The organism is Methylobacterium gnaphalii (genome assembly GCF_007992215.1).
Lineage (GTDB): Bacteria > Pseudomonadota > Alphaproteobacteria > Rhizobiales > Beijerinckiaceae > Methylobacterium > Methylobacterium gnaphalii.
In genome coordinates this window covers 1-55,177 of record NZ_BJZV01000003.1, presented here as the reverse complement: position 1 = coordinate 55,177, position 55,177 = coordinate 1, and the positions used below count along the sequence as shown (strand labels likewise).

The 55,177-nt window shown below is 67.5% G+C and carries 57 protein-coding genes; 31 read left to right on the top strand and 26 right to left on the bottom strand.

Annotated elements, in window-relative coordinates; translation table 11 throughout:
- Nucleotides 1-233: 233 nt before the first annotated feature.
- Nucleotides 234-1,328, bottom strand: a complete 1,095-nt coding sequence (gene hrcA, locus MGN01_RS04220) for a heat-inducible transcriptional repressor HrcA (RefSeq protein ID WP_147045343.1) — start codon at nt 1,326-1,328, stop codon at nt 234-236.
- A gap of 118 nt (nt 1,329-1,446) precedes the next feature.
- On the bottom strand, nt 1,447-2,025 hold the full coding sequence (locus MGN01_RS04215; protein ID WP_147045342.1) for a DJ-1/PfpI/YhbO family deglycase/protease: 579 nt from the start codon (nt 2,023-2,025) through the stop codon (nt 1,447-1,449).
- A gap of 150 nt (nt 2,026-2,175) precedes the next feature.
- Here MGN01_RS04215 and MGN01_RS04210 point away from each other — a divergent pair, with 150 nt between their 5' ends.
- A complete protein-coding gene (locus MGN01_RS04210) occupies nt 2,176-2,397 on the top strand; it encodes a hypothetical protein (protein ID WP_147045341.1) in 222 nt (73 codons plus the stop codon).
- Between the two features lie 69 nt (nt 2,398-2,466).
- Here the strand turns inward: MGN01_RS04210 and MGN01_RS04205 are convergent, their stop codons facing one another.
- Nucleotides 2,467-2,856, bottom strand: coding sequence for a hypothetical protein (locus tag MGN01_RS04205; RefSeq protein WP_147045374.1), 390 nt, complete (start codon nt 2,854-2,856; stop codon nt 2,467-2,469).
- 300 nt (nt 2,857-3,156) lie between these two features.
- Here MGN01_RS04205 and MGN01_RS04200 point away from each other — a divergent pair, with 300 nt between their 5' ends.
- Nucleotides 3,157-3,366, top strand: coding sequence for a cold-shock protein (locus MGN01_RS04200; protein ID WP_147045340.1), 210 nt, complete (start codon nt 3,157-3,159; stop codon nt 3,364-3,366).
- 194 nt (nt 3,367-3,560) lie between these two features.
- Complete coding sequence (locus tag MGN01_RS04195) at nt 3,561-3,821, top strand: AsnC family transcriptional regulator (protein ID WP_147045339.1); 261 nt, start codon at nt 3,561-3,563, stop codon at nt 3,819-3,821.
- Here MGN01_RS04195 and MGN01_RS04190 read toward each other — a convergent pair.
- A complete protein-coding gene (locus MGN01_RS04190; RefSeq protein WP_147045338.1) occupies nt 3,805-4,647 on the bottom strand; it encodes an inositol monophosphatase family protein in 843 nt (280 codons plus the stop codon). The two genes, MGN01_RS04195 and MGN01_RS04190, sit on opposite strands and share 17 nt — an antisense overlap.
- Nucleotides 4,648-4,939: 292 nt before the next feature.
- On the opposite strand from MGN01_RS04190, the gene MGN01_RS04185 reads away from it, so the two are divergent.
- The gene (locus MGN01_RS04185; protein ID WP_373319141.1) at nt 4,940-5,458 is read left to right on the top strand and encodes a DUF6101 family protein; all 519 of its coding nucleotides are present in this window, start codon (nt 4,940-4,942) and stop codon (nt 5,456-5,458) included.
- 6 nt (nt 5,459-5,464) lie between these two features.
- Here MGN01_RS04185 and ubiA read toward each other — a convergent pair whose 3' ends face one another.
- Both ubiA and MGN01_RS04175 read right to left on the bottom strand, forming a co-directional pair.
- Nucleotides 5,465-6,421, bottom strand: a complete 957-nt coding sequence (gene ubiA, locus MGN01_RS04180) for a 4-hydroxybenzoate octaprenyltransferase (RefSeq protein ID WP_147045337.1) — start codon at nt 6,419-6,421, stop codon at nt 5,465-5,467.
- 34 nt (nt 6,422-6,455) lie between these two features.
- The gene (locus tag MGN01_RS04175; RefSeq protein WP_147045336.1) at nt 6,456-7,097 is read right to left on the bottom strand and encodes a hypothetical protein; all 642 of its coding nucleotides are present in this window, start codon (nt 7,095-7,097) and stop codon (nt 6,456-6,458) included.
- A 280-nt stretch (nt 7,098-7,377) separates the two neighbouring features.
- On the opposite strand from MGN01_RS04175, the gene MGN01_RS04170 reads away from it, so the two are divergent.
- Complete coding sequence (locus tag MGN01_RS04170; RefSeq protein WP_147045335.1) at nt 7,378-8,130, top strand: 16S rRNA (uracil(1498)-N(3))-methyltransferase; 753 nt, start codon at nt 7,378-7,380, stop codon at nt 8,128-8,130.
- Between the two features lie 3 nt (nt 8,131-8,133).
- Here MGN01_RS04170 and MGN01_RS04165 read toward each other — a convergent pair whose 3' ends face one another.
- The 4 genes from MGN01_RS04165 to MGN01_RS04150 are packed head-to-tail and all read right to left on the bottom strand — an operon-like array spanning nt 8,134 to nt 10,712.
- Nucleotides 8,134-9,621 carry a sodium:solute symporter family protein gene (locus MGN01_RS04165; RefSeq protein WP_210246063.1) on the bottom strand — a complete coding sequence of 496 codons (1,488 nt, stop codon included), beginning with the start codon at nt 9,619-9,621 and terminating at the stop codon, nt 8,134-8,136.
- A gap of 32 nt (nt 9,622-9,653) precedes the next feature.
- Nucleotides 9,654-9,890: a hypothetical protein gene (locus MGN01_RS04160; protein WP_147045333.1), complete on the bottom strand. Its 237-nt coding sequence runs from the start codon at nt 9,888-9,890 to the stop codon at nt 9,654-9,656.
- Between the two features lie 19 nt (nt 9,891-9,909).
- Nucleotides 9,910-10,359 (bottom strand): SRPBCC family protein, encoded by a 450-nt coding sequence (locus MGN01_RS04155; protein ID WP_147045332.1) that lies wholly within the window; start codon nt 10,357-10,359, stop codon nt 9,910-9,912.
- Nucleotides 10,356-10,712: an ArsR/SmtB family transcription factor gene (locus MGN01_RS04150; RefSeq protein ID WP_147045331.1), complete on the bottom strand. Its 357-nt coding sequence runs from the start codon at nt 10,710-10,712 to the stop codon at nt 10,356-10,358. The genes MGN01_RS04155 and MGN01_RS04150 overlap by 4 nt, the downstream gene beginning before the upstream one ends.
- 246 nt (nt 10,713-10,958) lie before the next feature.
- On the opposite strand from MGN01_RS04150, the gene MGN01_RS04145 reads away from it, so the two are divergent.
- The 4 genes from MGN01_RS04145 to MGN01_RS04130 all read left to right on the top strand — a co-directional run bounded on the left by MGN01_RS04145 (nt 10,959) and on the right by MGN01_RS04130 (nt 13,867).
- Complete coding sequence (locus MGN01_RS04145) at nt 10,959-12,329, top strand: glutamate--cysteine ligase (protein WP_147045330.1); 1,371 nt, start codon at nt 10,959-10,961, stop codon at nt 12,327-12,329.
- A 137-nt stretch (nt 12,330-12,466) separates the two neighbouring features.
- Nucleotides 12,467-12,829, top strand: a complete 363-nt coding sequence (locus MGN01_RS04140) for a hypothetical protein (RefSeq protein WP_147045329.1) — start codon at nt 12,467-12,469, stop codon at nt 12,827-12,829.
- Nucleotides 12,830-12,903: 74 nt separating this feature from the next.
- On the top strand, nt 12,904-13,152 hold the full coding sequence (locus MGN01_RS04135; protein WP_147045328.1) for a sulfurtransferase TusA family protein: 249 nt from the start codon (nt 12,904-12,906) through the stop codon (nt 13,150-13,152).
- 109 nt (nt 13,153-13,261) lie between these two features.
- Entirely contained in the window at nt 13,262-13,867 is a 606-nt protein-coding gene (locus tag MGN01_RS04130; RefSeq protein WP_147045327.1) for an NUDIX domain-containing protein, read from the top strand.
- A gap of 86 nt (nt 13,868-13,953) precedes the next feature.
- Here MGN01_RS04130 and MGN01_RS04125 read toward each other — a convergent pair whose 3' ends face one another.
- The gene (locus MGN01_RS04125; RefSeq protein WP_147045326.1) at nt 13,954-14,751 is read right to left on the bottom strand and encodes a WecB/TagA/CpsF family glycosyltransferase; all 798 of its coding nucleotides are present in this window, start codon (nt 14,749-14,751) and stop codon (nt 13,954-13,956) included.
- A 95-nt stretch (nt 14,752-14,846) separates the two neighbouring features.
- Here MGN01_RS04125 and MGN01_RS04120 point away from each other — a divergent pair, with 95 nt between their 5' ends.
- A complete protein-coding gene (locus tag MGN01_RS04120) occupies nt 14,847-15,650 on the top strand; it encodes a polysaccharide deacetylase family protein (RefSeq protein WP_170245831.1) in 804 nt (267 codons plus the stop codon).
- Nucleotides 15,651-15,660: 10 nt separating this feature from the next.
- Here the strand turns inward: MGN01_RS04120 and MGN01_RS04115 are convergent, their stop codons facing one another.
- From MGN01_RS04115 to MGN01_RS04105, 3 genes are all read right to left on the bottom strand, one after another.
- Nucleotides 15,661-17,142: a GumC family protein gene (locus tag MGN01_RS04115; protein WP_147045324.1), complete on the bottom strand. Its 1,482-nt coding sequence runs from the start codon at nt 17,140-17,142 to the stop codon at nt 15,661-15,663.
- 392 nt (nt 17,143-17,534) lie between these two features.
- The gene (locus MGN01_RS04110; RefSeq protein WP_147045323.1) at nt 17,535-18,620 is read right to left on the bottom strand and encodes a glycosyltransferase; all 1,086 of its coding nucleotides are present in this window, start codon (nt 18,618-18,620) and stop codon (nt 17,535-17,537) included.
- Nucleotides 18,617-20,590 (bottom strand): glycosyltransferase, encoded by a 1,974-nt coding sequence (locus tag MGN01_RS04105; RefSeq protein ID WP_147045322.1) that lies wholly within the window; start codon nt 20,588-20,590, stop codon nt 18,617-18,619. The genes MGN01_RS04110 and MGN01_RS04105 overlap by 4 nt, the downstream gene beginning before the upstream one ends.
- A gap of 368 nt (nt 20,591-20,958) precedes the next feature.
- Here MGN01_RS04105 and MGN01_RS04100 point away from each other — a divergent pair, with 368 nt between their 5' ends.
- The 5 genes from MGN01_RS04100 (at nt 20,959) to MGN01_RS04080 (ending at nt 26,641) form a co-directional block, all read left to right on the top strand.
- Complete coding sequence (locus tag MGN01_RS04100; protein ID WP_147045321.1) at nt 20,959-21,267, top strand: hypothetical protein; 309 nt, start codon at nt 20,959-20,961, stop codon at nt 21,265-21,267.
- 171 nt (nt 21,268-21,438) lie between these two features.
- The gene (locus tag MGN01_RS04095) at nt 21,439-21,912 is read left to right on the top strand and encodes a formate dehydrogenase subunit gamma (protein WP_147045320.1); all 474 of its coding nucleotides are present in this window, start codon (nt 21,439-21,441) and stop codon (nt 21,910-21,912) included.
- Nucleotides 21,909-23,474 carry a formate dehydrogenase beta subunit gene (locus tag MGN01_RS04090; protein WP_147045319.1) on the top strand — a complete coding sequence of 522 codons (1,566 nt, stop codon included), beginning with the start codon at nt 21,909-21,911 and terminating at the stop codon, nt 23,472-23,474. Before MGN01_RS04095 ends, MGN01_RS04090 begins: the two co-directional genes overlap by 4 nt.
- Nucleotides 23,475-23,484: 10 nt before the next feature.
- Nucleotides 23,485-26,340, top strand: a complete 2,856-nt coding sequence (fdhF, locus tag MGN01_RS04085; RefSeq protein ID WP_147045318.1) for a formate dehydrogenase subunit alpha — start codon at nt 23,485-23,487, stop codon at nt 26,338-26,340.
- 10 nt (nt 26,341-26,350) lie between these two features.
- Nucleotides 26,351-26,641, top strand: a complete 291-nt coding sequence (locus MGN01_RS04080) for a formate dehydrogenase subunit delta (protein WP_147045317.1) — start codon at nt 26,351-26,353, stop codon at nt 26,639-26,641.
- 27 nt (nt 26,642-26,668) lie between these two features.
- Here the strand turns inward: MGN01_RS04080 and MGN01_RS23400 are convergent, their stop codons facing one another.
- Nucleotides 26,669-26,839 carry a hypothetical protein gene (locus MGN01_RS23400; RefSeq protein WP_170245830.1) on the bottom strand — a complete coding sequence of 57 codons (171 nt, stop codon included), beginning with the start codon at nt 26,837-26,839 and terminating at the stop codon, nt 26,669-26,671.
- A gap of 252 nt (nt 26,840-27,091) precedes the next feature.
- Here MGN01_RS23400 and MGN01_RS04075 point away from each other — a divergent pair, with 252 nt between their 5' ends.
- From MGN01_RS04075 to MGN01_RS04065, 3 genes are all read left to right on the top strand, one after another.
- Nucleotides 27,092-28,609, top strand: coding sequence for a sensor domain-containing diguanylate cyclase (locus MGN01_RS04075; protein WP_147045316.1), 1,518 nt, complete (start codon nt 27,092-27,094; stop codon nt 28,607-28,609).
- 112 nt (nt 28,610-28,721) lie between these two features.
- The gene (locus MGN01_RS04070; protein ID WP_147045372.1) at nt 28,722-29,657 is read left to right on the top strand and encodes a LysR family transcriptional regulator; all 936 of its coding nucleotides are present in this window, start codon (nt 28,722-28,724) and stop codon (nt 29,655-29,657) included.
- Between the two features lie 111 nt (nt 29,658-29,768).
- On the top strand, nt 29,769-30,317 hold the full coding sequence (locus MGN01_RS04065) for a ComEA family DNA-binding protein (protein ID WP_147045315.1): 549 nt from the start codon (nt 29,769-29,771) through the stop codon (nt 30,315-30,317).
- 12 nt (nt 30,318-30,329) lie between these two features.
- On the opposite strand, the gene MGN01_RS04060 is transcribed toward MGN01_RS04065, so the two are convergent.
- Nucleotides 30,330-30,686 (bottom strand): hypothetical protein, encoded by a 357-nt coding sequence (locus tag MGN01_RS04060; RefSeq protein WP_147045314.1) that lies wholly within the window; start codon nt 30,684-30,686, stop codon nt 30,330-30,332.
- Between the two features lie 538 nt (nt 30,687-31,224).
- On the opposite strand from MGN01_RS04060, the gene MGN01_RS04055 reads away from it, so the two are divergent.
- Nucleotides 31,225-31,482, top strand: coding sequence for a hypothetical protein (locus MGN01_RS04055; RefSeq protein ID WP_147045313.1), 258 nt, complete (start codon nt 31,225-31,227; stop codon nt 31,480-31,482).
- A 13-nt stretch (nt 31,483-31,495) separates the two neighbouring features.
- On the opposite strand, the gene MGN01_RS04050 is transcribed toward MGN01_RS04055, so the two are convergent.
- The 6 genes from MGN01_RS04050 to MGN01_RS04025 form a co-directional block, all read right to left on the bottom strand.
- Nucleotides 31,496-31,780 carry a hypothetical protein gene (locus MGN01_RS04050; protein ID WP_147045312.1) on the bottom strand — a complete coding sequence of 95 codons (285 nt, stop codon included), beginning with the start codon at nt 31,778-31,780 and terminating at the stop codon, nt 31,496-31,498.
- 181 nt (nt 31,781-31,961) lie between these two features.
- On the bottom strand, nt 31,962-32,159 hold the full coding sequence (locus MGN01_RS04045) for a hypothetical protein (protein WP_147045311.1): 198 nt from the start codon (nt 32,157-32,159) through the stop codon (nt 31,962-31,964).
- A gap of 442 nt (nt 32,160-32,601) precedes the next feature.
- Entirely contained in the window at nt 32,602-33,375 is a 774-nt protein-coding gene (locus MGN01_RS04040; protein WP_147045310.1) for a class I SAM-dependent methyltransferase, read from the bottom strand.
- A 10-nt stretch (nt 33,376-33,385) separates the two neighbouring features.
- Nucleotides 33,386-34,621 (bottom strand): MFS transporter, encoded by a 1,236-nt coding sequence (locus tag MGN01_RS04035; RefSeq protein ID WP_147045309.1) that lies wholly within the window; start codon nt 34,619-34,621, stop codon nt 33,386-33,388.
- Nucleotides 34,622-34,801: 180 nt separating this feature from the next.
- Complete coding sequence (locus MGN01_RS04030) at nt 34,802-36,967, bottom strand: OmpA family protein (RefSeq protein WP_147045371.1); 2,166 nt, start codon at nt 36,965-36,967, stop codon at nt 34,802-34,804.
- 215 nt (nt 36,968-37,182) lie between these two features.
- On the bottom strand, nt 37,183-38,205 hold the full coding sequence (locus MGN01_RS04025) for a DUF2865 domain-containing protein (protein WP_147045308.1): 1,023 nt from the start codon (nt 38,203-38,205) through the stop codon (nt 37,183-37,185).
- Between the two features lie 152 nt (nt 38,206-38,357).
- Here MGN01_RS04025 and MGN01_RS04020 point away from each other — a divergent pair, with 152 nt between their 5' ends.
- Nucleotides 38,358-38,885, top strand: coding sequence for a CreA family protein (locus MGN01_RS04020; RefSeq protein WP_174804550.1), 528 nt, complete (start codon nt 38,358-38,360; stop codon nt 38,883-38,885).
- 19 nt (nt 38,886-38,904) lie between these two features.
- Here the strand turns inward: MGN01_RS04020 and MGN01_RS04015 are convergent, their stop codons facing one another.
- Nucleotides 38,905-39,231: a hypothetical protein gene (locus MGN01_RS04015; RefSeq protein ID WP_147045307.1), complete on the bottom strand. Its 327-nt coding sequence runs from the start codon at nt 39,229-39,231 to the stop codon at nt 38,905-38,907.
- Between the two features lie 331 nt (nt 39,232-39,562).
- Here MGN01_RS04015 and cysS point away from each other — a divergent pair, with 331 nt between their 5' ends.
- Nucleotides 39,563-40,945 (top strand): cysteine--tRNA ligase, encoded by a 1,383-nt coding sequence (gene cysS / locus MGN01_RS04010; RefSeq protein WP_147045306.1) that lies wholly within the window; start codon nt 39,563-39,565, stop codon nt 40,943-40,945.
- A 108-nt stretch (nt 40,946-41,053) separates the two neighbouring features.
- Here the strand turns inward: cysS and MGN01_RS04005 are convergent, their stop codons facing one another.
- Nucleotides 41,054-41,647, bottom strand: coding sequence for an LOG family protein (locus tag MGN01_RS04005; RefSeq protein WP_147045369.1), 594 nt, complete (start codon nt 41,645-41,647; stop codon nt 41,054-41,056).
- A 244-nt stretch (nt 41,648-41,891) separates the two neighbouring features.
- On the opposite strand from MGN01_RS04005, the gene MGN01_RS04000 reads away from it, so the two are divergent.
- The 3 genes from MGN01_RS04000 (at nt 41,892) to MGN01_RS03990 (ending at nt 46,029) form a co-directional block, all read left to right on the top strand.
- Nucleotides 41,892-43,427, top strand: coding sequence for a LysM peptidoglycan-binding domain-containing protein (locus MGN01_RS04000; RefSeq protein ID WP_147045305.1), 1,536 nt, complete (start codon nt 41,892-41,894; stop codon nt 43,425-43,427).
- Nucleotides 43,428-43,540: 113 nt separating this feature from the next.
- The gene (locus MGN01_RS03995) at nt 43,541-45,460 is read left to right on the top strand and encodes an ABCB family ABC transporter ATP-binding protein/permease (protein ID WP_147045304.1); all 1,920 of its coding nucleotides are present in this window, start codon (nt 43,541-43,543) and stop codon (nt 45,458-45,460) included.
- Nucleotides 45,461-45,519: 59 nt separating this feature from the next.
- On the top strand, nt 45,520-46,029 hold the full coding sequence (locus MGN01_RS03990; protein ID WP_147045303.1) for a hypothetical protein: 510 nt from the start codon (nt 45,520-45,522) through the stop codon (nt 46,027-46,029).
- A 207-nt stretch (nt 46,030-46,236) separates the two neighbouring features.
- Here MGN01_RS03990 and MGN01_RS03985 read toward each other — a convergent pair whose 3' ends face one another.
- On the bottom strand, nt 46,237-46,956 hold the full coding sequence (locus tag MGN01_RS03985) for a RibD family protein (RefSeq protein ID WP_147045302.1): 720 nt from the start codon (nt 46,954-46,956) through the stop codon (nt 46,237-46,239).
- Nucleotides 46,957-47,094: 138 nt separating this feature from the next.
- Here MGN01_RS03985 and MGN01_RS03980 point away from each other — a divergent pair, with 138 nt between their 5' ends.
- The 4 genes from MGN01_RS03980 (at nt 47,095) to MGN01_RS03965 (ending at nt 51,482) form a co-directional block, all read left to right on the top strand.
- Nucleotides 47,095-47,532 (top strand): GlcG/HbpS family heme-binding protein, encoded by a 438-nt coding sequence (locus tag MGN01_RS03980; RefSeq protein ID WP_147045301.1) that lies wholly within the window; start codon nt 47,095-47,097, stop codon nt 47,530-47,532.
- A 123-nt stretch (nt 47,533-47,655) separates the two neighbouring features.
- A complete protein-coding gene (locus MGN01_RS03975; protein ID WP_147045300.1) occupies nt 47,656-49,260 on the top strand; it encodes a peptide ABC transporter substrate-binding protein in 1,605 nt (534 codons plus the stop codon).
- Nucleotides 49,261-49,390: 130 nt separating this feature from the next.
- The gene (locus MGN01_RS03970; RefSeq protein WP_147045299.1) at nt 49,391-50,314 is read left to right on the top strand and encodes an ABC transporter permease; all 924 of its coding nucleotides are present in this window, start codon (nt 49,391-49,393) and stop codon (nt 50,312-50,314) included.
- Nucleotides 50,315-50,363: 49 nt separating this feature from the next.
- Entirely contained in the window at nt 50,364-51,482 is a 1,119-nt protein-coding gene (locus MGN01_RS03965) for an ABC transporter permease (RefSeq protein ID WP_373319143.1), read from the top strand.
- On the opposite strand, the gene MGN01_RS03960 is transcribed toward MGN01_RS03965, so the two are convergent.
- On the bottom strand, nt 51,466-51,768 hold the full coding sequence (locus tag MGN01_RS03960; RefSeq protein WP_238257598.1) for a hypothetical protein: 303 nt from the start codon (nt 51,766-51,768) through the stop codon (nt 51,466-51,468). The two genes, MGN01_RS03965 and MGN01_RS03960, sit on opposite strands and share 17 nt — an antisense overlap.
- Nucleotides 51,769-51,888: 120 nt before the next feature.
- On the opposite strand from MGN01_RS03960, the gene MGN01_RS03955 reads away from it, so the two are divergent.
- The 3 genes from MGN01_RS03955 to holA all read left to right on the top strand — a co-directional run bounded on the left by MGN01_RS03955 (nt 51,889) and on the right by holA (nt 55,159).
- A complete protein-coding gene (locus tag MGN01_RS03955; RefSeq protein WP_147045298.1) occupies nt 51,889-53,367 on the top strand; it encodes an MFS transporter in 1,479 nt (492 codons plus the stop codon).
- A gap of 198 nt (nt 53,368-53,565) precedes the next feature.
- Nucleotides 53,566-53,907, top strand: a complete 342-nt coding sequence (locus tag MGN01_RS03950) for a hypothetical protein (protein WP_147045297.1) — start codon at nt 53,566-53,568, stop codon at nt 53,905-53,907.
- A gap of 220 nt (nt 53,908-54,127) precedes the next feature.
- On the top strand, nt 54,128-55,159 hold the full coding sequence (gene holA / locus MGN01_RS03945) for a DNA polymerase III subunit delta (RefSeq protein WP_147045296.1): 1,032 nt from the start codon (nt 54,128-54,130) through the stop codon (nt 55,157-55,159).
- Nucleotides 55,160-55,177 lie beyond the last annotated feature (18 nt).

Sequence of the window (55,177 nt, the reverse complement as noted above, 5' to 3'; positions counted from 1 at the left end):
GTCCGGGACTGGCCCGCTGCCATCTGAGCGTCGCCCGCCGACGACCTCCTCCGCGACGGCGTGGTAGCGCGCTCCCACCTCCCCGCCCTCGAGGGAAATGCGCCGGTGGCACCCGCTCGTTGGCCCGATCGGGCTGAAGCTCTCATCCTTCGCCGTCGAAGGCCGGCCGGACCGCAGGATGACCGTCCACAACCCGCTCGCCGACGAAATCCGCAACAGGTCGTAGGAGCATCTTAGCGCCCGCGTTCGAGCAGACCCGAGACCACGCGGGCGGTGTAATCGACCATCGGTACGACGCGCGAGTAGTTCAGGCGGGTTGGCCCGATCACGCCGACGACACCGACGATCTTCTGCTCTCCATCGCGGAACGGCGCCGCGATGAGCGAAGAGCCAGAGAGCGAAAAAAGCTTGTTCTCCGAGCCGATGAAGATCCGCACCCCATCGCCGCCCTCGGCGCGGGACAGAAGCTCAATCACGTCCTTCTGCGTCTCCAGGTCGTTGAAAAGCAGGCGGATGCGCTCAAGATCCTCCGCCGCACGCAGGTCGTCGAGGAGGTTGGCTTGGCCTCGCACGATGAGCTGGCGCGCCTCCGAGGAGCCGACCGTCGTGGCGAGCCCGGCATCGACAAGACGCTCGGTGAGCGCGTCGATCTCGCGCTTCATCGCTTGCCGTCCGGCTTCAATCTCGCTGCGCAGCATATCGAGGGTGCGGCCATGCAGACGGGCATTGAGGTAGTTCGAGGCCTCCTGCAGGGCACCGGCAGGGAGGCCTGGCGGCAGGTCGACGAGGCGGTTCTCGACATTGCCATCGGTCGAGACCAGCACCACCAGAGCACGGGCGGGGTCGAGACGCACAAACTCGATATGCTTGAGCTGCGCGTTGGCCTTGGTGGTCAACACGACGCCGGCACCCCGCGACATGCCCGAGAGCAGGCTCGAAGCCTCGGCCAACGCGCTGTCGAAGGTATGGCCCGACGCGGCGGCGCGCATCTGCGCCTCGATCCGCATCTTCTCCTCCTGACCGACATCGCCGAGCTCCATCATCGCGTCGACGAAGAAGCGCAGGCCTTGCTCGGTGGGCAGCCGCCCGGCCGAGGTATGCGGTGCGAAAATCAACCCTGAATGCTCCAGATCCGACATGACGTTGCGGATCGAGGCGGGCGAAAGCGTCATCGGCAGGGTGCGCGCGAGATTGCGCGAGCCGAGCGGCTCCCCCGTGATGAGGTAGCTCTCGACGATCTGACGAAAAATCTCGCGTGAGCGCTCGTTGAGCGACGCGAGAGCGAGGGCCTGCTGCTGGGGTGAGAAGAAGGGGCTACTGTCGGTCACAAGCGCGATCCTGATGGCCGATTGTGTCTGCCTGCGGCCCGTGGATCAATCTATGCCTTATGCGCGACGCCGGCCGCTTCTTGAAGCGGCCGGCATCTGGCTAGGCCTGCTCGCTCGGTCAGGCCGCGAGCTGGCGCGGCTCGTGCCGGCCCTCCTTCACCTCCTCGACGATCTTGGCGCAGAAGGCGTCGAGGTCGCCGGGATTGCGGCTGGTGATGATGCCGCCATCGGTGACGACCTGCTCGTCGACCCAATCGCCGCCGGCATTCTTCACGTCGGTTTTGATGGAGCCGAACGAGGTCAGCTTGCGGCCCTTCACGGCACCTGTCTCGATCAGCAGCCAGGGCGCGTGGCAGATCGCGGCGACGACCTTGCCGGAGGTCAGGAAGCTCTTGATGACCTCCAGTGCCTTGGGTTCGAGCCTCAGCTTGTCGGGGTTGATCTGGCCGCCCGGCAGGACGAGGGCATCGTAATCGGCAGGGTTTACGCTCTCCAGGTCGGTATCGACCTTTACGCTCTTGCCCCAGTCGGTCTTATCCCAACCCTTGATCGTATCCTTGGACTGCCGCGATTGCGGCGAGGCAACATGCACGGTGGCCCCAGCCTGCGAAAGCTTGGCTTGCGGCACCGTTAGCTCGCTCTCCTCGAAGCCGTCGGTGGCGACGATGAGGATCTTGGCCTGGGTGATGTCAGGCATGGGCAACTCCTGGGAAATCGGATGAATTTCCAGCCCAACTAAGTCGGGATACCGATGTTCCCGCGTCATTTCGGAGCCGCTGCGTTTCGGAACCGGACCACGGACGCGGGATTGGTCCAGCATACCCACCATCGATCGAGGAGACGGACCATGGCCAATCCCGGCATGCCGACCCCCGAACCGAATCCCGGCGGCAAGATCCCCAGCGACCTACCACCCCCGACCGAACCCGACGATCTGCCTGATATCGGCCCGACCGGACCACGCACGCCCTACCCGGTCGATGATCCGGACATCGACGAGCCGAAAGGTCCGGGCTCCGAGCCGGACTACCTTCCTGGTGGCCCGACCGACCCGGGTATCAGGCTCTGAGACGTCGCCGTTTCGCTGTTTGATGAAAGCCCTCGTGCCGACACCCGGCGCGGGGGCTTTTCCGTAATTCTAGTGGCCGCCGTGGGACGTGCGGACGTCACGGGGAGCAGCCAGGATCTCGGCGAGGCTGGTGGCCACGTGGCGGGCCTCTTCGTCGGTGAGGCGGAGCTGAAACGGCGGCAAGGCTCCCGCCTGCAGTGCAACGACGGGCTGGCCCTGCTCGTCGGTACCCACCTCGATGGCCGAGGAGGTGACGTCGAGCATTGCGACCTCTTCCCCATCGAGATCCTCGGGCAGCGTTGGCTCGTCGCCGTCGTCGATCGCGGTCAGAAGCTGGCCCACGGCGCGCACGAGAGCACGTGCGGCCCGGGCGTCCATCACCACGGCGGTCGACTGATCGTCCTTCTGAAACGACAACTGGATGTTCGCGCCTTCGAGCGAAACCGAGATACCCGCCATGGAATGCCTAACTGCCTGAGCCAAAGTGTATATGGATCGCCAGCGCTCAAAACGACAGGGCTGGAAAGGCCGCTGGTCTCTTGCCGGCAGACTCCGCGGCCCGGAAAGCGAGTCTGCCGCCTTGTTGTCGCCGCTCTGATCGCCTACATCATCTTCAGCGGGCATTAATCGCTCCGAGTGCGCATCCCATTTAGTCGCCTCGGCACCCGCTCATCCGACATACCAGCGGACTTGAACCACAATGCTCGCGCCGAGCAGGCGCGTGCCCGTGGCTCATCGATATGACGACGAGGATTCTACGTGGATACCGGTACTGTTAAGTGGTTCAACGAGACCAAGGGCTATGGCTTCATCCAGCCCGATGACGGCGGCAAGGACGTTTTCGTGCACATCTCGGCCGTAGAGCGGGCGGGCTTCCGTACCCTCGTTGAAGGCCAGAAGATCTCCTACGAGGTGCTTCAGGATAAGCGTAGCGGCAAGGATTCCGCCGGGAACCTCCAGGCGATCTGACGACTGCCCGCCGGTGCCGGCCAATCAGGCCGGCATCGGATCGACGATCCTCACGGTGCTCGACCATTGCTACCGAGCATTCCGACCGTGCGGCGTCCAATGTTCATCGCAACGTCATTGCAATCAACCAGAAACGAGGTCGATCTCGACACAGTCGAGAAACACGACCCCAGAATGAAAAGCAAAAAATACAGATGCAGTTCGAGTACACCCCCCGTAACAGCGGACGTTCGGCCGTGACCGATGCGGCGACCTTCCGAGTGGAGCGGCTACGCCAAGGCGCCTTCGACGACGCCCCGCAATCCGACATCACCCACCTGATCGACCGCTCCTATCGCTACCATTCCAGCCAGGAGCTGCGTTGGCATATCGCCGAGCGCCTAGGCACGAGCCCTGCCGCCATCCATCTCACCGCAACCGGCAGGCGCGACCCGCGCTTCAGCCGGCAGCCCTGAGGGCTGCGAGAGCCGGCTCGCACAGGGATAGGGGGGCCGAAATCAGCTCTCCATGTCGCGGCTCCGGCCTGTTGTAGCGGGCCGGCTCGCCGTTCAGGTCACAGACCATGCCGCCGGCCTCACGCAGGATCAAATCTGCGCCGGCGAGATCCCAATCCCGCGAATCCGCCGAGATCAGCCCGAGGTCGATCACCCCTTCTGCGATGCGCGCTACGCGCAGAGCCAGGGACGGGATGCGCTCGATCCGGGTCAGCTCCGGACGGTTTCCGAGTCTCATGGCACCGCGCACCAGCCGATCCTGTAGAGGCTTCGGACCGGTGATGCGGATGCCGTTCAGCTCTGTCGCATCCGAGGCGCGGATCGGCGAGCCGTTCAGGCTCGCCCCGCCGCCGGCCGTCGCCTCGTAGAACGCGCCGAGAGCCGGCCCGTAGACGATGCCGATCACCGGCTCGCCCTTTGCCAACAGCGCCACCGCAATCGACCAATCGCGATGTCCCGACAGAAAGGCGCGCGTGCCGTCGATCGGATCGACGATCCAGACCCACTCGCTGTCGATCCGAACGGGATCGTCGGTGGTTTCCTCCGAGAGCCAAGCCGCCCGCGGTTCGATCTCGCTGAGACGGACCTTGAGAAAGGTGTCCACGGCAACATCGGCCTCGGTGACCGGCGAGCCGCCCGCCTTCGACCAGACGCTCGCGCGCGTCTGTGCGCCTTCGCGGAAGAACGGCTTGGCCAGCGCCGCCGCCTCCCGGACGGTCTCGCGCACGCGTGGCAGAAGGGACGCGGCAAGCGCGCGCGTCTCGGCAGGGAGAACGGTGTCGGCCATGCGATCCGGATGCTGTCGCTGCGGGAGGACGAAGCGAGAGTCCGTTGTAGGCGGCATCCACCTGCCGTCACAAGGACGGTGGCGCATTCCCCATGGCGGCCGCACGCAGAACCCGGTTCGATCGAGTTGCGCCAATCGTCGCAAGGATCCGTTGAGCATTCCCGGAGCAAGAGCGATGTCTACGATCGCTTAACGCTCGCTCTTAAGCCACTTTGAGGGGGTCAGACGTGATTGTGCTTGTCATGACGGACGGTCCGACAGAGACCACCAGCTGATACAGGGCGTCGACAGGATGAAGACTTTCTCTCACTCCGATCAGAACTGCCCCAACACGGTGCAGGTCGACCTGATCCAGGACGGCGTCGACGCGGTCGCCCTCGCCGCGAACGGAGCTTTCTCGGCGAGCCCCCTCATGATGATCCTGCCCGGCGAGGCTGCGGGCATCGTTCTCGGCTTCGCCGATCACGGGTCGGACAAAGGTGGCGAGGATAGCTTCAGCCTGCTCGTCGTCGATGCCGAGGGTGAGGTGCTCAGCCGTCTCGGCCCGTTCGGTGAGGACGACGTCGTCGCCCTGTGGCGTGATTTCGCGGCCAAGTCCGGCCTGCCGCGCATGATCATCCGCGAAGGTGGCGGCCTCAGCACGGTCTCGCGCCAGCTCGGCCGGGTCGCTTTGGGCACAACCCGCCAGCGGCGCCGCCACGGCCTGCTCAACGGCCGCCGCCCGCGCTTTCTCGTGCGTCGCAAGTCCGCCCGTCTGCCGGCCCGCCCGCAAATCTACCGCAACGAGAACGAGATCATCGCCCGTTCCTGAGCCGGCTCAGACCCCAGCGAGACCCTGCCAGAGGCAATCCGCTGCAAGACCCGCGAAGAGGATCAGGCCGGCGTCGCGGTTCGAGCGGAACAGGGTCAAGGCGCCAAGGCCATCGCACGGAGCCAGGCGCAGGACCTGCCGGGCGAGATGGCCCGCAAACAAGGCGAGACCGAGCCAGCCGAGCAGGCCTGCTCCCGCGAGCCATAGCGCCGGTACCATGAATAGCACGGCGGCGGCGTAGCAGACGCCCACGGCGGGGATGAGCCGGCTTCCAAACAGCCGCGCCGAGGAGCTGATCCCGGCGATCTCGTCATCCTCGATGTCCTGGACCGCGTAGATCGTGTCGTAGCCAATCACCCAGGCGATGGTCCCGGCATAGAGCCAGAGCGCCGGCGGATCGAGCCGGCCGAACAGCGCGACCCAACCCATCAGCGCACCCCAAGAGAAGGCGAGGCCGAGTACCGCCTGCGGCATCGGCATCACGCGCTTCATGAAGGGGTAGATCGCCACCGGCACGAGAGAGGCGAGCCCCACAAGCTTCGCGACGTTGTTGAACTGCAGCAGCACGCAGAGGCCGACCAAGGCCTGCGCCACCAGGAAGGCGGCAGCAGCCCGCGTGCCGACCTGCCCGGAGGGCAGCGGGCGGGAGCGGGTGCGCTCGACGCGCGCGTCGAGGTCGCGGTCGGCGATGTCGTTATAGGTCGAGCCGGCCCCGCGCATGGCGATGGCACCGATCAGGAACAGCAGAAGGTGAGCGAGATCGGGGAAGAGGCGGTCATCGGCCGTCGCGGCGAGCGCAGCGGACCACCAGCACGGCAGCAGCAGCAGCCACCAGCCGATCGGCCGCTCGATCCGCGCCAGCCGCAGGTATGGGCGCCAGCCGCGCGGCGCCCAGCGGTCAGCCCAATGGCCAGCGACCGCGTCGGCGACCTGACCTGAGGGTGGCAGATCGCCGGAGGGCACGAACGTGATACTCTAACTTACGTCGAAGGAGCGCTCAGAGAGCGCCTTGAGGCATCTTGAAGTTGCCGGACAGGCCGGGACCACCGAGCAGACCGCCGCCGCCCCCGCCCTCGCGGGCCTGGGCTTCCATCTTCGTGACCTGCGCGGCCATTCCGCAGACTTTGGTTTTGATGCCGCCGACCTTGTCATTGTCGGTCTTGAAGCCCGTCGAGAAGGAATCGGGGATCGAGCACCATTCCTTGTTGGCGGTAATCCACTTTATGCCGCTGACGCCGTTGGCGTAGAGTTTGCCGAACAGAGAGCAGGCCTGGGCGGGGGTCATCTTCTGCTTCGACTGCGAGGCGGCATTCGCCTTGGCGACAAGGGCTTTGCGCTCATTCAGGGTGTGCTGGATCGCGCTGCAATCGACGTTGCCCTGTCCGCCAACCGATCGCGCCGCGGGCGTGCCCATCGGCGACGGGGCCGGGACACCCATTCCCATGGACATGGCAGGGGCTGCCGTCGCGGGCGCCGGAGTGGCTGCAGCCGCGGGAGTCTCGGGAGCGCTCTCCGGCATCTGCTGGAACATGCTCTGCTGCGCGAGAGCCGGACCTGCCGCGAGCAGAAGGCCCAGCGCCCCGAGCACGGCCGGAGCGGTCTTCGACGACATGAGCCCGTGCGACATCCTCTTCGACATGACCCTCGTATCCCTCTCCCCCGCCGCTTCCGTGGGTCTTGTCCCTTCGGCAGGCGGCTCTGGCTGTTCCATCGGACCGGCGCTCCTAGCGCCCGATCCTGCTGAACGGCTCTTTCGACCGTGATGACGGCCGATTCCGCACAGGATTGTGGCGGCAATCGCGTCACGGGCATCGGAACGGGGATGATGCGTCCGACTTCAGCGAAAGCCTGTGCCCGTGATCTTTTCGCATCACCGTCGACCGCGTTGACTTGCATCGAACCCCACGCGAGGGAGGCGAATGGCCGCCTACGACTTCACCGCGCCCCGGCTCTACGTCGAGGCGGATCTCCGAGAGGGCCTCGTGCTGCCCCTCGAACGGGCTCAGGCCGGCTATCTTCTCACCGTCCTGCGTAAGGGCGAGGGCGACGGCGTCCATCTCTTCAACGGCCGCGACGGCGAGTGGCGCGCTGAGATCAAGCCCAATGGCCGTAAGAGCGCCGATCTCGCACTCGTGGCTCAGACCCGGCCGCAGCCGGCACCTGCCGACCTGCACTATCTCTTCGCGCCACTGAAGACCGGCCGGCTCGACTACATGGCCCAGAAGGCCGTGGAGATGGGCTCAGGCGTGATCCGACCAGTTTTCACACGTTATACGCAGGGCGAACGGCTCAAGCTCGATCGTCTGCGGGCGAACGCGATCGAGGCGGCCGAGCAATGTGGCATCCTTGCGATTCCCGACATCGCCGAGCCAACACGCCTGCCAGAAGCCCTCGACACGCTGGAGCCTAGCCGCCTCCTGGTCTTCTGTGACGAGGACGCTCCGGTCGCTGACCCGGTGGCGGCGTTGCGCGCCGTGGCCGATCCGGCCGCGCCGCCTCCGCTCGCCGTGCTGGTCGGCCCCGAGGGCGGCTTCAGCCCGGACGAGCGCGAGCGGATCGCAGGCCGCCCCAACACCGTTGCGCTCTCGCTGGGTCCGCGCATCCTGCGCGCGGATACTGCGGCCGTCGCCGTTCTGGCTCTGGTCCAAGCCGTGCTCGGTGACGCGCGTTGACGCTCACGTCTCCTGCGCTCCTGCGGCCACGAAGCCTGAGTTCCGTACGGCGCCTGCGCTTCCGCGGGCTGCGATGACTGCGAACAGCCCCTCGATTCGCCGCTCTTCCTCGTCGCTGCGCGGAATCAACAACGCGCAACCCACATAGACCGCGAGATTGACGACGAGGCCGAAGCAACCGGAGGTCAGGCCATAACCGAAGGGCAGCAGGCCCGAATAAGCGAGCTCCAGGCCGACCGCCGTCACGAAGCCCGCAACCATGCCACCCACTGCGCCCTGCCAGTTGCCGCGCTTCCAGAAGATGCCGAGGAACTGCGGCACACTGAGCTGGATGATGCCCTGATAGGCCAGCACCGCGAGCGAGAAGAGCGCCGGCAGTGTTAGCGTCGCGATCCAGGATGCCAGCAGCGTCAGGCCCAGCATCCCGACCTTGGCGACGATAATCATTCGGCGTTCGTTGAGGTCGACGTAGTTACCAACGAGATCGTTGGCGAGTTGCGCGCCATAGGCCTGGATGTTGCCGTCCGTGTGCCCCATCGAGGCGGCCAGCAGCACGACACCGGCAAGCCCCAACAGGACGAGACCGCCGGCCTGCTCCGAGACGATGAACCAGACATCGTCGGGCTTCGCCGCCGCTTCCGGGACCTTGGAGGCGAGCATGCCGAAGATCAGCAGGGCCACGCCGAACAGAAAGGTCAGCGGAACGGCGAGCGCTGCGGAGGATTTCAGGCTGCGGACCCCGTCCGCTGTAAACAGGCGCACGAAGATATAGGGCCAACACCAGCCGCCCAGCGCGCCGGTGAACATCAGTGCGAACAGGTACAGCGGCCCCTCTTTCGACCCGAACGAGGGGATCGCGAACATCTTGGGATCGAGCGAGGCGAGTGTGCTGCCCTTGGCAACGACGAGCCACACGATGAGTCCGACGAGCATCAGGCCGCCGCCGACATAGGCAACAAGGCCCTGGAGATAGTCGGAGATGACGACACCGCGCATGCCCATGCGCACCGTCCAGATCTGGCGGAATGCGATCACCAATACGCCGACCACCACCGCCGCCGGAAACGTCAGAGATCCCAGCGACACCGCCTGGAAGAGGTTGCCCAGAGCCTGCATGCCGAGGACCAGCCAGGGAAGCCCGGACACGATGCCGATTGCGGCGGCAATGCTGCGGATGTGCTTGGTTCCGTAGCGCAGGGCGAAGAGGTCGCCTTGCGTGCGCAGATCGTACGCCTTGCCCCACAACCAGACCGGCCGGGCCAACACAAACAGCAGGACCACCGTCAGTAGCGAGTAGGACAGTACGTAGAACGACATCACGCCCGCCGTCACCGACAGTGCGCCGAAGGCCGTGAACATTGAGCCGGGGTACCAGGTGTTGAGAAACGACATGGCTTGGTAGCGCGCACCAAACGAGCGGCCGCCAACGGCGTAGTCGGTGAAGTCGCGGTCGCTGACGCGGCTCCTTTGTAGGACGGCGACGACGGCCACGAAAAACAGCGCCAGGAGCCCGAAAGTGACGATCACGCCGCGGCCTCCTCATCTGACGGCTCGACGAGCCAGGCCACGATCAAGCTCGCGGTGATGCAAAGACCGACGGCGAGGAAGTAGAAGAGGGCCGCCGGGATGCCGAGCACCGGCGTCGTCTTCCCGTCCATCGTCCAGTAGAGCGGCGGCGCGAGCGCCAAGACAGCGTCGAGGGCGAACCAGGCTATGACGAGCCGCCGCAGCGACGGCGCGGTGGCGATATGCCCCGACATGGCGTCTCCCTTGTCCTGTTCAGTGATCGAGAATGGTCTTGAGCTTGTCGAAGCAGCTCGGCCAGTCGCCCCGGTAGGCGTCGCGCACGTCCGACCGGGTGATCCGGCGATGCGTCAGGCGCAGCTCGGTAACCGCCTCGCCAAGGTCTGCGAGGTCGACGGATAGCAGCGTCTCTTCGCCGGCCGACAGATCCAGAGGACCGTCGTAGATCCAGGTTTGCGTGAGATGCCGGTCGGGTTCGATCGATAGGTAGGTGCCGGAGATAGCGTGGCGCAGGCCATCCGGGCCGCGCGTGCGCAGCAGGAAACGTCCACCGACCCGCAGATCCGTCTCGGCCGATTCAACGACGTTGGCTCCGGGGGCGAGCCAGCGCTGAAGCAGCGACGGATCCGTCCAGGCACGAAACACCTCGGCGCGCGGCGCCTTGATGGTTCGGGTCAGGACGACGGCGGGCTCGCGCTCGGTCATCCGTCGGTCCGCTTTGGCGACGAGGTCAACAGGCCTTCGAGGGCGTCGAGACGCTGGTTCCAGAAGCCCTCATATGAGCGCAGCCAATCATGCGCCTCGGCCAGCGGACCAGTCTCCAGCGAACACCGATGAACGCGCCCATCGACCGCGCGCCGCACGAGCCCGGCTCTTTCGAGAACCTTCACATGCTTTGACGCGGCCGCTAGCGACATGTCGAAGGGCCGCGACAACTCGGTCACGGTGCGCTGGCCACCTGCGAGTTGCCGGATCATCGACCGGCGGGTCGAATCTGCGAGCGCGTGAAACACGCCGTCGAGGCTGGATCGATGATACTCAACCATATGGTTGATCATTGCACCGATCCAGCGCACCGGCAAGACACTGTATCGTTCTGGGTCTCCGGAAGGCCGTCGAGCACGGTTCGCGGCACGGCACTGCCTTGCCGCATCGGCAAACGGCCCCACGTTGTCCGGGCTTGCGCCGTGGATTAAGCACACGACATCTCAGTCGGGCCGGTCGCGGTCTTTTCCGCGGCACGACGCTGCGGGCTCGCGCGCCTCGCCCGTTCATTCGAACGTTTCGTCCCGGGAAGCTGGCGCATGGCGCGCGATACCTCAGACACGACCCCGCTCACCAAGCGGGCCGAGTTGATCGAGTGGTTCTCCGTGGGGGAGAAACCACCGGAACAATTCGCCATCGGCACCGAGCACGAGGCGATACCGTTCTACCGCGAGACCCATACCCCAGTGCCCTATGAAGGCGAGCGGGGCATCCGGAAGCTGCTCGAACGCTTCGGCCGCGAGACCGGCTGGGAGCCGATCCTCGACGCCGGCAACATCATCGGCCTGGCGTCGACGCGGGGCGGCGGTGCCATCTCAATCGAGCCCGGCGGACAGTTCGAGCTGTCCGGCGCGCCTGTGCCCGACGTGCACAAGACCATGAGCGAGTTGCGCGCCCATCTCTACGCCCTGATGTGCGCCGCCGACCCGCTCGGCATCGGCTTCCTCGACCTCGGCATGAGCCCGAAATGGACGCGGGAAGAAACTCCGCTGATGCCGAAGAGCCGCTACCGCATCATGCACGGCTACATGCCGAAGGTCGGCAGCCTCGGCCACGACATGATGCTGCGCACGGCAACCGTGCAGGTCAATGTCGACTTCTCCTCCGAGGCCGACATGGTGAGGAAGCTGCGCGTCTCCCTCGCCCTGCAGCCAGTGGCGACGGCACTCTTTGCCAATTCACCCTTCACCGATGGCCGTCCGAACGGCTTCCTCTCGCGCCGCTCCGAGATCTGGCGCGACACCGACCGCCACCGCACCGGCATGTTCCCGCAGGCATTCGAGCAGGGGTTCGGCTACGAGGGCTATGTCGACTGGCTGCTCGACGTGCCAATGTACTTCGTCAAGCGGGGCGAGACCTATCACGACGTCTCCGGCGCCTCTTTCCGGGACTTGATGCAGGGGCGGCTCGACCAGCTGCCAGGCGAGTTTGCCACCGTCTCCGACTGGGCAAACCACGCCTCGACGGTGTTTCCAGAGGTACGCCTCAAGCGCTTCCTGGAGATGCGCGGCTCGGATGTCGGCAACCCGGCGATGATCGCCGCGCAATCCGCCTTCTGGGTCGGCCTGCTCTACGACCCCACCGCCCTCGACGCAGCTTGGGACCTCGTGAAGGGATGGAGCGCCGAGGAGCGCGAATGCGCCCGCGCCACCGCGCCGCGGCTCGGCCTCGCTACGTCGCTCGCCGGGAAGAGCCTCGGAGCGGTGGCCGCCGAGGCGCTGGCGATCAGTCGGGCTGGTCTGCAGGCGCGCGCTCGTCGCGATGGCACCGGGCGCGACGAGACCATGTATCTCCGACCGCTCGAGGCAATCGTCGTGGCGGGTCGCACCCATGCGGAGGACCGCCTCGCCGATTACGACGGCTCCTGGCAGAAATCCGTCGAGCCAGCCTTCGACGCCTGCACGTTCTAAGGCCTATCGCGGCTCTGACAGTGAGCCGGGAGGTGCGTGATCACACGCGCCTTCTGCGCGTTCCGGCGCGGCCGGGAACGAGGTGCCGGATATGCGAATTGTTAAGGTGGTTTGATCAGCCAACGGAGATACGCGCCATGTCGCGCTTCACCACCTTCGCCCTCGCCGGCCTGACCGCCGCGGGCATGACGGCCGCGACCCTTCCCGCAGCCCAGGCGGCGCCACTTCCGGCGCTGAGCTCCGCCAAGGTCGGCGGGGCCAACACCACGGTCGATCACGTCTACTGGCGCCGTGGCGGTTATTATGGCTATCGCCGCGGCGGCTACGGCGGAGCCCTCGCCGCCGGCGCAGCGCTCGGTATCATCGGCGGCGCCATCGCGGCGAGCGCAGCCCCGCGCTACGGCTATTACGATTACGGCTACTACGGCAGGCCGGCCTACGCCTACCCGGCTTACGGGTATCCGGCCTATGGCTACGGCTACTACCCCTACGGTTACTGAGCCGGGCTGCACGATCCTGAACGACCCTGCCAACGGCTAAGGCCGTCGGCGGGGTTTTCGTGCTATGCCCAAGCATGTCCGATGTCCCCGAGGCCGCGCCGATCTCCCTCGATCTGACCGGCCTTAAATGCCCTCTGCCGGCCCTGCGTACCCGCAAGGCTCTACGCGCCCTGCTGCCCGGTGCACGCCTCGCCGTGACGGCGACCGATCCGCTCGCCGCGATCGACATCCCCAACGCCGCCCGCGAAGAGGGGGCGCGCCTCGAATTCCAGACGCGGGACGGGGCCGTGACGCGGTTCGTGCTTCGCGCTGCGTCGGATTGAACGAAAGCCACACTCCGCAAAGTTCTGCGCCCCAGGTGCGCCACTGCCTCATTGGCGTACGGATCGCCCCCTAGGGCATGCGCCGGATGCAGCCATCACCGGAGACGCCATGGCCCCCTCGATCCGAGGCACCCGCACCGTCCACGAGGGCTGGAGCACTGTTCTCGTTGCCGACCTGACCATGCCCGACGGCTCGCGCCGCAGCCGCGAGATCGAAGACCATGGTCGGGCGGTTTGCGTGCTGCCCTATGATCCCGAACGCCGCGTTGCGCTGCTGATTCAGCAGTTCCGTGCCCCGATCTTCTATGCCGAAGGGGTCACTGATCTTATCGAGGCGCCGGCCGGCCTGCTCGATGAGGCCGATGCCGAGGAGGGCGCGCGCCGCGAGGCCTACGAGGAGACCGGGCTGCGGCTCAGGCGGCTGGAGCCGGTCGCCTCGGTCTGGAGCATGCCGGGCATCTCGACGGAGCGGATGCAGCTCTTCCTGGGGGCTTATGATGAGAGCGACAGGATCGGCGAGGGCGGTGGCCTTGCCGAGGAGGGCGAGGACATCACCGTGGTGGAGATGCCGCTGTCGGCCCTCGCGGCGATGAGCGATGCCGGCGAGATCACTGACCTGAAGACCCTGACACTGATCCTCGCGCTCAGGCTGCGGCACGCGGACCTGTTCGGACGGGCCGGCGTCGGGCGGCCCGAACTCATTACCTCGGCCTGAGCGGTGACGGCTCTAGAGCCACCCTCGAAGAAGCGGCAACGGGTTTTCGCTTGAGATCTGCTCCAACTCTTTGAGCCGTCGGCAGATCATGCCCGAGGCGACCAGGAGGCGGTCCGGCCTTGCCGTCCCAGCGCCGAATCGATGCTGTCGCGGCCGCGCGAGGCGGCGGCGATCTTGAGGAACCGCCACGAGCGCAGGAAATAGCGCGGGAACAGCCGGCGCGGCGCGTGCAGGAACCGAAAGAACCATTCGAGGCACAGCCGCTGCATCAGGGCTGGCGCCCGCGGCACCAGTCCGGTCGCGACGTTCAAGGCCTCGCCGACGGCCAGCGTCACCGGATCACCCAGTTCCGGCCCATAGCGATCGACCCAGATCTCGGATTTCGGTGCCCCGACCCCGAGGATGAGCAGGGTCGTCCCGTGCGCGCTGATCTCCGCGGCGAGGCGGAGCGAATAGGGCTCGTCCTCCTCGAATCCGAAAGGAGGCGTCGTGCTCGCCACCGCGTCCGCGGGCAGTCCAGCCGCCACGAAGGCCGCTGCGGCCCGCGCACCGACAAGATCGCTCGATCCGATCACGAACACCCGGCGCCCGCTCGGCTGAGGTGCTGTCAGAGCGGCGGCAATCAGGTCGTGGCCGGTGATGCGGCGGACGTTGCGCGCACCGCTGATCCGGGCCAGCCACACCAGCGGCATGCCGTCCAGGGTGCGCATTGCAGCCCCGTCATAGGCCTTTCGAAATGCTGCGTTTTCGGCCAGGATGACGATGTGGTCCACATTGGCCGTGACGATGAGGCGGGGACAGGTGCGCGGCAGCGCGGCCGCAGCGTCAATCACGTCTCCCGCGCTCGCCGTGGTGAACGTCGTCCCGAACAGGCGAACACTCATGCTGACGATCCCGACGAAACGGCATTGGACCGCGGCTGTCCGACCGGCTGGACGACGCGGGGCCGACGGTTCTGCCGCAGCGCATTGAACGCGACGTGGGTCAGCGGGTTTTGAACGACACGGCGATGGGCACGATCGAACGAGGCTGGTCGGGCGGTCGCGACCGCCAGCTTTGGCGGCTTCTCGCCCGTGCCGTGCCTGGGCATCGCCGTACGCTGCGCGGAGATGGGCCAGTTGCCAGCATCACCTTCGATGACGTGCCCGAGAGTGCGGCCACGACAGGCGCCGCAATCCTCGACCGGCACGACGCGCGCGCAACCTACTTCGTCGCGGCCGCCTTGTGCGGGCGGCAGGACCGCTATTGGCGTGTGGCCGATCGTGCGCGCATCCGCGACCTGTCGGAGGCCGGCCACGAGATCGGCTGCCACACTGCCCGGCATGTCAACGTGCAGTCGCTGCGCGGCCTCGACCTCCTGCGGGAATGCGAGGTCTCCAGCGCCATGATCGCCGAGATCTGCGGCCGGGCGCCGCGTAATTTCTGCTATCCGTTCGGCGATGTCGGCCTGATTCAGAAGCGCATGCTCGCCCAGCGCTTCGATACCTGCCGGACGATCTACGAGCATCCCAATGCGGGACGCGTCGACCCGGCCATGCTCGGGGCCTACGGCCTGTTCGACACCGTGATGGATCATGACCGGCTGCGCCGGATCCTGCGCAGGACCGTCGCGCGTCGGGGCTGGCTGATCCTGTACACACACGACATCGCGGATGAGCCGACGCCCATGGGCGCCACGCCACACCTGCTCGACGAGACGCTCGGCCTGCTGGCAGAGCACGGCATTCCGGTGATGACGGTGGCCGAGGCTGCGCGCCACCACGGGCTCGTCGCGACCAGCTGAGAGGGTCGGCTCACGCATCTGCCGCCCGCAGGCTGCGCGTGTCCGCAGAAGGTCGCCGAGCCTTGCGGGCGCGCTTGCGGTCACGATCGGCCCCGAGCAGCAGGGCGATCGCCCCGCCGAGCATCAGGCCGAGCACCAAGGCCACCGGCAGGGCAATCCGCGGCGAGGGCGGCCAGGCGCGGATGCGGGCCGGCGTCGCGGTCGAGATGATGCGCACGTTGGTGTTGTTGAGCCGCTCCTGCTCACCGGCCTCGCGCGAGCGCTTCAGGAAAGCCTCGTAGACGCTGCGTCGGGACTCGGCGGCACGCTCCAGCTCGCGCAGACCGACGCTGGCGCGGTCGGACTTCGAGAGGTCTGCCTTCACTTGGTCGATGTTCTTTCGGATCGCCGCCTCGCTGGCCGCAGCCCGGTCGAAATCCTTACGTGTCGCCTCGATGATCCGGCTCTTCTCAACCTGAATCAGCCGCTGCAGGTCGCGTTGCTGCGCCTCCATCTCGGCCATGGCCGGATGCCTGGAGCCGAGACGGGTCGCGAGCTCCGCGGTGTTGCGCGAGAGAGTCGCATATTGCTGGCGCAGCGCCTGCATTTCGAGGGATTGCAGCATTTCCGGCAGAGCGGTGCCGGCATCGCCCGCCGCCATCTTCTTGGCCTGGTCGAGCCGGGAGCGCGCCTCGGCCGTGCGGATCGATGCGGTGACGAGTTGCTGGTTGAGGTCGCCGAGCTGCTGATCGTTGAACGGCCGGCCGGTAGAGGTCGCCAGCTTGTTGGCAGCGCGGTAGCTCGCAACCTTGCCCTCGGCGTCTTCGAGCGCCTCACGCAGCGTGTTGAGGCGTGAGGTAAGCGAGTCGGAGACGCGCTTGGCGGCCTCGGTCCGGGCACTGGCCTCTTCGTCGAAATAGGCCTCACCGATCGCATTCGCGATGTTGGCGGCTTTCTGCGGGTCCTTCGACTTGGCCTGGACGTCGATCACGAAGGTGCGCTCCGGCCGACGCACAAGGATGTTCTGACGCAGAGTGTCGAGCGCCATGTTGACGGGATCGCGGCTGGCCGGGGGCGGCATCATCCCAAGGGCATTCTTGAGGAATGCGGCGAAGGGACTGGTCGTGTCTGGCTTCGTGAACTCCTCGTCGCGATCGAGCCCGAGCTTGGATACGACACGGCGCAGGACGTTGTCCGACTGGATGACCTTCGTCTGGCTCTCGGCAAGCGAGACGCCTGCATCAGATTGAGGCGAGCGCACGGTGACGTCATTGTCGACGCTGCGCAGGTCGGACGGGTCGATCAGGATCTGGATGCTCGAGACATAGGTCGGCGTGAGCATGCCGAGCACCGCCACCGCCACGGCCACCATGAACAAGCCGGACAGCACGATGAAGCCCGAACCGCGCCACAGGCGATGGGCGATCGAGGACAGGCTGAGAGCGGGGGCGGCCGGCTCGGCCACCACCATCCTCACCGGTTCGCCGCGCAGGGGACTGGCGAAATCGAACATCTCACTCTTGCCTCGGTTCGGCAGGCACCGGTCGGTCACCGGAATAGCCGGCAGGTCGGCGCTGATCTCGGCACATCGCCGATTGTGCCGCCGCGGCACGTTCCGGCAACGAATGGGAAACCATGCGCAACACGGATGCCAAGACGATCTCCGCACTGAGACGCGACATATCCACGTTAATGTGGTTGCTCGACGATATCGGCGGATTTTTCAGGCATTGACCGCAATATTGTTAACCATGTCCAGCGCTCGAACAGTCTCGGTCTAGCCGTCTCACGTGTGCCAGCATGAAACAAGTCAGGTTTCGGCTGCCTTTTGCCTCGCCTGTACGATTGGTACGTAGTTAATACGCTGCGCCATGTGGCCGCGTGTTATGGCTCCGTGCCCACGCGTCACGCTGGAAGGACGACGGCTTCTGGTTCGGCGTAGGCTGCAACGTCCCCGGACAGGAAGGCGCGGAAGCGCATGAAATCGCGCGATGCGAGCCCGTTCCAGCGGGCGACGTTGTCCCGCGAGGTCACGGCGGCCCGCGCGAGGCGACCGGAGCTGGCAAAGTCGAGCAAAGTCTGGGCTGCATCCTCAGGCTCGTCCGGACGGATGAACAGGCCGGACGAGCCCAGCACCTCGGAGAAGACTGCTGCGGCCGGCGCCGCTACCGGCAGGCCGCCGTGCTGAACCTCCAGGAGCGGCAGGCCGAGTCCTTCGGCTTTCGCCGTCGAGAGCAGGAGGTGACAGCGTCCCGCGAGGCTTCGCAGGCCGGTATCGTCAAGATATCCGTGCAGGGTGAGGAAGGATGGTGGCGCGTCGAGGAAGGTATGCCGCCCCCAGCCGACCCGGCCGACGAGGTGCAGCTCGGCGGGAATACCGGCCGCGTTGAGCGCGGCGGTGATGGCGACGGCGGAGGGATAGTTCTTGCGCGGCTCGATCGTGCCGATCGCCAGGAGCCGCAGCGGCTCGCCCGGCCGGTAGGCGGCCGGACCGGCGAGATCGCCGAGGCCGAAGACATCCCGCACCGCCGGCCTAAGCAGCGCCACCAGTGCGTCGCGCCGGCACAGCCTGCGCAGATCCTCGCCCGTGGTGCGGGAATTGACGAGGAACGAGCGGCCGAACCGCGCCGCCAGCGCAAAGCTCGGCGCCATATAGGCGCGCGCACGCCAGTTCAGATCCTGCGGCCGGGTAACGAGGAAAGTGTCGTGCACGTAAGTCATGCAGCGCGGCCCGAGCACTGCGGTAAGTGGTGCCGGCGGGAAGCCAGGAAACAGAAAGAGCGCGGACGGGTCGGCGAGTCCGCGCGCCGGCAGGCCGAGTTGCTGATCGAGGATCATCCTGGCGAGGCTCGGGGAGCGTAGCAGGCGCACGTCGTGCGGTGCCAGGCGCTCGGGGGCGAACAGATCGAGGGCGACGCGTTCGATCCCGGTGACGGGTCCGCGGATGTTGGTCTGATCGATGTAGATGCGGCGCGGCGCGGCAGCACTCATCGGGAGACCCTATGGCGCAGCAGGGTGGTGGCGTAGAGCACCCGGCGCATCCAGAGCGGCATGACGCGGCCGAACACGGCCTGCTTCGCCCGGCGCAGCAGGCGGATCGTGGGCCGCGAGGGCGCGGCGACAAGGCCGGTCGCCCCGGCTCGGCGATCCCTGGCGAAGGCGAACTGCCCGAGCATCTCCGGGCGGAAGCCGTGCCGTGCGACCGGCGTCACGACCGGCATCCCCGGCCAGCCGGCGAGGGCGTCGTGCAGCGACACGGCGGCCGCTGCGTGGCTGAAGCGGCTCTCCAGCACGATGCGGGCGAAGGCACCCAGACGCTGGCGGAAGGCTGCATCTTCGATCAGCCGGTTCAGGCCGTCTGCCAAGGCACCCTCGCGCGGCTCGACGAGGATGCCGGTGACGCCGTCGATGACGGCCGAGGTCAGGCCGGTGGCTCGGTAAGCCACCGTGGGCGTGCCGCACAAGCCCGCCTCGATCGGGGTCTGACCGAGGGTCTCGAGTCGGCTCGCCGTGAGGTAGACGTCGCAGGCTGCGTACCATTGCGCCAGCGTCTCCTCGTCACCGATCGGGCCAGGCACGTGCAGGCCGGGGAGTCCGAAGACGGAGGGATCATCGAGACGACCGATGGCAACGAAGCCGATGCCAGGCCGGGCCACCCGCGCGATGGTGGCGACGAGATCGTCGAAACCCTTGTCGGGCGCATCGGCGATCACGGCGGCGAACAGCACGAGGATGTCATGCTCCGGCAGGCCGAGCCCGCGACGGAGGGCGGCCCGGTCGCGCGGGCGGAACACCCCGGTAGGGAAGGCCAGCCGGATGGGTGCGATGGAGGTGCCTCCGGGCGCGAGCGCCTGAGTCCGCGCCCTGGTCCAATCGGAATTGGCAAGAAGCAGCGGCGCGTGGAGGGCCTGCCTCTTCGCAGCGAAGGCGCCGGCAATGCGACCTGGGGCGAGTTGCGGGTACTCGGCCGGTGTTGGGCAACGCGCGTCGCAGCCGTCCGCGATCACCGGGCAGTCCTTGGGATGTGCGCATCGTCCCGTAAGCGGGAAGAGATCGTGCAGGGCGATCACCGTCGGCAGCGCTGAGGCCAGACGTCCGACGAGGCCTGCACCCCGCGTCGCCCCGTGGAGATTGCCCACGAGGACGAGGTCGTGTCCGCTGGCGAGAATCGCCGCCTCGGTGCGCGGAAATTGGTCGGTCCATTCGGCCGCGGCAGGGGGCGACTCGTCGGCCAGCCTGAGATGCGTGACTCGATGCCCCGCCAGATCCAGCGCCTCGGCGAGGCGGCGATGGGCGATGCCGGCCCCGCCGCCATAGCCGAGATCGGTCAGGGACACGATGGACAGGGGGGACGGCAAGCAGGTGCCGACGGCATCGCGCGCGAGCAGCACCGGCCGCCCGATCCGCGAGCGCCGAATCCCGGCCGCGGCGAGTTGGGACCAGAGCTGAGCCGAGGAGGGCAGTGCGCGGTCTGAGGGGAGGCTGAGGTGGTCGAGAGCATCACGCGAGACGAGGATGTCGCCGCAACCGAACGACGCCTGCTCCCCGCATGACGCAGCAGGTTCGCCGAGCAGGTCGAGGCCGTGGACGCCGCGCGCGAACAGCACGCGCAGGCCGGCCACCGCACCGGCGTTCGACAACACTGCCTCGAGACAGAGCGCTGCGAGTGCGCCCGGCGCCAGCAGATCACCGGCCCGCAGCCAGAGGAGATAATCCGCATCCATCGGGCCAACCGGGCTGGTCCCGCACACCCGATGCTGGAGCTGCGGGTAGCCCTGACCTTCAATCGAGGCGAGCGTCGTCGCCCTATCGGCATCCGCATCGTCACCAAGGATGACCACGCCGATACGCGGCCAGGGGCGGCCATCCGGGAGGGAATCGGGCAGTGGCGCCGGCGCAGGTCCGTCGGGCCAATCGGCGACACCGTGGTCGTCGGCGGACAGGGCTGGCCCTTGGCTCATGCCGTCTCGGTTCTCGGACGCGGCCATAGGACCGCGGCAGGCGGCGATACTGTCGGACGAACCGTAAAGAAAGCGGTGGACCAGGTTCAGCAACGCTTCCTCTGAACAGCTGGCCACGTTTCGGCCCACGCGCCGTCCCCGCGCTTTCCGAGCCGATCCAGCAGTTGCTCTACGCCATCAACTCCTGGTTGCATGATTCCACGGCCGTCACACTGAGTGCAGCCACCGCACTTCACGTCCGGCCGCTTTGCTCCACGCGTGATCCGGCGCGCCTAGTGCGAGGCGAGCGAGGGTATCGAGATAGTAGGCAATCGCTGCTTCCGGCGGGTGCCACTGGCCGGCCATACCAACGAGGATCCTTGCCTTCTATGAGGAAGGCACAGGGCTGCTATTCGTCCGCGGCCTCGTTTTCCTCAATCGCGCAGCAAACACACGGGCCGCCAAGTTCGATTCTCGGCGTAAATACTGGAACGCCTAAAGGGCATCGGTCACAAGCTGTTAGTACTGGTTCATGCCTGGTCGAAGCCGGCGCGCGTGGCATCGAGCAAACCTTACGCTGGCTCGATACGATCGAGGCACAGATCGACGATGGCTTCGAACGCAGCCTCGACGTCACGGAATTGATGGCAGTCCCCCCTGCCTTTTTGGACAGCCAGAATCGCGGTCGCGAGTTATGAATATGCTCGCTTTGTCATGCACTTGATGCCGGGCCTGGGGTCTATCCGGCTCCCGCAGGCGGACCGCGCTTAACAACGAACGCCTGTCAAGCGACGGGTCCGCTTGATTGAATTATATCGCCTTTCCTGTTCAGTTGGCTTTTAGAACAAGACCAATTTGGGTGGGAAAGCATGGCAAGTCCCGAGCCTTGGAGCGCAGACCGCGCCGCTGGGATCGTCGCCGAGCACAAGCATCTCGAAGGTGCGACGCTCCCGATCCTGCACGCCTTGCAGGAAGAGTTCGGCTACGTCGACGAGGCGGCTGTGCCGCTGATCGCGGACGCGCTGAACCTGTCGAAGGCCGAGGTCTTTGGCTGCATCACGTTCTACCACGACTTCCGCAAGGCACCGGCTGGCCGGCACCATGTGAAGCTGTGCCGCGCCGAGGCCTGCCAGGCGATGGGCTCGGACAAGCTGCATGGCGAAATCTTGCAACGTCTGGGAGTCGACTGGCACGGGACAACCTCGGACGGCAACGTCACCGTCGAGCCTGTCTACTGCCTCGGCCTCTGCTCCAACGGCCCCGCCGCGATGATCGGCGAGGAGCCGCTCGCGCGTCTTACCGCCGACAGCCTCGAAGCCGCACTCAAGGAGTCGCGGGCATGAGCATCACCATCTACGTTCCGCAGGACGCCGTCGCTCTCGGCCTCGGCGCCAATCGCGTCGCCCGCGCGATCTTCAATGGCGCCGAGCAGCGCGGTCTCGACGTCGAGATCGTCCGCACGGGCACCCGTGGCATGCTCTGGCTCGAGCCGATGGTCGAGGTGGCCACGGTCGAGGGCCGCATCGCCTACGGCCCGGTAACCCCGGCCGACGTCGAGGGCCTGCTCAATGCCGGCCTGCACGAAGGCGGTGAGCACCCGCTCCGCCTCGGCAAGCCGGAAGAAATCCCCTTCCTCAAGCGGCAGCACCGTATCACGTTCCATCGCTGCGGCGTGGTCGACCCGGTCTCGGTCGAGGATTACCGCGCCCATGGCGGCTATCGCGGTCTCGAAGCCGCTCTGAAGATGGAGGCCAAGGATGTCGTCGCGCAGGTGAAGGATTCGGGCCTGCGCGGTCGCGGCGGCGCAGGCTTCCCGGCCGGCATCAAGTGGAACACGGTGATGCTCGCGGAGAGCGAGCAGAAATACGTGATCTGCAACGCCGACGAGGGCGATTCCGGCACTTTCGCCGACCGGATCATGATGGAGGGCGACCCCTTCAACCTGATCGAGGGCATGACCATCGCCGCCGTCGCCACCGGCGCGACCCGCGGCTACATCTATTGCCGCTCCGAGTACCCGCAGGCCTTCCGCACGATGCGCGATGCCATCGCCAATGGCGTGAAGGCGGGTGTGCTCGGCGAAAACATCATGGGCTCGGGCAAGACCTTCCATCTGGAGGTCCGCCTCGGTGCCGGCGCCTATATCTGCGGCGAGGAGACCTCGCTGCTGGAGAGCCTGGAGGGCCGACGCGGCATCGTACGCGCCAAGCCGCCGATCCCGGCGCTCAAGGGTTTCGTGGGCAAGCCGACGCTCGTCAACAACGTCATGACCTTCACGGCCGTGCCGTGGATCATGGAGCACGGCGCCAAGGCCTACGCTGATTTCGGCATGGGCCGCTCGCTCGGCACGCTGCCGATCCAGCTCGCCGGCAACATCAAGCAGGGCGGCCTGATCGAGTACGCCTTCGGCATCACCATCCGCGAGGTCATCGAGGATTTCGGCGGCGGCACGCTGTCAGGCCGTCCGGTGCGCGCGGTGCAGGTCGGCGGGCCGCTCGGGGCCTACTTCCCTGACAGCCTGCTCGATACGCCCCTCGACTACGAGAAGATGGCCGAGGCCAAGGGCCTCGTCGGCCACGGCGGCATCGTGGTGTTCGACGATACCGTCGACATGGCCAAGCAAGCCCGCTTCGCCTTCGAGTTCTGCGCGGCCGAATCCTGCGGCAAGTGCACCCCCTGCCGCATCGGCGCGACACGCGGCGTCGAGACCATGGACAAGGTCATCGCGGGCATCCGCTCCGAGGCGAATGTCGAGCTGGTCAAGGACCTCTGCGAGGTCATGACCGACGGGTCGCTCTGCGCCATGGGTGGTTTGACCCCCATGCCGGTGATGAGCGCCATCAACCATTTCCCCGAAGATTTCACGGGCCCGGGACAGCAGTCCTTCCCCGCCGCCGCCGAGTGAGGAACACACGATGACCCTCATCAAGGAAATCGACTACGGCACGCCGATCCGCGTCAGCGAGAAGACGGTGTCGATCACCATCGACGGCGTGCAGGTCTCCGTTCCGGCCGGCACGTCGGTGATGGCCGCCGCGATGCAGATGGGCACCAAGATCCCGAAGCTCTGCGCGACGGATTCGCTGGAGCCTTTCGGCTCGTGCCGCATGTGCCTCGTCGAGATCGAGGGTCGCCGCGGCACCCCGGCCTCCTGCACGACGCCGGCCGAAGAGGGCATGATCGTCCATACGCAGACGCCGAAGCTGCACCGCCTGCGCAAGGGCGTGATGGAGCTCTACATCTCCGACCATCCGCTCGACTGCCTGACCTGCGCCGCCAACGGTGATTGCGAGTTGCAGGACACGGCAGGACAGGTGGGACTGCGCAACGTCCGCTACGGCTATGACGGCGACAACCACGTCAAGCCGACCTCGGAAAAGTACCGGCCGAAGGACGAGTCGAACGCGTATTTCACCTACGATCCGTCGAAGTGCATCGTCTGCAACCGCTGCGTCCGCGCCTGCGAGGAGGTGCAGGGCACCTTCGCGCTAACCATCGAAGGCCGCGGTTTCGACAGCCGCGTGGCCGCCGGCCCGACGAATTTCATGGAGTCCGAGTGCGTATCCTGCGGCGCGTGCGTGCAAGCCTGCCCGACCGCGACCCTCCAGGAGAAGTCGATCCACGAATTCGGCCAGCCCGATCATTCCGAGGTGACCACCTGCGCCTATTGCGGTGTCGGCTGCGCCTTCAAGGCCGAGATGCAGGGCGACAAGATCGTCCGCATGGTGCCCTACAAGGGCGGCAAGGCCAACGAGGGCCATAGCTGCATCAAGGGCCGCTTCGCCTACGGCTACGCCACCCACAAGGACCGCATCACCAAGCCGATGATCCGCGCCAAGATCACGGATCCCTGGCAGGAGGTCAGCTGGGAGGTGGCGATCAATCACGCCGCGTCCGAGTTCAAGCGCATCCAGGCCAAGTACGGCAAGGATTCGATCGGCGGCATCACCTCCTCCCGCTGCACCAACGAGGAAGCCTACCTCGTCCAGAAGCTGGTTCGTGCCGCCTTCGGCAACAACAACGTCGATACCTGCGCCCGCGTCTGCCATTCGCCGACCGGCTACGGCCTGATGTCGACCCTCGGCACCTCGGCCGGCACTCAGGATTTCAAGTCGGTGGAATATGCCGACGTGATCCTGGTCATCGGCGCCAATCCGACCGACGGCCACCCGGTCTTCGGTTCGCGCATGAAGAAGCGCCTGCGCGCCGGCGCCCGCCTCATCGTCGCGGATCCGCGTAAGATCGATCTCGTGAAGTCGCCCCACATCAAGGCCGACTATCACCTGCCGCTGAAGCCCGGCTCCAACGTCGCCTTCATCAACGCCTTCGCCCACGTCATCGTGACGGAAGGCCTGGTCGATGAAGCCTATGTCCGCGAACGCTGCGACCTCGCCGAGTTCGAGTCCTGGGCCCGCTTCATCGCCGACGAGCGCCACTCACCGGAAGCCACCGAGCAGTATACCGGCGTCAACCCGGCCGATCTGCGCGCCGCGGCCCGGCTCTACGCCACCGGCGGCAATGCCGGCATCTTCTACGGCCTGGGCGTGACCGAGCACAGCCAGGGCTCGACCATGGTCATGGGCATGGCCAACATCGCCATGGCCACGGGCAATATCGGCAAGGAAGGCGCCGGCGTGAACCCGCTGCGCGGCCAGAACAACGTGCAGGGCTCCTGCGACATGGGCTCGTTCCCGCACGAGCTCACCGGCTACCGCCACGTCTCGGACGACGCCACCCGCGAGACCTTCGAGGCCCTGTGGGGTGCCAAGCTCTCGAACGAGCCGGGCCTGCGGATCACCAACATGCTGGACGAGGCCGTCGGTGGCTCGTTCAAGGGCATGTACATCCAGGGCGAGGACATCGCGCAATCCGACCCCGACACGCATCACGTGACCTCCGGCCTCAAGGCCATGGAGTGCATCGTGATCCAGGACATCTTCCTGAACGAGACCGCCAAATACGCCCACGTCTTCCTGCCGGGCGCCTCGTTCCTGGAGAAAGACGGCACCTTCACCAATGCCGAGCGCCGCATCAGCCGCGTCCGCAAGGTGATGGCGCCGCTCGGAGGCTATGGCGATTGGGAGGGCACGATCCTGCTCGCCAAGGCGCTCGGCTACGAGATGAACTACAACCACCCGTCCGAGATCATGGACGAGATCGCCCGGCTGACCCCGACCTTCACCGGTGTCTCCTACGCGAAGCTCGACGAGATGGGCTCGATCCAGTGGCCGTGCAACGAGCAGGCGCCGCTTGGCACTCCGATGATGCACGTCGACCGGTTCGTGCGCGGCAAGGGCCGCTTCATGATCACCGAGTACGTGGCCACCGACGAGCGCACAGGGCCGAAGTTCCCGCTGATCCTGACCACGGGCCGCATCCTGTCGCAGTACAATGTCGGTGCGCAGACCCGCCGCACGGAGAACTCGCGCTGGCATGAAGAGGACGTGCTGGAGATCCACCCCTTCGATGCCGAGAGCCGCGGCATCGTCGACGGCGATCTCGTGGCGCTGGTCTCGCGCTCCGGCGACATCGCCCTGAAGGCGAAGATCACCGAGCGCATGCAGCCGGGCGTGGTCTACACGACCTTCCACCACGCCAAGACCGGCGCCAACGTCATCACCACCGACTATTCGGACTGGGCGACCAACTGCCCCGAATACAAGGTGACGGCGGTGCAGGTGCGGCGGACCAACCGTCCGTCGGATTGGCAGGCGAAGTTCTACGAGGAGGATTTCTCGTTGACCCGCATCGCTCAGGCAGCGGCAGAGTAAGCGTAAACCGATGGGCGCAGCGACCAACCAAGACCGGCTCGTGCGGATGGCCAACCAGATCGCCTCGTTCTTCCGGAGCTATCCGGAAGAAGAGGCGGTTGCCGGCATCCACAAGCACCTCGTTGCCTTCTGGGCGCCGAAGATGATCCGCGATCTCGTGGCTCATATTCCGGAGGCCGGCGACCGGCTCGACGCCCACGTCGTCAAGGCGTTGCAGGAAAATCCGGCCGGGGAGAGCCCCGTGCGGCCCGCAACCCACGATCCCCAGCTTGCGGGACAGGGTGCCAGCGACGCGGGCTGAAGCCCCGGTTGTTTCCAGAGAGGGCCGTCAGGCGAGGTAGCCGGCGACCTTCAATTCCTGTTCGACATCGCCATAGAGGCCGGCGAGCGGATCGTCCTTGCGGAGGCTTACCCCGAGGGGTCCATGCTCGCTCGCGGCGATGGTGGGAACCGCGACTGCGTCGCGGCGGATGAAGACGGACAGCAGCCTGTATAGCATCGACGCCTCCCAAGCTTATCCTTAACGCAGCTTAACCATTCGCGTACCGGCCTCGCGGACAATCCGAGCTGGCCCCGGCCGGCGGCGGGGAACGAGCCGTCTGCGCGGCATCGGCGCGATCCTCGCGGTCTCGAAAACCGGGCGTTAGGGATGACCGCGCGAATTGGTCGTGCGCAAGCTTGTTTGAGACGCCTCGTAAAAGATTAGGGCCTAGATACCAGGCAGTCACCTCGCGCCTGGGAGCGCCCACCGATGGTTCTGCCAGCCCGCATCGCGCGATGGCTCCGTTCTACCCGCACCGGGATCGTGCTCGGCATCCTCGCGCCGACCGGCATGTTGATCCTGTCCGGGATGATGCTGCTCGATATGCGCCGGGACGCCTGGGACAAGGCTGCCCGGACCTCCAACAACCTTCTGCAGGTCATCGCGCGCGACATCGCCCGGAACGTCGAGATCTTCGATCTTTCGCTGCAGGCCGTCGTCGAGAACATCCGTACCCCGGGCATCGAGGGGATCTCTCCCGCGATGCGCCAGCTCGTGCTGTTCGACCGTGCCGCCACGGCGCAGGATCTGGGCGTGATGCTCGTCCTCGACGAGAACGGCGCCATCGCCGTGGATGCCAGCGCCATGCCCCCGCGCAAGGGGAACTATGCTGATCGTGAGTATTTCCAGGTCCACAAGAAGCGGCCCGGCCTCGGGCTGTATATCGGTCGGCCCCTGGTCTCGCGGCTGACCGGCGAGCGCATGATTCCGTTCAGCCGCCGCATCGACAAGCCAGACGGCTCGTTCGGCGGCGTCGTCCTGGGAACTATGAAGCTCGCCTACTTCTCGCACCTGTTCGACCAGCTCGGTCTCGGAAAGGACGGCGCGATCAACCTCTACCTGCGGGACGGCACCCGCATCATGCGCCAGCCCTTCGTCGACGCCGATATCGGCGCGAGTCTGGCCGGCGCACCCATCTTCGCACAGTTCCTGAGCCGGCCGTCCGGAACCCTCGTGAAGACCTCCGTCCGCGACGGGATCGAGCGCTACTACGCGTTCACCCGGATCGGAGACCTGCCGCTGATCCTCAACGTCGCCCTGTCGACGCGCGAAATCGAGGCCGAGTGGCGCGCCAAGGCCCTGGTGATCGGGATAACCGTCCTCGTCCTGTGCGGATTGGCCATTGCGCTGTCACTCCTGTTCGGGCGCGAACTCGGGCGCCGCGCCGCGATGCAGCTCGAGCTTGCCCGGCTGTCGCGCACCGATCCGCTGACCGGACTGGCCAACCGCCGCAGCTTCGAGGATGCCCTCGACGCGGCCGGCAAGGATGCCCGGCGGACGGGGCTTCCGGTCTCGCTGCTCATCGTCGATGCCGACCATTTCAAGCGCTACAACGACCGCTACGGGCACGCCGTCGGCGACGAAGTGCTGAAGGAGCTGGCACAGCGTCTTTCCGCATGCGTGCACCGGCCGAACGACATGGCCTTCCGCATCGGAGGCGAGGAGTTTATGCTGCTGCTGCCGGCGACCGATGCAATCGGCGCGCTACGCGTCGCGGACGCGGTCCATGAGCAGATGCAGGGCCTGACGCTGCCCTCGGCCGGCATCGGGCGTGGCGCCGTCACGGTCAGCATCGGGGTCGCCTCGGGCATCGATGATCCCGACCTCTTCCGCCGGGCCGACGCGGCTCTCTACGAGGCCAAGGCAACTGGCCGGAATCGAACCTGCAGCGCGTCGGCCGCCCAGCATCGCGTGGAAGTCCGCGCGCTCCGCCTGGTAAGAACCTGATGGACAAGGCGCCCGCAGCGCCCATGCCCCCTGTTTCCGGCTGTTGAGCCGCTCGGCATATCTGTTACCACCGTGGAGTCCGCCCCCGCGGACGGCCCGGCCGGTGGACGCGGTGATCGAGAAGCTGGACTACCTGCTCGCGCTCTCACGCGAGGCGCATTTCGGGCGGGCGGCGGAAGTCTGCAACATCAGCCAGCAGACGCTGTCGGCCGGCGTGAAGCAGTTGGAGAACCGCTTCGGCGTTCAGCTCGTGCGGCGCGGCTCCCGCTTCCAGGGATTCACGCCCGAAGGCGAGCGTGTGCTGGCCTGGGCCCGCCGCATCGTCGCCGATGCTCGCGCCATGCATGAGGACGTCTCGACCCTGAAACGGGGCCTCGCCGGCACGCTACGCATCGCCGCGGTACCCACGGCGCTGCCGATGGTTGCGGCGCTGACCACGCCCTTCCGCAAGCGCCATCCCGGCGTGCGCTTCTCCATCGAGTCGACTACCTCTGCCGACATTTTCCAGCTCCTCGACGGGCTCGAGGCCGATGCCGGGCTGACCTATCTCGACAACGAGCCGACCGGCCGCGTCATCACCGTGCCGCTCTACACTGAGCACTACCGCCTGCTGACGGCGGCCGGCGGCCCCTACGACGACCGCAACTCGATCACCTGGGCCGAGGCCGGCCGGATACCGCTCTGCCTGCTCACGCCGAACATGCAGAACCGGCGCATCATCGACCAGCAGCTCCGCGTCGCCGGGGCCGAACCGGCGCCAACGCTGGAATCGAACTCGATGATCGTGCTGATGACCCATGTGCGCACGCTGCAATGGGCCAGCATCATGCCGGCGATCCTCGCCGACGCGCTCGGGCCGACGGAGGGCGTGCGCTCGATCCCGATCGTCGAGCCGGACCTCACCCACGTCATCGGCCTCGTCGCCCCGCGCCGGGAACCGGCAACGCCGATGGTGACCGCGCTGGTCGCCGTCGCACGCGCGATCACGGGCACGCTCGACCAGGTCGGCAGCGGCGACCCGCATCACGCTGACGGACGGCGGAGCTGAAGCCTCCTGAGCCGCGTTGCCCGAGGGTGGCACGGGATTGGCGCCAGCCGGCCGCATCCGGATAAGAACGTCTCCCGATTTCACGCCAAAGAGAGGACGCGAGCGCCGCGCATGAAGGCCTCCACCCTGTTTCTCGGCTTCACCATGGTCGCCCTCGCCGCGGCCCTCGCCGGCCTGTGGCAGGCTTTCGGCCCCCGGGCACCGAGGCCTGCAGCGCCGCCCTCCGTGACCGAGGCTCCGGCGCAGCGCCCGAAGCCCCTGCAACCGAGCCTGACCGAACCGGCCGAACCCGGCGTGCGCTCGGTCTATCCTGGCGGACGACCGACGGCAGCGCGTCCGTCGCCGCCGGAGAGCGCCCCGCCCTCCCCCACGGCGCGGCAGGTCCCGGTGGAGGCCGCTCCGCCGCCCGTCGAACCGGCACCCGCGCCGGCGCCGGCGCCCGAGCAACAGGCGGCCCGCCAGCCAGCCGAGCCGCCGGCAGAGGACGGGATCGACCTGAACTCGGCGCCGGTCGAGACCTTGAACACCCTCGGCGCCGGCATGATCGGCAAGACCATCGTCGCGAACCGGCCCTACGCCTCGCCAGAGGACCTCGTTACGCGCCGTGTGCTCAAGCGGCAGGACTACGAGATCATCAAGCCGCACGTCGTCGCGCGGTAGGACGCAACCCGATCAATGGAGGGCGAGCGAGGCACTGGGCGCCTCATCGCCGGCGACGGTCGGACCGGCGACCGCCAGTCCGAGCGCATCGGCGGCGCGATGGATCCGCAATTCAGCCTCGTCGGCACGCGCCTCCAAAGGCTCCACCTCGTCCCGAAGCGCGCGGATCTCGGCTTGCGCCTCGGCTGCGGCGGCCTCGGCCTGGTCGAGCTCGGTGCGCAAAGCCGCGTTCTCATCGGATAGCGCGTCGAGCAGCAGGCTCATCTGCCCGGCGCGTGCCTCGGCGCGCTCCGAGCGGTCATTCGCGGCCCGGACGCGCTCGACGACCAGCGTGAGCAGACCCAGCAGTTCCTGCATCTTGGCCGTCATCGCGGGTCTCCGGGGCTCATCCCCCTCCATGGCACGAGCCACGCCGCGCAGCCAAGCTTTAGCCCCCTCATCGCACGGGGGCGACATATCGGCTTGCGCTCGGGATTTGAATGGCTAAGCTTTTTCCACGCTCCGGACCGCCGATTCGACAGGTGCGTCGGAAGCGAGATCGCGCCACCTGGCGCCGCGCGATCCTGGGGGCTGAGCCCTCAACCAGGTTCGCACCCAGCCTGTTGGCTGAAAACAGCATCTCGGCGCGCCGGATGAACCCGGCGCTCGCATCACGCATTAACGCTTAGCGCCCGACTGCCTGAAGTTCGGGCAAATCCGTGCGTGACCGTCCCGCGCGGGCACCGGCAGATCGGTGCTGTGAGCGCGCAAGGCCGGCCTCATCAAGCCGTCTCCGATGGCAGGGTGAGAGGAAAGGGCACGAAGCGCCGAGACCGGAGCGGGTCACGACCCGCTCTATGAGCGTATCCGCGTCACAGAAGCCGCAAGGCTTTCAAAATCAAAAGACTTCTCGAACCAAGGAGCCGCTATGCCCCTTCATTCCCGACGTCTTCTGTCCAAGGCAGCGCTCGCCATCGAAGGCCGGATCTCGATCAAGCAGAACACCACCCGCGACTGGCCGCGCGACCATGCCCGCCTGCGCGTTCTCGAACGCAAGGGCAGCCTGCGCTGGGTCGGCACGCAGGCCGGCCCCCATCTCGGCGGCACCTTCGCCATCTGGCAGATCACGGATGAAGGCCGCAACCGTGTTGCGACCTGGGAGCCGCCGACGATCGAGGGCAGCTGATCTCAAGCCAGTGTCAGGCCGACGCCATCGTGGGCGTCCTTGCGGGAGAGGACCGGAACAGGGCCGTGCAGGCCGTGTCGCGGTGCATGCTCAGGATCGAGGCCCGGTCGAGATCCGGATTCTCGGCGAGCACGCGGCGCACGTCCTCGACGACCTTCTGGTAGCGCACCGGATCGTAGTCCTTCTCCAGCGGGCTGACGGCGATGTAGGCCTCGACGACGAGAATGCGTTCGCAGCGCTCATGGTCGAGTTCGACCGCGACCCAGGCGGATTTGATCAGGCGGTTGGCGGCGAGCATGGGCGTACCTCCGGGTTGGGCTCGCTTCTTTGGCGAGCTGTTTCCCAGAGCATGAACCCTGCCGATGCGGGTGCCAAGACCCGCAGGGCGGCACGTCCGCGGATTTCGCGGATCACCTGCGCACAATGAAACGGCCCGCCCCGGATGCGGGGCGGGCCGTGTGCGGCAACCCGGTGCGGAATCAGCGGGCCGGGAGAGATCGTCCCTGAGCGAAGGCGACGACGTTGTCGTTACTGGAGATCGCGCTCTCCTGGACCGGGTCGTCCTTCACGGAACTGCCCTGGTTGATCCAGCGCACGACTTTCTCGTCGCTGTGGCGGCCCAGCCTGCGGATGCGCTGGCGCGCGGCCCAAGCCGGTAACGTCTCGCTGTATCTCATCTTTTTCCCCCTCGTACTGGAAAGGAGAATGCATGCAGTTTTTCGTGTTTCATCACCCATTTGGGGGATGAAAACGCCCGCGGACCGTGCATCGGCCGTCCGGAGCGCGTCGAAGAAACCGTTTACAGCTGGAACGGCAAAAGTGTCGCGCATCCGCCACGGCAGGGCCGGATGGGCAGAATGGCGATCGGTCGAGGTGGAAATAATCCGGAATCAATGACGGCGTAGCTTCGAATGACGAAGCGCCCCGAGATCCCCCCAGTCGGGTCGTGGAGTGGTCGGCGGACCCGACGAAGCCCAGGCTTCGCCGGTCCGTCGGCTCCGCTTCGTCAGCCTCACATCGCTGGATCGCTCCTGGACCTGCTGCCCACTGGCAAGGCCGCCATCCGCCGATCCGCTTTGTTTTCAGGCCGAGTTGAGGAAGACGTGGCACCCCTCGGTCTTAGTCCGATGCTCCGTCAGGATCGGCCTCGATCGTCAGCGTATCGAGGGTGAAGCTGCCATCCTCTTCCACGTCGAAATAGGCACGCACGGATTCGGGCGCGCGCTGCTGCAGGCGACGGATCGCGGCGGCATCATCCTGCGGCGTTCCCATCCGGGCGATCCAGCTCGAAAAATCGAGGCGCAGGCGGCGCAGGGTCTCGTGCCCCGGAACGAACCCGGCTTGCGCCAGCATCGCGCGCCATTGCGAGGGGGCGTAGTTGCGTCCGTGCGAGGGGTCGCGCAACAGCTCCCAGCTCTGCAGATGCGTATCGAGGAGCGGGTTCTCCGGCGCCGCCGTGTCGATCATCACGAGCCAGCCGCGCGGCGCGAGCACGCGACGGGCTTCCGTCAGCGCTGGGACAACATCCGTCCAGTGATGGGCGCTGAACCGGGACACGACGAGATCGAAACTCTCGTCGCGGAAGGGCAGGGCCTGCACGGTGCCCTGCTCGGTGCGAATGTTGCCGAGGCCGCGCCGCGCGGCTTCTTCCGATACGGCCGAGAGCATCGCGGGCGAGAGGTCGAAGGCGGTGACAGTGCGCACATGCGGCGCGATCGCGTAGGTGGCGTGGCCCCCACCGCAGCCGAGATCGAGCGCGGCGGCATCGGGACGGGCGCGGGCGAGCTCGGCGAACTGGACGAGGTCGTCGCCGGCGGCATGCGCCGCGCTCGTCACATAATCCGCGGCGCGGGCCTCGAACTGCCCGGTGACGTTGGCCTCGTGCCCTGCCATGGCCTGCTCCTCATGGTTTCGGGATCTCCGCCGCGATGAGTTCCGGCAGCGGCGCCAGCCGCGAGAGCCGGATCGCGATCAGCAGGGCTAGAACGTAGAGCCCCGCGAAGAAGCCCGCTACACCCGGCCAGCCGGCATGGGCGAAGAACCAGCCTCCCGTCGTGCCGAGCACCGAGGAGCCGAGATAGTACAGGCAGAGGTAGATCGCCGAGGCCTGCGCCCGGTCGGTCATGGCACGGCGGCCGATCCAGCTCGAGGCCACGGAGTGCGCGCCGAAGAAGCTCACCGTCACGACGACGATGCCGGCGATGATCAGGATCAGGTGCGAGGACAGGGTGAGCGCGATGCCGCCGAGTCCGAGCAGGATGGCGAGCCACAGCACCCGGCGCCGCCCGAGCCGGCTCGCGACCTCGCCGGTAATCGCCGAGCTCGCGGTGCCGGCGAGATAGACCACGAAGATCGCGCCGATCGCCGTCTGGCTCAGGGAGTAGGGCGGATCGAGCAGGCGGAAGCCGATGTAGTTGTAGACGCAGACGAATCCCCCCATCAGCAGGAAGGATTCCGAGAAGAGCCAGGGCAGGCCCGCATCCTTGAAATGGTGCCCGAAGCTTGCCGGCACCTCGCGCCAGCGCATCCGGTGCGCCGCGAAATGGCGGGAGGCGGGGAGGGCGAACTGGAAGGCGAGGGCCGCCAGCAGCGCCAGCCCGCCGATCACTCCCAGGCCGATCCGCCAGGAAGCGTGATCGGCGATGATGCCGGCCATGAGCCGGCCGACCATTCCGCCCAGCGCGTTGCCGCCGATCAGCAGCCCCATGGAGAGGCCGATGGCGCGACCGTGCATCTCCTCGCTGAGATAGGCCATCGCCACCGCCGGCAGGCCGCTGGCGGCGATGCCGGTCAGGGCGCGGAGCACGAGGAAGCCGTGCCAGCTCGGCATCATCACCGCGGCGATGGTGAGGAGCGCGGAGAGGAACAGCGAGGCCGCCATGACGGGCTTGCGGCCCCAGACTTCCGAGAGCGGGCTGACGACGAGCAGCGAGACTGCGAGCGTGGCGCAGGGCAGGGAGAGGGCGAGGCTGCTCTCGGCCGGCGAGACAGAAAAGGCGTCGGCGAAGACCGGCATCAGCGGCTGCACGCCGTAGAGCACTGCGAAGGTCGAGAAGCCGGCGGCGAAGAGGGCGAGGGTGGTGCGGCGGAACTCAGGCGTCCCGGCCTCGATCAACCGGTGCCCGACCTCTCCATCCATCGCCCTGAACACCCTTCGTCCAAACCGCCTTGCGTCCCCGGCGAAACCCGGACGCTGCCATCGGTATAGGACCTAAATGTTTCCCGTGCCCGTCACGGTCAGGTGAGGACGCACACGGCCGACCTGCCGTCTCCGCATGAGAAGCGTCCCGCCCGCATCGGCTGCGGGCGGGATCGAGCCTTACCGCGGCGCGGGCGGCGGCGAGCCGTCCTGCTGGCCCTGGTCGGCCTGCTGCTGCAGGAGCGGCGTGATCCGTCGCACGGTGACGCGGCGGTTCTCGCGGTTGGCCTCCTGCGTGTTCACCTTCAGGTACTGCTCGCCGTAGCCCTGGGTGGTCAGGTTCTCCGGGGGCACCTGGAAGGTTTGCGTCAGGATGGTCGCCACCGACTGCGCGCGCCGGTCGGAGAGCGAGAGGTTGTCGATGTCTGCGCCCACCGCGTCGGTGTAGCCCTCGATCAGGAACACCTCCTGCGGGTTGGCCTGCACCGCCTGATTGATCGCATCGGCGATGTTCTTGAGCTGGCGCCCCTGCTCCGGCGTGACCGTGAACGATCCGGAGTCGAAGGTGATCGTGTTGATGTCGACGCTCGGCATGCGGGCCCGCAGCTGCGGGCTGTAGCGCACCTGGTCGAGGGAGTAGCGCCGGTCGATCGCCGTCACCGGCGGCGCGGTGAGCGCTCCGTAGACCGCGCGGGCATCGGCCCGCTCGTAATCGACGATGTAGCGGTCGCGCGGGATGCGGATGTCCGGCGGCGGCAGGTCGACCACATCCTCGTAGATCGGGCGTGCGCCACCCCGGCCGTAGCCGTTGTTGATGATCATCAGCTCGCGGCCGTCGCGGTAGCGGCGGTAGCGCCGGACGAGGCGACCGTCATCGTCGACCACGGTGACGATCTGCTCGCCGCCCGGCCGGTCGATGTAGCTGTAGGTCTCGGAGCCGCGCCGCTCGCTGCGATAGGCGCGCCGGTCGAGATCGCGGAAGCGCTCGTTCTCGTCGTGGCGGATGTAGTAGTTGTCGCGGTCGCGCACGATGATGCGGCCGGGCTCGCGGTAATAGTTGCGGCCGTCGACATTGTATTCCTGGCGATCGCGGCGGATGCGCTCGTAGTCGCGAATCTCGTCGTCCTCGCGGCTGTCCCGGAAGCCGCCGGGAATGTAGCCGGGGGCGCCGGGCCGGTTGAAGCCGCTGCGCCGGTCGTCGCCTCGGCGGTCGTCCCGGCGATCATTGTCGAAGCCCGAGCCACCGCGGCCGTCACGCCCGACGGTGCCGGGCTGCTGGCCCGGCTGAAGCTGATTGGGCTGCTGGCCAGGCTGGACCTGGTTCTGCTGGAACTGACCGGGCGGCTGGTCCCGCCGGAGCTGGTTCGGATCCTGGCCCGGCTGAACACCCGGCTGGGTTCCGGGCTGGACGCCCGGTTGACCCGCATTCGGCTGCTGACCCTGCGGCGTGAAGGGCCGCCCCGGTACGCCCGGACGCTGGTTCGGAGCGGTGGGCGCCGCGCCGGGGGCTGTGCCCGGCTGCGTGGCGCCCGGCGGTGTCGCGGCATTTGGCTGAGCCGGCGGCTGCTGACGGTTCTGCGGGCTCGGCGCCTCGGGGCTCGTCGGACGCTGAGGCTGTGGCGTGGTGGGCGGCGTCGCGCCCGGTTGCGTGGGTGCCTCCGGGGCACGCCGCTGAGCCGGTGCGGGCGCTGTCTGGGGCTGAGCCGCCGGCGGTGTCGTGGGACGGGTCGGGGCCGTGCGGGACGGCTCCTCGCTCGCAGGCGGGGTTGGCCGCGTTGGCTGAGTGGGAGCGGTCGGCCGTTCCGGCGCCTGGCGCTGGGCGGGTGCCTCGCGGGTGGCGGGTGCCTCCTGCCGCTCTCTGGCTGCCGGGGCCTGCCGCGGCTCGAGACGCTCGCGGGCAGAGGGGGCTTCCGGCCGCTCGCGAGCCGCAGGCGCCTGCCGCGGCTCGGGCCGTTCGCGGGCTGCTGGCGCCTCCGGCCGCTCACGGGCCGCCGGAGCCTCGGGCCGCTCGCGCGCGGCCGGGGCCTGCCGCGGTTCGGGTCGTTCGCGGGCTGCCGGTGCTTCTGGCCGCTCGCGGGCGGCAGGCGCCTGCCGCGGCTCGGGGCGCTCGCGCGCGGCCGGGGCCTCAGGCCGTTCGCGGGCTGCACCGCCGCCGCGCTCGCCGCCGCCAGGGCCGCCGCGTTCTGCGCCGCCACCGCGACCACCGCGTGGTCCTTCCTCCCCGACCTGTGCCAGTTCCATCCGTGCGGAGGGCCCTTCACCGAGGGAGCGTGCCTGCAGGGGCACGGCCAGGAGAAGGGTCGGCAGCATCGTGCCGGTCAGGAGCAGGGAGCGGGTTATCCGCATACGGTCAGCCTCGTTCATCGTCTTCGAAACGCGATCGGCGGGTTCGAACGGTGTCGGGCCGATATGGTTCCGAAAAACGAGGCGTCAAATTTCAGCAGGCCGACAGCTGGCGGCCGGATTGCGGGAAGCCGTTCTCCCTCAAGGCCTTGGCGAATCTATCGTTCGCACACCCGCACCGGCCGAAATGATCGTGAGGGGCGGGGCCGAAACAGCCGTCAGGGTGTGCCGGTGCGCGCCGGAACGGGGATCATCGACGGCTCGATCACACGCACGGCGGTGCGGTCCGTATTGGCCTTGGCGACGACCGTCGAGGCGTCGGCAGGACCGGCCGTCCCGGTAGCGGTGACGTCGCCCGCGGTCTCGCCAGCGGCGCCGGTGCGGCTGGCAGCGTCAGCCGCGAGCGTCGCGGCGGTCTTGTCGGCACGGCCGACGAGTGTCAGTCGGACCTTCGGTGGCCGCGACAGGCGCTCGGCCTGCATCGGGGTGACGAAGATGTCGCCCTTGTGCCGGACCAGCATGCTCTCGGCCTTGGCGAGTGACTGTGCCCAGCTCTGCCCCTCGCGCTTGCAGGAGCAGTTCGGCTCGAAGCTGGTGCGGAATTTGAAGGCCGTCGCCAGCGACGTGTAGGCGCGGTTGCCCTTGATGGTGGCTGCGGAGCGCAAGGCCTCGTCGCCCTCCGGCATCGAGTAGGCGACCGCCTGCGTGCCCGGGCAGAGCGCCTGGCACATCTCGTCCGCCCCGCTCCGCCCGTCCGGCAGGTTGTTCATGGGGAAGTAGGAGCCGTCGCAGGTCTTGACGCAGATGACCTTGTGGCCGCCGCGGGCCGTCTGCTGGATCGGCGAGCCATCGGTCGGAAGCGCAGGCACATCCGCGCAGGCCGTACCGATCGCCGCGATCAGCTGGCGGCGGCGTGCAGCGACAACCTCGCCGTTCTGCGCGCCGTAACCGGCATTGAGCGCCCTGATGCGCTGCTCGACGGCGCCGCACTGGGGCGGGCGCGTATCGAAGAACAGGAACTTGCCGCCCTCGCAATTGAGGGAGCGGTAATAGGATTCGAGCCGGCCGATCTCGCTCTGCAGGGCGCGCTGGGTGGAGCCGTTGTCGTTCAGGCTGGCGAGCTCGGCCTTGTAGCGCTGGCACGCGAATGGGTTCGCCGCGGCCGGCAGCACCGTGCCGGCGGAGAGCACGGCCACCGCGGCTACGACGCTTCGGCGGATCGTCGAGGGGATCAGCAGCATGGCGAGAACGCGATGAATGTCACGGAAGAGCGGTCTCCGACTCGACGGAATCGGGGCGCGGCCGTGTTGACTAACATACGTGATACGCCCCCTCGCGCGGCGGTGACAGGCACACCACATCGATACGGCCAAGTTTAGAGGGGAATGGTTCGATGATGTTGCGAACGCGCACCATGCAGTCTGGAATGGCTCTGCTCGCGGCGGCGGTCCTGGCCACCGCATCACGTCCCGCACGCGCCGACGACCCCGACCGGATCTTCGACAAGTCGACGGTCTGGCGCCCGCTGACGCCCAACGACAAGCTCGTGGTCTACGGCATCGACGATCCCAACGTGAGCGGCATCGCCTGCTGGTACACCCAGCCCGAGAAGGGCGGCATCAAGGGCACGCTCGGCCTCGCCGAGGATGTGTCCGACATCTCGCTGGCCTGCCGCCAGACAGGTCCGGTGCAGTTCAAGGAGAAATTCAAGCAGGGCGAGGTGGTGTTCAGCGAGCGCCGCTCGCTGATCTTCAAGTCCATGCAGATCGTACGCGGCTGCGACGTCAAGCGTAACACGCTGATCTACATGGTCTATTCGGATAGGGTGATCCAGGGCTCGCCGAAGAACTCGACCTCGGCCGTCCCACTCATGCCGTGGGGCACGGAGCCGCCGCAGAAATGCGCGGAGTTCGTGAAGTGAGGCCGGGAGGCCTCGCTGATCAATCCTGGCAGGTAATCCGGATCGGGCGCTCAGTGGCCGGGCGAACCGGGGTCGCGTCGATGGAACCGGTATATTCGTCCCGATCGGCGACGCCGTAGGAGGCGGCCGAGGCGAAGCCCTGGGACTCGCACCAGGCGTTGGCAACGACCTGACCGCACTCGCTTTTGCCGTTGGTGAGGCACTCGCCGGTGCCGTAGCCATCGTTGGCGGGGATCAGGAAGGCCCGCTCGACATGCTGGGTCGCGGCGCCCTCACCGGCGAAAGCCGGGGCGGCGACGGACGAAACCAGGGCAAGGGCGAGGAAGGCAGCAGCCTGAAGGCGCATGGTCGGGACCTCGAAAATCGGATGACGCGATTGCGTAGTGTTCTGACGGCTCGGTAAACAAAGGCTTCACGCTACCGCCTACAGTCGAGTGAGCAGCGGCGATCGACCAGCAGGTTGTCGAATCGATCACGCTTTTGGGGTACCGGATGCGAACGGCTCCGACCGTCGCCCTTGCGCCACAGCCGGCCGAGGGCAATGGGGCGGGACCGTGGCGAACGGAACCGGGCCGCTCAGGCGGCCGGACTCGGAAAGCGCCGCGATACAACGGGATAGGGGTCTTGCCCGGCGCCGGCAGCGCGCAGGGTCACGGCACCGAACGAGATGGACTCCGATGGCGCCGATGTTGCGGCTCTACAACACGCTGACCCGCGAGAAGGCGGCGTTCACGCCGATCGATCCAGGCCATGTGCGGGTCTATGCCTGCGGCCCGACGGTCTACGACGCGGCCCATATCGGCAATGCGCGCCCGATCATCGTCTTCGACCTGCTCTTCCGGCTGCTGCGCCACCTCTACGGCGAGGCGCACGTCACCTACGCCCGCAATGTCACGGACGTGGACGACAAGATCAACGCGCGCGCCGCCGAGCGCGGCATCACGATCCGCGAACTCACCGACGGCACGCTCAGCCTCTTCCATCAGGACATGCGCGATCTCGGCGTGCTGATGCCGGAGGATGTGAACGTGGCGGGTGAGCGCCCGCGTTTCCTCGAGCCGCGCGCCACGGACCATATCGGCGAGATGGTCTCGCTGATCGAAGGATTGGTGGCGGCCGGGCACGCCTATGTCGCCGAGGATCACGTCCTGTTCGACGTGCCCTCGATGCCGGATTACGGCAGCCTCTCGAAGCGCCCGCTCGACGAGATGGAGGCCGGCGCCCGCGTCGAGGTCGCCCCCTACAAGCGCTCGCCCCTCGACTTCGTGCTCTGGAAGCCCTCGAAGCCCGGTGAACCCTCCTGGCCCTCACCCTCGGGCATCGCTGCCCCCGGCCGGCCGGGCTGGCATATCGAGTGCTCCGCGATGTCGTGGAAGCATCTCGGGAAGACCTTCGACATCCATGCCGGTGGCATCGACCTGATCTTTCCCCATCACGAGAACGAGGTGGCGCAGTCGCGCTGCTGCTTCGGCACGCCGGTCATGGCGAATGTCTGGATGCATAACGGCTTCCTCCAGGTGGAGGGGGAGAAGATGTCGAAGTCGCTCGGCAACTTCGTCACCATCCGCGAGGTGCTGAACGACTGGCCGGGCGAGGTCGTGCGGCTCGCGATGCTGAAGACGCATTATCGCCAGCCGATCGACTGGACCGTGCGAGGGCTCGAGGAAGCCAGCCGCACGCTCGACCGTTGGTACGGCCTCGTCGGTGATGCCTCGCCGGCCCATGAGCCGCCTGCGGCGGTGCTGGACCCCCTGCTCGACGACCTGAACACGGCCTCGGCCCTCGCCGAGCTTCATCGTCTCGACGACCCCGCCTCGCTCAAGGCAGGCGCAGGATTGCTCGGTCTGCTCGGTCAGACGAAGAGCGGGCGGGAGCGGGCCAGCGTCCAGGCCTCGGGGATCGACGTCGCCGCGGTCGAGCGGCTGATCGAGGAGCGCCGCGCGGCGCGGGCCGCCAAGAACTGGGCCGCCTCCGACCAGGCACGCGATGCCCTGTCGGCACTGGGCGTCGCCGTGAAGGACAACAAGGACGGCACGACCACGTGGAGCGTGATCAAGTAGGCGGCGTTCCACACCCGTCCTTGCGAGCGTCGCGAAACGATCCAGGTCAACGCGCTGAGGCGGCGGTCGTGGCCCTGATTGCTTCGCGGCGCTCGCAGCGACGCGGTGCTAAAGCCGCTCCCTCACCAGCGCTTCTCCCTCAGGGGAGGGCGCACGCTTGGCCACCGTGTCCCGCAGCATCCCGACGACGTCGGCCGGGTCGGTGGCGACCAGGAAGGAGGGGTCCAGACCGGGACGCAGGAAGCCGTGGTCGCGCATATGCGCGAGGAGCGTCAGCAGCGGATCCCAGAAGCCGTTGATCGAGAGCAGCAGGATCGGCTTGGCGTGCTGACCGAGCTGCGCCCAGGTCATCTGCTCGATGAGCTCTTCCAGCGTGCCGATGCCGCCCGGCATCGCCACGAAGGCATCTGCGCGGTCGAACATCAGCTTCTTGCGGGTGTGCATGTCGTCGACGACGATGGTCTCCTGAATGTCCTCGAGCATGCGCTCGCGCGACTTCAGGAAGTCCGGGATGATGCCGGTGACGTGGCCGCCGGCCTGCAGGGCTGCATGCGCCACGGTGCCCATCAACCCGACATTGCCGCCGCCATAGACGAGGTTGATCCCGGCCTCGCCCAAAGCGCGGCCCACGGCCACCGCCGCACCCTTAAAGGCTGGATCGCTGCCGAAGCCCGAACCGCAATATACGCAAACCGAATTCAGATGCACGAGCCCGTCTCCCCCCACCTCGCGAGATCGGCGCCAGTCTTGGCGGCATTGAGGCCGTCATCCACCGCGGAAAGAACGGAGCATCCCCGTCTAGTCCCTCGGTATTCGCCCACTTGGGCGCGCCCGTGTCTTGGTGTTCCTGTCATGTTCGGTAATATGCCATGAGAATTAGACGGGTTGTCGACAAGCCCGCATAGGGGGCGGCATCGCTGCGACGGGCTGTAGGGAGTTGTGCGCCATGACGGCGGGTATGGGACGTCTGATAGCCCTCGCCGGCACGGGTGTGGTGATCGGGCTCACCGTCGTCGCGACGATCTTCGGCGGCGGAGACCTCCTGAAACGCATCCGGGGCATCGATCCGTCGACCGAGACGTCCCGCTCTGCCGCCGATCTGCCGAAGACCGAAGGCCATGCCGCCTCGAAGGCCCCCGGCGACCAGGCTAACGTCGAGTCGAGCAGGGATGCTCTTGCCGTTCCCGGCGGAGCCCCGCAAGCGGAAACCCGCCAGGGTGACGACAAGACGCCGAAGTTCGACATCCTGCGCGTCGAGCCCTCGGGCGATGCGGTCCTGGCCGGACGCACGACGCCCAAGGCCGAGATCGAGCTCCGGCGCGACAACAAGACCGTCGCCCGCGTCACGGCGGATGAGGGCGGCCAGTTCGCCATCGACAGCCTGTCGCTGCCGCCTGGCAACAGCGAGCTGACCCTGCGCAGCACCACGCCCGACGGCCAGGTCACGGAGGGCAGGGCGAGCGCGGTCGTGGTGGTCGACAAGGACAGGAAGGCGCAGCCGCTCGTCGCCGTGAGCGAGCCCGACAAGCCGACCCGCGTGCTGTCGATGCCCGGTCCTGTCGCCGAGGCGAGCCGCGAGGCCGCCAAGGTCTCGGGATCGAACGCGACGCCGCCCGCCGTGCCGCCTCGAAAGGAGGCTGCGCTGCCGGGAGCGGCGGACGCGTCCAAGTCCGGCCCCGTGAAGATCGTCAGCGTCGATGCGCAGGATGGCGGGCGCCTGTTCGTGTCGGGTCAGGGCGCGGCCTGGGCCTCGCTGCGCCTCTATCTCAACGACACCCTGGTCGCCTCGGGCAGGGCTGGCGCGGATGGCCGGATCGCCTTCACGATCGGACGCGGCGTGCGGCCGGGCAGCTATCAGATTCGGATCGATCAGGTGGAATCCGACGCCGGCAAGGTCGCCAACCGGGCCCAGGTGGGCTTCACCTTCCCAGCGCAACTTGCGGCGAAGGAGCCTGGAAAGCCGGCCGCGAAGGATCAGGCTGGGCCCCATACGAAGCCGGCCACGGCTACGGCCGGTGCCGACGACAGGCCGTCATCTGCGCCCCGGGCCGCGGCCGAGATGCCGGCCGTGGCCGGGGCAGGGCGCCCGACCAGCACGCTGCCATCGCAGGAGGCCGACCGCCGCACCGCCGAGGCCCTGGCGCCGAAGCTGCCTGACGCCGTCAAGCCCGACGCCCCTGGCCGGACCGCCGCGCCCGGCGCTGTCAGCGGTCCGACGGAGCTCGCCGAGAAGGCTGTCCCCGCGCCGTTCGATCAGGCCACCGCGGTCTTCGTGCCCGAGATCGAGACGGCCAAGATCATCCGCGGCGACAGCCTCTGGCAGATCAGCCGGAAGAGCTACGGCAACGGCAGGCGCTACACGGTGATCTACGAGGCCAACCGCGACCAGATCCGCGACCCGAACCTGATCTATCCCGGCCAGATCTTCGTGATGCCAAAGGATGCGCCGGCGGCCGACCGGCAGGCGCCGAACCGCGGCTGAGCGCGGGAGCAGCCCGCTGCATGCATCGGTGATGTGATCGTCGCGGCGGCTGCACGCGCGCGGGGCGGACCTTATATGCGGGGCTGATCCCCGCCTCGTAAGAACGCTTCCACATGACAGTTTCACCCGCCCCTGTGGCGGAGAACGCCCCGGCCACGCCGCAGCGGCCGGGCCTGCTCGCCATCTATCGCCGGCTCTGGCCGCATCTCTGGCCGACAGGCCGGCCGGACCTGCAGCGGCGCATCTTCGTCGCCTTCGGGCTGATCCTCGTCGTCAAGCTGATGACGATGGTGATGCCCTTCACCTTCAAATGGGCGACGGACGCGCTCGTCGCCGCGGTCGGCGGCAACCAGGGCGCGCACGGTGACAGGGTTCCCACCGGCCTCTGGGCGATCCCGGCGGCGATGATCGCCCTCTATGGCGGCTCGCGCATCGCCATGGCCGCCCTCACCCAGGTCCGCGACGGGCTCTTCGCGAAGGTCGCGATGCATGCCGTGCGGAGGCTGGCCCTGCGCACCTTCGCGCATATGCATCGGCTGTCCCTGCGCTTCCATCTCGAGCGCAAGACCGGCGGCCTCACCCGCGTGCTGGAGCGCGGCCGCTCCGGCATCGAGGAGCTGTCGCGCCTGATGGTGCTGACGCTGGTGCCGACCATCGTCGAGCTGGTGCTGGTGCTCGGCCTGCTCACATACGAGTTCGACTGGCACTATTCGGCGATCGTTGCCGTCACCATCGCCGCCTACCTGCTCTACACCTGGAAGGCGACGGAGTGGCGGATTGCCATCCGCAAGCGGATGAACGCCTCCGATACCGACGCCAACACCAAGGCCGTCGACTCGCTCCTGAACTACGAGACGGTGAAGTATTTCGGAGCCGAGGCCCGCGAGACCGAGCGCTACGACGGCTCGATGGCCAAGTACGAGAAGGCCTCGACGCAGACCTACGTCTCGCTCGCCGTGCTGAACGCCGGCCAGGCGATCATCTTCACCCTCGGCATGACCTGCGTGATGTGGCTCGCCGCGCACGACATCATGGCCGGGCGCGCGACGATCGGCGGCTTCGTGCTCGTCAACACGATGCTCGTGCAGCTCGCCGTCCCGCTCAACTTCATGGGCATGATCTACCGCGAGATCAAACAGGCGCTGATCGACATCGACGACATGTTCCGCATCCTCGACCAGAACCCCGAGATCGCGGACAGGCCCGGCGCGCCGGCCCTGCGGGTCGGGAGCGGCAGCGTGCGCTTCGAGGACGTGCGGTTCGCCTACAATCCGAGCCGGCCGATCCTAAGGGGCGTATCCTTCGAGGTGCCGGCGGGCCGGACCGTCGCCATCGTCGGCCCGTCCGGTGCCGGCAAATCGACCCTGTCGCGCCTGCTCTTCCGGTTCTACGAGCCGCAGGGAGGGCGCATCCTCATCGACGGCCAGGACATCGCCGCGGTTCGCCAGGACAGCCTGCGGGCGGTGATCGGCATGGTCCCGCAGGACACCGTGCTGTTCAACGACACCATCGGCTACAACATCCGCTACGGCCGCTGGGACGCGAGCGAGGCCGATCTGCGCGAGGCCGCCCGCTCCGCCCAGATCGACCGCTTCATCGAGAGCCTGCCCGAGGGCTACGACACGCCGGTCGGCGAGCGCGGCCTGAAACTGTCAGGTGGCGAGAAGCAGCGCGTCGCCATCGCCCGCACCATCCTCAAGGCACCGCCGATCCTCGTCCTCGACGAGGCGACCTCGGCGCTGGATTCCTTCACCGAGCGCGAGATCCAGACGGCGCTGGACCGGGTCAGCCGCGGCCGGACCACGCTGGTCATCGCCCACCGCCTCTCCACGGTCGTCAACGCCGACGAGATCCTGGTGCTCGACCATGGCCACATCGTCGAGCGCGGCGACCATCTCACGCTGCTGGCGCGCCGCGGGGTCTATGCCGCCCTGTGGAACCGCCAGCGCCAGGAGGACGAGGCCCGCGAGGCCCTGGAGCATGCGGAAGACGAGGCCGAGGACGAGCGCGTCCTCGAGGTTGCGACGCCTTAACCATATCCGCAGTAACGATGAGCCGGCGGCCGGGGAAGGGCCGTCGGGAGATCGCCAGCGTGGCCCAGCGGCTCGTCGTCATCCTTGCGAGCACATGGCTCGCCCTGGCGCCCCTCGGGGCCGAGGCCGCGCCGCGCACGCGGGTCACGAGGGACGACGGCGCCGCGAAGATCACGGTCTACGACTCGCTCTGCGACGAGGACAACTCGCTCGAATGCCTCATCGCCGAGATCGGCTGCGCCGGCCCCGGCGACTTCTACGCGACGACGTTCAACCTCGATCCCAAGCAGACCGCAGCCGTCTTCGACAAGGCGGCCGGCAAGGGCAGCGTCACGGTCGGGGGCCAGAGCTGGCCCCTGCACGTCACCAAGGTCGCCCTGTCCGACTACACCTTCAACTGGGACGTCACCGGCGTCAGCCTGGAGAAGGCGCGCGAGATCTGGGTAGCGATCTGGAGCGCCAACGAGGTGCGGCTCCAGGCCGGGCCGAAGAAGGTCACGCTCCAGCGCAGCGACGTCGCCGAGGATGATTTTCGCGCGGTGGTGAGCGCCTGCGGGGCGGCTCAGTAGGATCCACGACGCAGCCTTTCGCTTCGCTCATGGCAACCCCACCGCTCCTCATACTGAGGTGCTGCGCAGCAGCCTCAAGGCACGGCAAACGCTGATCCAAGGGCCGGCTGTCAGGTGGCAGCAGCGCCGGCCGTGCTTCGAGGGCGCTCACGCGCCACCTCAGCATGAGAAGTGTCGGTGGATTGCAGCGGCGTTCTGTCGGCTTCCCTAGGCGTCTACGGCGCTGATCCCGTAGCGCAGCCACACCGTCCCGCCTTCGAGCGGCTCGCAGCTCTTCAGCGTCAGCCGCCGGGTTTTCGCCAGGGTCTGGTCTTCCGAGCCCTCGATGTCGAACACCGCGGGCGTGCCCTTGAGCCCGTCGACGGCCGGCGCCAGGAGCAGGCTCAGCTCGTCCACCATGCCGGCCTTGAGCATCGAGCCGTTGATGCCGCCACCGCCTTCGAGCAGCAGCCGCTCGATCCCGAAATGCCGCCGCAGCTTCTGCAGCGCGAGCGGGAAATCCACCTCGGTCTCGCCGGCGAGGATGTAGGACTGGCCGCCGGCCCGCAGACGGCGCAGGCGGTCCTCCGAGACGCGCTGCGTCAGCACCACCACGACGTGGTCGCCCTCGATGTCGTTGCGGGCACCCCAATCCATCACGCCGCGGGCGTCGAGGGCGACCGCGTAGCCGGAGGCATCGGTTTTGGCGACGTGGTCCTCGCGGTCGATCGGCTGCGTGGCGTCGGGCGCCTGAGGCAGCGGCTTCGCGCTGTCGGCATAGCCCTGCATGGTGATGCGGCCGCACATCCAGGCATTGCCTTCAAGGCGCTTGTGGATCGTCTCGTAATGGTCGTCGGCGTCGAGGGTCGTCCAGCGCCGCACCTTGATGCGGCCGTCGACGGAGCTCGTCATGTGACAGATGACGTGGGGGCGTTCGCTGGCGGCCATGCGGGTCTCTTCTCGCGACGGGATCGGGGCCGTAACTGGATCGTCCTCGCCCGGCGGCCAGGGCAGGGCGCGTGTTTGCAACCCTGCCCATCCGCGTTATCGACGGCGGCACTCTCCTGCCTTCACCGAGGAAACCGAATGTCCGACCTGACGCTTGCCGCGGCCCAGACCCTCGTCGCCACCGCTCTCCGGACGGCGCGCGAGCGGAGCCTGAAGCCGCTCTGCGTCGTGGTCTACGACGCGCGCGGCGCCCTCAAGAGCCTTGCCGCCGAGGACGGCACCTCCCTGCGCCGGGCCGAGATCGCGCGGGGCAAGGCCAATGGCGCCCTGGCTCTCGGGCTCGGCTCGCGGGCCATCGCCAAGCGCGCGCAGGAGCAGCCCGAATTCGTCGCGGCCGTCAGCCACGTCGTCGGCCCCGAGGCGCTGGTGCCGGTGGCGGGCGGCGTGCTGATCCGCGACGGCGAGGGCAGGGTGGTGGGCGCCGTCGGCGTCTCCGGCGACACCTCCGACAACGACGAGATCTGCGCGCTGGCCGGCATCGAGGCGGCCGGCTTCAGGGGTGATACCGGCGCCTGAGCGTCCTTCGATGCCAGCCTTGCGCGCCTCGGGCGGAGCCATCGAGGGCCGGCGCACGGAGGGTGCGGGAATGGCAAGGGATGGCCTCGCTCCGCTCGTGGTGACGGGTGAGGGCCGGGCGGCATGAGCATCGCCCGACGCTCCTGGCTGAAGGGCAGCGCGGCGCTCGGGCTGGGCCTCTCGCTCGGCACGTCGGCCCGGGCCGACACGACGCTCTATCGGCGCGGCAACGATGCCGACCCCGAGACGCTCGATCCGCACAAGACCTCGACGGTGGCCGAGGCGCATCTGCTGCGCGACCTCTACGAAGGCCTGCTCACCTACGACAATCACGGCCGCATGATTCCCGGCGCGGCCGCGCACTGGACGGTCTCGAGCGACCGGCTGACCTACACCTTCACCCTGCGTGACGACGGCCGCTGGTCGAACGGCGATCCGGTGACGGCCGAGGACTTCCTGTTCGCCCTGCGCCGGATGCTCGATCCCAGGACCGGCGCCCGCTACGCCGAGGTGCTCTACCCGATCAAGGGTGCGGCTGCGGTGAACCGGGGGGAGGCGGCGCCGGAGAGCCTCGGCGTCTCGGCCCCCGATGCGCGCACCGTCATCGTCACCCTGGCCGAGCCGGTGCCCTACCTGCTCGAACTCCTCACGCACCAGACCTCATTGCCGGTCCATCGTCCCTCGATCGCGCAATACGGCGACGCCTTCACCCGACCGGGCCGGCTCGTCACCAACGGGCCCTACGCCCTCGTCGACATGGTGCCGAACGACCGCATCACCCTGAAGAAGAACCCGCATTTCCGCGATGCCGGCCGTATCGTCATCGAGACGGTGGCCTTCATCCCGACGCCGGACCTGTCCTCGGCCGTGCGCCGCTACGCCGCCGGCGAGATCGACTCTCTGTCGGACCTGCCCGCCGACCAGATGCCCTCGCTGAAGCGCCGCTTCGGCGATCAGGTCCAGCTCTCGCCGGCCCTCGGGCTAATGGCGATCGCGGTCAACACGCGCAAGAAGCCCTTCGATGACGTGCGCGTGCGCCGGGCGCTCTCCCTCGTCATCGACCGGGAATTCCTGGCGGAGGCCGTCTGGGGCGACACGATGAGCCCGGCCTATTCGCTCTGCCCTCCGGGTCTCGACAATTACCGCGACCCGCCCGAACTCGCCGGCCGCGAGACCCTGCCGATCGATCGCGAGGACGAGGCGAGGGCGCTTCTGGCCGAGGCCGGCTACGGCCCCGGCAAGGCGCCGCTCGCGGTCGAGTACCGCTTCAACACCACCGACAACAATCGCAACACGGCGATTGCGCTCGCCGACCTCTGGCGCGGCATCGGCGTCGAGACGCGCTTCGTCAACACGGATGCCAAGACACACTTCGCCTATCTGCGCGACGGAGGCGATTTCGATCTGGCGCGCATATCCTGGTACGCCGACTATTCCGATCCGCAGAACTTCCTGTTTCTGCTCAGGACGGGGAATGACGGCTTCAATGCCGGGCACTGGTCGAATGCCGAGTACGATGGCTTGCTGAACCAGGCCGCGGCCGAGCGGGATGTGGGCAGGCGGGCCGAGATGCTGTTTCAGGCGGAAAGGATCGTGCTGAGCGCCCTGCCCTGGATCCCGGTGCTGCATTACCGCTCGAAGGCGCTCGTCTCGCCGCGCGTCCACGGCATTCATCCGAACCTGCGCAACGTCGCGCCCACGCGCTTCCTCTCGCTGTCCCAGGGATGAAGCCGATGGCGATGCCCCCTGCCCGATCCTTGCCGACACCGTGGGGCAAATCCGGATCGTGCCCGCCACGGAGGTGCGTTGGCGCTGGACGGGCTCCCCGCATTCGCGGTGACGGCGTGGGACGTGTCCCATGATCGGCTACGCGCTCCGCCGGCTGCTCCAGGCGATCCCGACCTTGTTCGTCGTGGTGACGCTGAGCTTCTTCCTGATGCGGCTGGCGCCCGGCGGCCCCTTCGATCTGGAGCGGCCGCTGCCGGCAGCCGCCATGGAGAACCTCAAGCGCATCTACGGCCTCGATCAGCCGCTGATCGTCCAGTACGGCCGCTATCTGCTCTCGCTGATGCAGGGCGATCTCGGGCCGTCCTTCTCGTTTCGCGACCTCACGGTGAACGACCTTTTCGCACGCGGCCTGCCGGTCTCGGCGACGCTCGGGGCGCTCGCCCTGGCGCTCGCGCTCGCGCTCGGGTTGGCGCTGGGGACGCTGGCGGCGTTCCGGCGGGGGCGGCTCGCGGACCGCCTCGTCGGTCTCGGCGCCTCGCTCGGGCTCGCGGTGCCAACCTTCGTCACGGCCCCCCTCCTCCAGATCGTGTTCGGCCTCAGTCTCGGCTGGCTGCCCGTCGGCGGCTGGGATGGCGGCAGCCCGCGAAACCTGGTTCTGCCGGTGCTGACCCTGGCGCTGCCGCAGGTCGCTGCCGTGGCGCGGCTCACCCGCTCGGCACTGAATGAGGTGCTCGCCCAGCCGCATATCCGGACTCTGCGCGCCATGGGCCAGCCGCCCTACCGCGTCGCTCTCCAGGCCCTACGCGGCGCGCTGCTGCCGGTGATCAGCACCCTCGGCCCGGTCGCGGCGGCTCTGCTGACGGGCTCGGTCGTCGTCGAGACGATCTTCGGGCTCCCGGGGATCGGGCGCTACTTCGTCGATGGCGCGTTGAACCGCGACTATACGCTGGTGATGGGAACCGTGGTGCTCGTCGCCGTGATGGTGGTGGTGTTCAACCTCCTGGCCGATCTGCTCGCCGCGATCGTCGACCCCCGCCTGAGGCTCGGCGCGTGACGGCGCCGGTGTGCAAGCGTGAGTGTTTCACGTGGAACAGCGCGGCGCGATGATGGCCGCAGCTGCCCCGCGCGCGCGTTCGCTCAGTGCCCTCGCCCGGCAGCGGCTCACCCGCAACCGGCCGGCCCTGGCCGCTCTGGTGACGCTGGTCGCGGTCGCTCTGGCCTGCCTCGCCGGCCCCTTCCTCACCGGCCACGCACCGGAACGGATCTATCCCGACCTCGTCCGCATGAAGCCGAGCCTCGCGGCGCATCCGCAGCCCGACACGGTGCGCCCCGCCATCGAGCGCATTGCCTTCCGCATGCGGCTCGCGGTGGAGGATTATGCCATCAGCGACGGCACGGTCCGCCTGACGCTGGCGTCGCCGAAACCCATCAACGAGCGCAGCCTGAGCTACCTGCCCCGCTCCGACCTGTTCGGCCCCGCCAGGATCCTGGAGCGGTCGGCGGATGGCCGCCGGCTCGTCGTCGAGACGCGGGTCCAGCGGCTCCGCTTCCTGCTCGGCACCGACGTGGTCGGGCGCGACCTGCTCACCCGCTGCCTCGTCGCCGGCCGGATCTCCCTGTTGATCGGGCTGACGGCCACGCTCGTCGCGCTGCTGGTGGGGGTCGGCTACGGTGCGCTCTCCGGCATGTTGGGAGGGGTGAGCGACGCGATCATGATGCGCGTGCTCGACGTCCTCTATGCATTGCCCTTCGTTTTCTTCGTTATCGTGCTGCTCGTTTTCTTCCGCGCCAACCTCTGGCTAGTCCTCGTCGCGGTCGCCGCCGTCGAATGGCTCGACATGGCCCGCATCGTCCGCACCCAGACGCTTGCGCTCAAGGGCCGCGATTTCGTTCGCGCCGCGCAGGCGCTCGGCCTGACCACAGGGGCGATCCTCATCCGGCACATCGTGCCCAACACCCTCGGGCCGATCGTCGTCGCCGCGACGCTGCTGGTGCCGCGGGTGATCCTGCTGGAGAGCTTCCTCTCGTTCCTCGGCCTCGGCGTGCAGGAGCCGGCGACCTCCTGGGGCGTGCTGATTGCCGAGGGTTCGCGGGCGCTCGAATCCGCGCCCTGGATGCTCGGGGCACCCGCTGGCTTCCTCGTGGTCAGTCTGATCGCGCTGAACGTGCTGGGAGATGGTCTCGCCGACGCCCTCGATCCCCGGCTCAGCGAGCCGCGCTAACCGCGCCGGCGTCGAAATAGCCCTGATAGACCACGCGCACGGCACGACGTTCCGCCGGCAGCTCGGACAGCCGTTGAGCCCGAGCTCCGGATGCGGGAACAAGATTGGCGGCGGCACTCACACGGGTCGGGCGCAGCGCCCAGCGCTCGGCACCAGAGAGGTCGACGACGTCGCGATCCCGCCCCAGCGTGCCGTCGGCCGCCTTCGGCGGGGCTGCGGTGAGCCCTAACGCTCCAGTGAAGCCGGCAGCGAGGAAAAGCGTCGTGATTCGGAGCGAAGTGGTCATGACGGAATGGCTCGAGCGATGGAGCCATTCAACCGTCCTGAATCTTTCCACCCGGTCTCGCACGAATCGAGTCCCCGCGCGTTCCCAACAGCTGCGTTGAATCGAAGTTAATGGGGCGTCATGGCGAGCAAGATCGAAGGTCAATCGCAATCCGCGGCGCCCGAGCGGGCACCGATGGGGACCGTGATCGACACCGACATCGCTGCCCGGCTCGACCGACTGCCCTGGGGCCGCTTCCACGTTCTCGTCATCGTCGCCCTCGGCATCACCTGGGTGCTCGACGGGCTTGAGGTGACATTGGCCGGCGCGTTGGTTGGGGCCCTGCGCAAGCCGCCGATGTCCTTCTCAGAGTTCGACGTCGGCTTGGCGGCTAGCTCCTACCTCGTCGGAGCGGTGATGGGTGCTCTCGGCTTCGGCTGGCTCACGGACCGGATCGGCCGGAAAAAGCTCTTCTTCATCACGCTTGCCCTCTACCTCGCTGCCACGGCGGCCTCGGGTCTCTCCTGGGACATCTGGAGTTTTTGCGTGTTTCGCTTCCTCACCGGCGCGGGCATCGGTGGCGAGTACACGGCGATCAACTCGACGATTCAGGAGCTCGTCCCGGCGCGGGTGCGCGGCTGGACCGATCTCGTCATCAACGGCTCGTTCTGGATCGGCGCGGCGCTCGGCTCCTTCCTCTCCATCGCTGTGCTGCGGCCGGAATGGGTCGATCCAACCTATGGCTGGCGCATCGCCTTCTTCGTCGGCGGCGGCATTGGCCTCGTGATCCTACTGCTGCGCACATGGATTCCCGAGAGTCCGCGCTGGCTCGCCACACATGGCTATACGGCGGAGGCGGACCGCGTGGTCACCGGCATCGAGAAGCGCTTCACGGACGAAGGCATCACGCTTCCGCCGGTCGACGAGAACCGGCGCATGAAGCTGAGGACGCGAAGCCATACGCCCCTGTCCGAAGTGGCAAGCGCCATGCTGGTCACGAGCCGCACTCAGACATTCGTCGGCCTCGCGCTGATGATTGCGCAGGCCTTCTTCTACAATGCCCTGTTCTTCACCTACGCCCTGGTGCTGGAGCGCTTCTACGGCGTGCCGGGCGGGCATGTCGGCTGGTACCTGCTGCCCTTCGCACTGGGCTCCTTCCTCGGGCCGCTGCTGCTGGGGCGGCTCTTCGACACGATAGGCCGCCGACCGATGATCGCCTTCACCTACGGTATCTCGGCGCTGCTGCTCGCCGGGGCAGGCTATTTGTTCAAGATCGACGTGTTCGGGCCCATCGGGCAGACCACGACCTGGATGGTGGTGTTCTTCTTCGCAAGTGCTGCGGCGAGTTCCGCCTATCTTACCGTCGCCGAAACCTTCCCCTTGGAGATCCGCGCGCTGGCAATTGCCGCCTTCTACGCGATCGGGACCGGGATTGGCGGTGTTTCCGGGCCCCTGTTGTTTGGCACCCTGGTCGAGACCGGCTCTCGCGAATGGGTATTCATCGGCTACCTCATCGGCGCCGCGCTGATGGCAATAGCTTCTGTCGTCGGCTGGATCTGGGGAACGGCCGCCGAGGGTAAGTCGCTTGAGGATGTATCGAAGCCACTCGCAGCGGCGTGAATAGGCGCGGTGGGTGCATGCATAAAAAGGCCGTTGCGACGGCTCAAATGCAATTTGATATGCATCGCGCGCATTGATGCAGCGCAAAATCCCTGACTTCGCAGCGCAGCATCGCGCCCACATATTCAGGTCTCCCGGTGCTACCGGCTTTCCGTACGGGCACTCCCGACGGACAGTAACTGCACAGGATATCCCACAATGCGCGCTTTATTCCTCGCACTCACCGCGACGACGCTCACCCTCGCCACCGCCGCTTCCGCAGCCGAATGGAAGGCTGGCGCCGGCAAGTCGATTGATCTCGGCTCCTTCAAGGGCTCGGCCTATTACACCACCGAGCAGGACGGCTACCGGGTGGTTGCCACCCTCGCCTCCGTGAATTCCGGCGCCGATCACCCGCAGGTCATTCGCTTGGCAACGACGCTGAAGGGCGATCAGACGGTGCATCTCTCGATCCCAGGCACCGTCGGCGCGGACGGCAGCGAGACCACCATCGCCTTCAAGCGCAGCGGCAACATCGTCGAGATAGCCGCCGCCGAGTAAGGGCTACATGCAGCCGCCGGTTCTCCCGGCGGCTGCGATGCCATCGGCCTCGACACCTGCTATCGAGCGTGAGTGGCGCGGAGGCCGGGATGAATTGGTTAGGTGAGGATCGCGTGCCGTCGCTGCGCGCGAGGTGGAGACGTTTAAGGCGACACCTGCAACGTTGCTGCGTCGGTCTCGCATCGCTTCGCTCTCATCCCAGTAGCAGGGAACGCCACGCGTGACCGCTGTCCGCCCTGGTGAGATCGAGGGCCTGCTGCGGCGCGGTCCAGATCCACGCATCCTGCTCGTCCTCGTCTATGGGCCCGATATAGGCCTCGTAGCAGATCGCTCCGCCCGGCTGGTCAAAGGCATGACGGCCGATCCAGACGACCCCTTTGCCCTGGTGAAGCTCGACGGAGACGCTCTCGCCTCAGATCCCGGCCGTCTTGTCGACGAGGCTGGCACCATCGGGCTATTCGGCGGCAGCCGCACGATCTGGGTTCGCTCTGGCTCCCGAAATTATGCGCCCGCCGTCGATGCCTTGCTCAAGGCTGATCCGGCCGGCGCGCGTATCGTGGTCGAGGCCGGCGATCTCCAAAAGTCCTCGCCCCTGCGCGCTGTCTGCGAAAGGTCCTCTCGCGCGCTCGCTATCCCCTGCTACCCGGACGATGCCCGCACGCTAACAGAGCTGATCGAGAACACCCTCCGGGAGTACGGCCTGGGAATCGATCGCGACGCCCGCGATCTGCTGGCCCAGAGCCTCGGCGCTGATCGCCGTGCCAGCCTCTCCGAGATTGAAAAGCTCGCGCTCTATGCACGGGGTCGCGACAAGGTGGAGCTAGACGATGTCGAGGCGATCGTCAGCGACGTCGGCGCCAGTGTACTCAATGCCCTGATTGATGCTGCCTTCGCGGGCAGGATGGCCGAAGCAGAGCGCGAGGTACGTCGGTTCCGGCAAGAGGGGCTCGACCCATCGGCGATGCTCGGCGCTGCGCTCCGTCATGCCCTTGCGCTGCTCAATGCTCGGCTAGACGATCCTTCCGCGAGCGCCAGCTCATTGGTGGCGAACTGGCGCGGCCTTCATTTCAAGCGCAAGGGATTGGTGGAGACGCAACTCTCCCGCTGGTCGCCGGGCGCCCTCCGACACGCAGCGGCAGCTCTGCAGGAGGCCGTCCTGGCCTGTCGGCGGTCCGATGCAGGCCTCGCCCAAGCCCACGCTTCTGCGGCGTTGTTGCGCATCGCCGGGGAGGCAGCGCGACGTCGAGGCTGATCAACCGCCCACACTTCG

Coding starts and splice junctions, on each gene's coding strand:
- MGN01_RS04215 (WP_147045342.1), bottom strand. CDS start 2,025: ATGCCTGACATCACCCAGGCCAAGATCCTCATCGTCGCCACCGACGGC.
- MGN01_RS04210 (WP_147045341.1), top strand. CDS start 2,176: ATGGCCAATCCCGGCATGCCGACCCCCGAACCGAATCCCGGCGGCAAG.
- MGN01_RS04205 (WP_147045374.1), bottom strand. CDS start 2,856: ATGGCGGGTATCTCGGTTTCGCTCGAAGGCGCGAACATCCAGTTGTCG.
- MGN01_RS04195 (WP_147045339.1), top strand. CDS start 3,561: ATGCAGTTCGAGTACACCCCCCGTAACAGCGGACGTTCGGCCGTGACC.
- MGN01_RS04190 (WP_147045338.1), bottom strand. CDS start 4,647: ATGGCCGACACCGTTCTCCCTGCCGAGACGCGCGCGCTTGCCGCGTCC.
- MGN01_RS04185 (WP_373319141.1), top strand. CDS start 4,940: ATGAAGACTTTCTCTCACTCCGATCAGAACTGCCCCAACACGGTGCAG.
- MGN01_RS04175 (WP_147045336.1), bottom strand. CDS start 7,097: ATGTCGAAGAGGATGTCGCACGGGCTCATGTCGTCGAAGACCGCTCCG.
- MGN01_RS04170 (WP_147045335.1), top strand. CDS start 7,378: ATGGCCGCCTACGACTTCACCGCGCCCCGGCTCTACGTCGAGGCGGAT.
- MGN01_RS04160 (WP_147045333.1), bottom strand. CDS start 9,890: ATGTCGGGGCATATCGCCACCGCGCCGTCGCTGCGGCGGCTCGTCATA.
- MGN01_RS04155 (WP_147045332.1), bottom strand. CDS start 10,359: ATGACCGAGCGCGAGCCCGCCGTCGTCCTGACCCGAACCATCAAGGCG.
- MGN01_RS04150 (WP_147045331.1), bottom strand. CDS start 10,712: ATGATCAACCATATGGTTGAGTATCATCGATCCAGCCTCGACGGCGTG.
- MGN01_RS04145 (WP_147045330.1), top strand. CDS start 10,959: ATGGCGCGCGATACCTCAGACACGACCCCGCTCACCAAGCGGGCCGAG.
- MGN01_RS04140 (WP_147045329.1), top strand. CDS start 12,467: ATGTCGCGCTTCACCACCTTCGCCCTCGCCGGCCTGACCGCCGCGGGC.
- MGN01_RS04135 (WP_147045328.1), top strand. CDS start 12,904: ATGTCCGATGTCCCCGAGGCCGCGCCGATCTCCCTCGATCTGACCGGC.
- MGN01_RS04130 (WP_147045327.1), top strand. CDS start 13,262: ATGGCCCCCTCGATCCGAGGCACCCGCACCGTCCACGAGGGCTGGAGC.
- MGN01_RS04125 (WP_147045326.1), bottom strand. CDS start 14,751: ATGAGTGTTCGCCTGTTCGGGACGACGTTCACCACGGCGAGCGCGGGA.
- MGN01_RS04115 (WP_147045324.1), bottom strand. CDS start 17,142: ATGTTCGATTTCGCCAGTCCCCTGCGCGGCGAACCGGTGAGGATGGTG.
- MGN01_RS04110 (WP_147045323.1), bottom strand. CDS start 18,620: ATGAGTGCTGCCGCGCCGCGCCGCATCTACATCGATCAGACCAACATC.
- MGN01_RS04105 (WP_147045322.1), bottom strand. CDS start 20,590: ATGAGCCAAGGGCCAGCCCTGTCCGCCGACGACCACGGTGTCGCCGAT.
- MGN01_RS04100 (WP_147045321.1), top strand. CDS start 20,959: ATGAGGAAGGCACAGGGCTGCTATTCGTCCGCGGCCTCGTTTTCCTCA.
- MGN01_RS04095 (WP_147045320.1), top strand. CDS start 21,439: ATGGCAAGTCCCGAGCCTTGGAGCGCAGACCGCGCCGCTGGGATCGTC.
- MGN01_RS04090 (WP_147045319.1), top strand. CDS start 21,909: ATGAGCATCACCATCTACGTTCCGCAGGACGCCGTCGCTCTCGGCCTC.
- fdhF (WP_147045318.1), top strand. CDS start 23,485: ATGACCCTCATCAAGGAAATCGACTACGGCACGCCGATCCGCGTCAGC.
- MGN01_RS04080 (WP_147045317.1), top strand. CDS start 26,351: ATGGGCGCAGCGACCAACCAAGACCGGCTCGTGCGGATGGCCAACCAG.
- MGN01_RS23400 (WP_170245830.1), bottom strand. CDS start 26,839: ATGCTATACAGGCTGCTGTCCGTCTTCATCCGCCGCGACGCAGTCGCG.
- MGN01_RS04075 (WP_147045316.1), top strand. CDS start 27,092: ATGGTTCTGCCAGCCCGCATCGCGCGATGGCTCCGTTCTACCCGCACC.
- MGN01_RS04065 (WP_147045315.1), top strand. CDS start 29,769: ATGAAGGCCTCCACCCTGTTTCTCGGCTTCACCATGGTCGCCCTCGCC.
- MGN01_RS04060 (WP_147045314.1), bottom strand. CDS start 30,686: ATGACGGCCAAGATGCAGGAACTGCTGGGTCTGCTCACGCTGGTCGTC.
- MGN01_RS04055 (WP_147045313.1), top strand. CDS start 31,225: ATGCCCCTTCATTCCCGACGTCTTCTGTCCAAGGCAGCGCTCGCCATC.
- MGN01_RS04050 (WP_147045312.1), bottom strand. CDS start 31,780: ATGCTCGCCGCCAACCGCCTGATCAAATCCGCCTGGGTCGCGGTCGAA.
- MGN01_RS04045 (WP_147045311.1), bottom strand. CDS start 32,159: ATGAGATACAGCGAGACGTTACCGGCTTGGGCCGCGCGCCAGCGCATC.
- MGN01_RS04040 (WP_147045310.1), bottom strand. CDS start 33,375: ATGGCAGGGCACGAGGCCAACGTCACCGGGCAGTTCGAGGCCCGCGCC.
- MGN01_RS04035 (WP_147045309.1), bottom strand. CDS start 34,621: ATGGATGGAGAGGTCGGGCACCGGTTGATCGAGGCCGGGACGCCTGAG.
- MGN01_RS04030 (WP_147045371.1), bottom strand. CDS start 36,967: ATGCGGATAACCCGCTCCCTGCTCCTGACCGGCACGATGCTGCCGACC.
- MGN01_RS04025 (WP_147045308.1), bottom strand. CDS start 38,205: ATGCTGCTGATCCCCTCGACGATCCGCCGAAGCGTCGTAGCCGCGGTG.
- MGN01_RS04020 (WP_174804550.1), top strand. CDS start 38,358: ATGATGTTGCGAACGCGCACCATGCAGTCTGGAATGGCTCTGCTCGCG.
- MGN01_RS04015 (WP_147045307.1), bottom strand. CDS start 39,231: ATGCGCCTTCAGGCTGCTGCCTTCCTCGCCCTTGCCCTGGTTTCGTCC.
- cysS (WP_147045306.1), top strand. CDS start 39,563: ATGGCGCCGATGTTGCGGCTCTACAACACGCTGACCCGCGAGAAGGCG.
- MGN01_RS04000 (WP_147045305.1), top strand. CDS start 41,892: ATGACGGCGGGTATGGGACGTCTGATAGCCCTCGCCGGCACGGGTGTG.
- MGN01_RS03995 (WP_147045304.1), top strand. CDS start 43,541: ATGACAGTTTCACCCGCCCCTGTGGCGGAGAACGCCCCGGCCACGCCG.
- MGN01_RS03985 (WP_147045302.1), bottom strand. CDS start 46,956: ATGGCCGCCAGCGAACGCCCCCACGTCATCTGTCACATGACGAGCTCC.
- MGN01_RS03980 (WP_147045301.1), top strand. CDS start 47,095: ATGTCCGACCTGACGCTTGCCGCGGCCCAGACCCTCGTCGCCACCGCT.
- MGN01_RS03975 (WP_147045300.1), top strand. CDS start 47,656: ATGAGCATCGCCCGACGCTCCTGGCTGAAGGGCAGCGCGGCGCTCGGG.
- MGN01_RS03970 (WP_147045299.1), top strand. CDS start 49,391: ATGATCGGCTACGCGCTCCGCCGGCTGCTCCAGGCGATCCCGACCTTG.
- MGN01_RS03965 (WP_373319143.1), top strand. CDS start 50,364: ATGATGGCCGCAGCTGCCCCGCGCGCGCGTTCGCTCAGTGCCCTCGCC.
- MGN01_RS03960 (WP_238257598.1), bottom strand. CDS start 51,768: ATGACCACTTCGCTCCGAATCACGACGCTTTTCCTCGCTGCCGGCTTC.
- MGN01_RS03955 (WP_147045298.1), top strand. CDS start 51,889: ATGGCGAGCAAGATCGAAGGTCAATCGCAATCCGCGGCGCCCGAGCGG.
- MGN01_RS03950 (WP_147045297.1), top strand. CDS start 53,566: ATGCGCGCTTTATTCCTCGCACTCACCGCGACGACGCTCACCCTCGCC.